This is a genomic window from Collinsella sp. TM04-29 (genome assembly GCF_003466565.1).
Lineage (GTDB): Bacteria > Actinomycetota > Coriobacteriia > Coriobacteriales > Coriobacteriaceae > Collinsella.
Window position 1 is genome coordinate 1 of record NZ_QSPW01000007.1, and the last position, 57671, is coordinate 57671.

General features: G+C 60.7%; 51 protein-coding genes (1 of these 51 running past the window's edge). 12 read left to right on the forward strand and 39 right to left on the reverse strand.

Going from position 1 to position 57671, the window contains the following annotated elements:
* Nucleotides 1-142: 142 nt before the first annotated feature.
* The 3 genes from tnpA to DXD39_RS09510 all read right to left on the reverse strand — a co-directional run bounded on the left by tnpA (nucleotide 143) and on the right by DXD39_RS09510 (nucleotide 2114).
* Nucleotides 143-601, reverse strand: a complete 459-nt coding sequence (tnpA, locus tag DXD39_RS09500) for an IS200/IS605 family transposase (RefSeq protein ID WP_055287554.1) — start codon at nucleotides 599-601, stop codon at nucleotides 143-145.
* A gap of 186 nt (nucleotides 602-787) precedes the next feature.
* Nucleotides 788-1681, reverse strand: a complete 894-nt coding sequence (locus DXD39_RS09505; RefSeq protein ID WP_055252635.1) for a homocysteine S-methyltransferase family protein — start codon at nucleotides 1679-1681, stop codon at nucleotides 788-790.
* A gap of 10 nt (nucleotides 1682-1691) precedes the next feature.
* Entirely contained in the window at nucleotides 1692-2114 is a 423-nt protein-coding gene (locus tag DXD39_RS09510; RefSeq protein ID WP_089573098.1) for a metal-dependent transcriptional regulator, read from the reverse strand.
* A 120-nt stretch (nucleotides 2115-2234) separates the two neighbouring features.
* On the opposite strand from DXD39_RS09510, the gene pepT reads away from it, so the two are divergent.
* The gene (gene pepT, locus DXD39_RS09515; RefSeq protein ID WP_117803916.1) at nucleotides 2235-3482 is read left to right on the forward strand and encodes a peptidase T; all 1248 of its coding nucleotides are present in this window, start codon (nucleotides 2235-2237) and stop codon (nucleotides 3480-3482) included.
* 251 nt (nucleotides 3483-3733) lie between these two features.
* Here the strand turns inward: pepT and DXD39_RS09520 are convergent, their stop codons facing one another.
* The 24 genes from DXD39_RS09520 to DXD39_RS09635 all read right to left on the reverse strand — a co-directional run bounded on the left by DXD39_RS09520 (nucleotide 3734) and on the right by DXD39_RS09635 (nucleotide 27122).
* On the reverse strand, nucleotides 3734-4969 hold the full coding sequence (locus DXD39_RS09520) for an LCP family protein (RefSeq protein ID WP_117803917.1): 1236 nt from the start codon (nucleotides 4967-4969) through the stop codon (nucleotides 3734-3736).
* Nucleotides 4970-4981: 12 nt separating this feature from the next.
* Complete coding sequence (murA, locus tag DXD39_RS09525; RefSeq protein ID WP_035138796.1) at nucleotides 4982-6265, reverse strand: UDP-N-acetylglucosamine 1-carboxyvinyltransferase; 1284 nt, start codon at nucleotides 6263-6265, stop codon at nucleotides 4982-4984.
* 88 nt (nucleotides 6266-6353) lie between these two features.
* Nucleotides 6354-6746 carry an ATP synthase F1 subunit epsilon gene (gene atpC / locus DXD39_RS09530; RefSeq protein WP_006235718.1) on the reverse strand — a complete coding sequence of 131 codons (393 nt, stop codon included), beginning with the start codon at nucleotides 6744-6746 and terminating at the stop codon, nucleotides 6354-6356.
* 3 nt (nucleotides 6747-6749) lie between these two features.
* Nucleotides 6750-8204 carry a F0F1 ATP synthase subunit beta gene (gene atpD / locus DXD39_RS09535; protein ID WP_006235717.1) on the reverse strand — a complete coding sequence of 485 codons (1455 nt, stop codon included), beginning with the start codon at nucleotides 8202-8204 and terminating at the stop codon, nucleotides 6750-6752.
* A complete protein-coding gene (gene atpG, locus DXD39_RS09540) occupies nucleotides 8204-9112 on the reverse strand; it encodes an ATP synthase F1 subunit gamma (protein ID WP_006235716.1) in 909 nt (302 codons plus the stop codon). The genes atpD and atpG overlap by 1 nt, the downstream gene beginning before the upstream one ends.
* A 5-nt stretch (nucleotides 9113-9117) precedes the next feature.
* Nucleotides 9118-10716: a F0F1 ATP synthase subunit alpha gene (atpA, locus tag DXD39_RS09545; protein WP_117797576.1), complete on the reverse strand. Its 1599-nt coding sequence runs from the start codon at nucleotides 10714-10716 to the stop codon at nucleotides 9118-9120.
* Nucleotides 10716-11192, reverse strand: a complete 477-nt coding sequence (locus tag DXD39_RS09550) for a FoF1 ATP synthase subunit delta (protein WP_006235713.1) — start codon at nucleotides 11190-11192, stop codon at nucleotides 10716-10718. The genes atpA and DXD39_RS09550 overlap by 1 nt, the downstream gene beginning before the upstream one ends.
* Nucleotides 11182-11784, reverse strand: a complete 603-nt coding sequence (gene atpF / locus DXD39_RS09555) for a F0F1 ATP synthase subunit B (protein ID WP_006235712.1) — start codon at nucleotides 11782-11784, stop codon at nucleotides 11182-11184. The genes DXD39_RS09550 and atpF overlap by 11 nt, the downstream gene beginning before the upstream one ends.
* A 15-nt stretch (nucleotides 11785-11799) precedes the next feature.
* Entirely contained in the window at nucleotides 11800-11994 is a 195-nt protein-coding gene (locus tag DXD39_RS09560; protein ID WP_022094262.1) for an ATP synthase subunit C, read from the reverse strand.
* A 124-nt stretch (nucleotides 11995-12118) separates the two neighbouring features.
* Nucleotides 12119-12922: a F0F1 ATP synthase subunit A gene (atpB, locus tag DXD39_RS09565; RefSeq protein ID WP_022094263.1), complete on the reverse strand. Its 804-nt coding sequence runs from the start codon at nucleotides 12920-12922 to the stop codon at nucleotides 12119-12121.
* Nucleotides 12923-12925: 3 nt separating this feature from the next.
* Nucleotides 12926-13237 carry a hypothetical protein gene (locus DXD39_RS09570; protein WP_117803918.1) on the reverse strand — a complete coding sequence of 104 codons (312 nt, stop codon included), beginning with the start codon at nucleotides 13235-13237 and terminating at the stop codon, nucleotides 12926-12928.
* A 281-nt stretch (nucleotides 13238-13518) separates the two neighbouring features.
* On the reverse strand, nucleotides 13519-14166 hold the full coding sequence (gene upp, locus DXD39_RS09575) for a uracil phosphoribosyltransferase (protein WP_040359658.1): 648 nt from the start codon (nucleotides 14164-14166) through the stop codon (nucleotides 13519-13521).
* A 123-nt stretch (nucleotides 14167-14289) separates the two neighbouring features.
* The gene (glpK, locus tag DXD39_RS09580) at nucleotides 14290-15831 is read right to left on the reverse strand and encodes a glycerol kinase GlpK (protein WP_117803919.1); all 1542 of its coding nucleotides are present in this window, start codon (nucleotides 15829-15831) and stop codon (nucleotides 14290-14292) included.
* A gap of 13 nt (nucleotides 15832-15844) precedes the next feature.
* Entirely contained in the window at nucleotides 15845-16588 is a 744-nt protein-coding gene (locus tag DXD39_RS09585; RefSeq protein ID WP_089573104.1) for an L-threonylcarbamoyladenylate synthase, read from the reverse strand.
* 134 nt (nucleotides 16589-16722) lie between these two features.
* Complete coding sequence (locus DXD39_RS09590) at nucleotides 16723-17214, reverse strand: type II toxin-antitoxin system HicB family antitoxin (protein WP_128620077.1); 492 nt, start codon at nucleotides 17212-17214, stop codon at nucleotides 16723-16725.
* Entirely contained in the window at nucleotides 17181-17366 is a 186-nt protein-coding gene (locus DXD39_RS10445; RefSeq protein ID WP_089573106.1) for a type II toxin-antitoxin system HicA family toxin, read from the reverse strand. The genes DXD39_RS09590 and DXD39_RS10445 overlap by 34 nt, the downstream gene beginning before the upstream one ends.
* 68 nt (nucleotides 17367-17434) lie before the next feature.
* On the reverse strand, nucleotides 17435-18685 hold the full coding sequence (locus tag DXD39_RS09600) for a HemK/PrmC family methyltransferase (RefSeq protein WP_117803920.1): 1251 nt from the start codon (nucleotides 18683-18685) through the stop codon (nucleotides 17435-17437).
* Nucleotides 18686-19274: 589 nt separating this feature from the next.
* Complete coding sequence (prfA, locus tag DXD39_RS09605; RefSeq protein ID WP_055252487.1) at nucleotides 19275-20342, reverse strand: peptide chain release factor 1; 1068 nt, start codon at nucleotides 20340-20342, stop codon at nucleotides 19275-19277.
* Nucleotides 20343-20633: 291 nt separating this feature from the next.
* Nucleotides 20634-22049 carry a M20/M25/M40 family metallo-hydrolase gene (locus tag DXD39_RS09610; RefSeq protein WP_117803921.1) on the reverse strand — a complete coding sequence of 472 codons (1416 nt, stop codon included), beginning with the start codon at nucleotides 22047-22049 and terminating at the stop codon, nucleotides 20634-20636.
* 57 nt (nucleotides 22050-22106) lie between these two features.
* Entirely contained in the window at nucleotides 22107-22892 is a 786-nt protein-coding gene (locus DXD39_RS09615) for an amino acid ABC transporter ATP-binding protein (protein ID WP_117803922.1), read from the reverse strand.
* 22 nt (nucleotides 22893-22914) lie between these two features.
* Nucleotides 22915-24063, reverse strand: a complete 1149-nt coding sequence (locus DXD39_RS09620) for an amino acid ABC transporter permease (RefSeq protein WP_117803923.1) — start codon at nucleotides 24061-24063, stop codon at nucleotides 22915-22917.
* 9 nt (nucleotides 24064-24072) lie between these two features.
* Nucleotides 24073-24999, reverse strand: a complete 927-nt coding sequence (locus tag DXD39_RS09625; protein WP_117803924.1) for a transporter substrate-binding domain-containing protein — start codon at nucleotides 24997-24999, stop codon at nucleotides 24073-24075.
* Nucleotides 25000-25279: 280 nt separating this feature from the next.
* Nucleotides 25280-26173, reverse strand: a complete 894-nt coding sequence (locus DXD39_RS09630; RefSeq protein WP_117803925.1) for an aldose 1-epimerase family protein — start codon at nucleotides 26171-26173, stop codon at nucleotides 25280-25282.
* A 79-nt stretch (nucleotides 26174-26252) separates the two neighbouring features.
* Nucleotides 26253-27122 (reverse strand): hypothetical protein, encoded by an 870-nt coding sequence (locus DXD39_RS09635; RefSeq protein ID WP_117803926.1) that lies wholly within the window; start codon nucleotides 27120-27122, stop codon nucleotides 26253-26255.
* Between the two features lie 251 nt (nucleotides 27123-27373).
* Between DXD39_RS09635 and DXD39_RS09640 the strand changes: the two genes are divergently transcribed.
* Entirely contained in the window at nucleotides 27374-28618 is a 1245-nt protein-coding gene (locus DXD39_RS09640; protein ID WP_233541167.1) for an MFS transporter, read from the forward strand.
* A 228-nt stretch (nucleotides 28619-28846) separates the two neighbouring features.
* On the opposite strand, the gene DXD39_RS09645 is transcribed toward DXD39_RS09640, so the two are convergent.
* Together DXD39_RS09645 and DXD39_RS09650 are read right to left on the reverse strand one after the other, a co-directional pair.
* Nucleotides 28847-30409 carry a PTS transporter subunit EIIC gene (locus DXD39_RS09645; RefSeq protein ID WP_117803927.1) on the reverse strand — a complete coding sequence of 521 codons (1563 nt, stop codon included), beginning with the start codon at nucleotides 30407-30409 and terminating at the stop codon, nucleotides 28847-28849.
* 82 nt (nucleotides 30410-30491) lie between these two features.
* Complete coding sequence (locus DXD39_RS09650; protein WP_117803928.1) at nucleotides 30492-31817, reverse strand: 6-phospho-alpha-glucosidase; 1326 nt, start codon at nucleotides 31815-31817, stop codon at nucleotides 30492-30494.
* Nucleotides 31818-32115: 298 nt separating this feature from the next.
* On the opposite strand from DXD39_RS09650, the gene DXD39_RS09655 reads away from it, so the two are divergent.
* Together DXD39_RS09655 and DXD39_RS09660 are read left to right on the forward strand one after the other, a co-directional pair.
* Nucleotides 32116-32865 (forward strand): MurR/RpiR family transcriptional regulator, encoded by a 750-nt coding sequence (locus DXD39_RS09655; RefSeq protein WP_158565526.1) that lies wholly within the window; start codon nucleotides 32116-32118, stop codon nucleotides 32863-32865.
* Nucleotides 32866-32925: 60 nt separating this feature from the next.
* Nucleotides 32926-33372: a low molecular weight protein-tyrosine-phosphatase gene (locus tag DXD39_RS09660; RefSeq protein ID WP_117803929.1), complete on the forward strand. Its 447-nt coding sequence runs from the start codon at nucleotides 32926-32928 to the stop codon at nucleotides 33370-33372.
* A gap of 172 nt (nucleotides 33373-33544) precedes the next feature.
* Here the strand turns inward: DXD39_RS09660 and DXD39_RS09665 are convergent, their stop codons facing one another.
* The 3 genes from DXD39_RS09665 to DXD39_RS09675 form a co-directional block, all read right to left on the reverse strand.
* The gene (locus DXD39_RS09665) at nucleotides 33545-34906 is read right to left on the reverse strand and encodes an ATP-binding protein (RefSeq protein WP_117803930.1); all 1362 of its coding nucleotides are present in this window, start codon (nucleotides 34904-34906) and stop codon (nucleotides 33545-33547) included.
* 178 nt (nucleotides 34907-35084) lie between these two features.
* On the reverse strand, nucleotides 35085-35414 hold the full coding sequence (locus DXD39_RS09670; RefSeq protein ID WP_192934641.1) for a TIGR04076 family protein: 330 nt from the start codon (nucleotides 35412-35414) through the stop codon (nucleotides 35085-35087).
* Nucleotides 35407-36231, reverse strand: coding sequence for a PfkB family carbohydrate kinase (locus tag DXD39_RS09675; protein ID WP_117803931.1), 825 nt, complete (start codon nucleotides 36229-36231; stop codon nucleotides 35407-35409). The genes DXD39_RS09670 and DXD39_RS09675 overlap by 8 nt, the downstream gene beginning before the upstream one ends.
* A gap of 449 nt (nucleotides 36232-36680) precedes the next feature.
* Between DXD39_RS09675 and DXD39_RS09680 the strand changes: the two genes are divergently transcribed.
* Genes DXD39_RS09680 through DXD39_RS09690 form a run of 3 tightly spaced genes read left to right on the forward strand, consistent with a single transcriptional unit; the run spans nucleotide 36681 to nucleotide 40906 of the window.
* On the forward strand, nucleotides 36681-37187 hold the full coding sequence (locus DXD39_RS09680; protein ID WP_117803932.1) for a MarR family winged helix-turn-helix transcriptional regulator: 507 nt from the start codon (nucleotides 36681-36683) through the stop codon (nucleotides 37185-37187).
* Complete coding sequence (locus tag DXD39_RS09685) at nucleotides 37180-38994, forward strand: ABC transporter ATP-binding protein (RefSeq protein ID WP_117803933.1); 1815 nt, start codon at nucleotides 37180-37182, stop codon at nucleotides 38992-38994. Before DXD39_RS09680 ends, DXD39_RS09685 begins: the two co-directional genes overlap by 8 nt.
* Entirely contained in the window at nucleotides 38987-40906 is a 1920-nt protein-coding gene (locus DXD39_RS09690; protein WP_117803934.1) for an ABC transporter ATP-binding protein, read from the forward strand. The genes DXD39_RS09685 and DXD39_RS09690 overlap by 8 nt, the downstream gene beginning before the upstream one ends.
* A 205-nt stretch (nucleotides 40907-41111) precedes the next feature.
* Here DXD39_RS09690 and DXD39_RS09695 read toward each other — a convergent pair whose 3' ends face one another.
* A complete protein-coding gene (locus tag DXD39_RS09695; protein ID WP_233541168.1) occupies nucleotides 41112-41990 on the reverse strand; it encodes a LysR family transcriptional regulator in 879 nt (292 codons plus the stop codon).
* 233 nt (nucleotides 41991-42223) lie between these two features.
* Between DXD39_RS09695 and DXD39_RS09700 the strand changes: the two genes are divergently transcribed.
* From DXD39_RS09700 to DXD39_RS09715, 4 genes are all read left to right on the forward strand, one after another.
* Entirely contained in the window at nucleotides 42224-43105 is an 882-nt protein-coding gene (locus tag DXD39_RS09700) for an SDR family NAD(P)-dependent oxidoreductase (protein WP_117803936.1), read from the forward strand.
* Nucleotides 43106-43169: 64 nt separating this feature from the next.
* Nucleotides 43170-44426, forward strand: coding sequence for an MFS transporter (locus tag DXD39_RS09705; protein ID WP_117803937.1), 1257 nt, complete (start codon nucleotides 43170-43172; stop codon nucleotides 44424-44426).
* Nucleotides 44427-44495: 69 nt separating this feature from the next.
* Complete coding sequence (locus tag DXD39_RS09710; protein WP_117803938.1) at nucleotides 44496-45536, forward strand: Gfo/Idh/MocA family protein; 1041 nt, start codon at nucleotides 44496-44498, stop codon at nucleotides 45534-45536.
* A gap of 420 nt (nucleotides 45537-45956) precedes the next feature.
* Nucleotides 45957-48104: a Tex family protein gene (locus tag DXD39_RS09715; protein WP_117803939.1), complete on the forward strand. Its 2148-nt coding sequence runs from the start codon at nucleotides 45957-45959 to the stop codon at nucleotides 48102-48104.
* A gap of 89 nt (nucleotides 48105-48193) precedes the next feature.
* Here DXD39_RS09715 and DXD39_RS09720 read toward each other — a convergent pair whose 3' ends face one another.
* The 3 genes from DXD39_RS09720 to DXD39_RS09730 form a co-directional block, all read right to left on the reverse strand.
* A complete protein-coding gene (locus DXD39_RS09720) occupies nucleotides 48194-49000 on the reverse strand; it encodes a DUF6273 domain-containing protein (protein ID WP_055252545.1) in 807 nt (268 codons plus the stop codon).
* 587 nt (nucleotides 49001-49587) lie between these two features.
* Complete coding sequence (locus DXD39_RS09725; RefSeq protein ID WP_233541169.1) at nucleotides 49588-50292, reverse strand: transaldolase; 705 nt, start codon at nucleotides 50290-50292, stop codon at nucleotides 49588-49590.
* 193 nt (nucleotides 50293-50485) lie between these two features.
* Nucleotides 50486-51313 (reverse strand): HAD-IIB family hydrolase, encoded by an 828-nt coding sequence (locus DXD39_RS09730; protein ID WP_158565528.1) that lies wholly within the window; start codon nucleotides 51311-51313, stop codon nucleotides 50486-50488.
* A 75-nt stretch (nucleotides 51314-51388) separates the two neighbouring features.
* On the opposite strand from DXD39_RS09730, the gene rlmKL reads away from it, so the two are divergent.
* Nucleotides 51389-53956 (forward strand): bifunctional 23S rRNA (guanine(2069)-N(7))-methyltransferase RlmK/23S rRNA (guanine(2445)-N(2))-methyltransferase RlmL, encoded by a 2568-nt coding sequence (gene rlmKL, locus DXD39_RS09735; protein ID WP_117803942.1) that lies wholly within the window; start codon nucleotides 51389-51391, stop codon nucleotides 53954-53956.
* 94 nt (nucleotides 53957-54050) lie between these two features.
* Here rlmKL and DXD39_RS09740 read toward each other — a convergent pair whose 3' ends face one another.
* The 3 genes from DXD39_RS09740 to DXD39_RS09750 form a co-directional block, all read right to left on the reverse strand.
* Nucleotides 54051-54764 carry a response regulator gene (locus DXD39_RS09740; RefSeq protein WP_233541170.1) on the reverse strand — a complete coding sequence of 238 codons (714 nt, stop codon included), beginning with the start codon at nucleotides 54762-54764 and terminating at the stop codon, nucleotides 54051-54053.
* Between the two features lie 4 nt (nucleotides 54765-54768).
* On the reverse strand, nucleotides 54769-56394 hold the full coding sequence (locus DXD39_RS09745; protein WP_117803944.1) for an ATP-binding protein: 1626 nt from the start codon (nucleotides 56392-56394) through the stop codon (nucleotides 54769-54771).
* A gap of 136 nt (nucleotides 56395-56530) precedes the next feature.
* On the reverse strand, nucleotides 56531-57671 hold the 3' portion of the coding sequence (locus DXD39_RS09750; RefSeq protein ID WP_089573158.1) for a KUP/HAK/KT family potassium transporter. The gene runs 887 nt beyond the window's last position; only the last 1141 of its 2028 coding nucleotides appear in the window; its start codon lies off the right edge, out of view; the stop codon is at nucleotides 56531-56533.

The window sequence follows — 57671 nt, forward strand, 5'->3', positions numbered from 1 at the left end:
CAATCAGAACCACCCTTAAAAAGGGTGGTTCGCTCTTAGGGTATAACCCACGGGCCCCGGGCTCGCGTCTAAAGGCGCGGGCCCGGACTTCGTCCAGGCCTAGTGCATCTTGACCCGTGGCGCGCCGGTCGAACCGGCAGCATCACCCCCTCTTGAAGGGGTCCTCGTACTCCTTCACGCTCAGCTTGTCCAGCGCGATGTCGTGGGACTCCTGCTCCCTGATGTACTTGGCGATCGTCGCCTCGTTCAGGCCGACGGTGGACACGTAGTAGCCCTCCGCCCAGAACTTCCTGTTGCCGAACTTGTACTTGAGGTTGGCGTGCCTGTCGAATATCATCAGCGAGCTCTTCCCCTTCAGGTAGCCCATGACGCTCGCGACGCTGTACTTCGGCGGGATCGCCAGCAGCACGTGCACGTGGTCGGGCATCAGGTGCCCCTCGATTATCTCGATCCCCTTGTACTCGCACAGCTTCCTGAGGATCTCCCCTATGTCGCTCCTGATTTGGTTGTAGATCACTTTGCGCCTATACTTCGGCGTGAACACGATGTGGTACTTGCACATCCACTTCGTGTGGGAAAGGCTGTAGGCCTTCTGGGCCATGGCGACCACCCCTTCGACTCGAATTCTTGACGGCCTGAACAATCGTCAATATCGGTCGGAGGGGTGGCTTTGTAAAGCCGTTTGTCTCCACCCGCGTAGCGGGTGGTTTAAAGCTGGCCGCTGCGCGGCCAGCAGACTAAAGTCTTGAAAATAAAAAAACCGCCCCGTATGGAGCGGTTTTGCCCTTTATATATCGAGCGCCTCGGCCATCGCTGCCGTAGTGATTGCCGTGGTTCCACAGCAACTGCCCACCATTGCGGCACCGGCATGTCTCCATTCGATGCATGCGCGCGCGAAAGCTTCGGGGTTCTCGTGCCATACGGGGCCATCCTGAGTCTGGACCGGATCGCCCACGTTGGGACGCACCGTGACGGGAGTAGTCGCCGATGCAACCATCCTGGGCACCGCCGCGTTCGCGGCCGCAAGCGAACAGCAATTAACACCAACCGAGTTTGCGCCGTGTTTTTCGGCGTACAAAACGGCTGCCTCGATGTTGAGGCCATCGCCCAACAGGTCGCCCTTATCGTCAACGACAAAACTCACCAGAACAGGCATGCCGTCGGCGGCATCTCGGGCGCCGGCAAGCATGGGCTGCAAATTACGGATAGACGTCACCGTCTCGATCAGCAGACCGTCAACACCAGCATTGAGCAAGGCGTGCGCCTGTTCGCGCGCAATGCCTCGGATCTCACGAAACTCGGCCGAGTCCTCGGCAAACCACTCAATACCGATCGGACCCATCGAGCCCAGCAGCAGCTGAGGGTGCGCCTGGCGGGCATCGTCGACGGCCCCGCGATTGACCTCCGCCACGGACGGCGCAATCTGGTCGTGCTTGAGGGCATAGCTTGATGCCTGAAAGGTATTGGTAATGAGTACCTGCGCGCCGGCGGCGACATACAAGCGATGGATACGAGAAACGGTCTGCGGCTCTGCCAGATTCCAAAACGCCGGTGGAATATCGGCGGCGTCGTACTCACTCAACAGAACACTGCCCATGGGGCCCTGCGCCAACAAGGTCTCGCTCGACAAGCGGCGCGTAAGTTCCTCGGCACCAAAGCGATTGTAATAACTCGTATCCATATATATCCCGCTATTCCTCGACGCTGATTCCCTGCTTTTCGAGATAGGCGAGCCAGCGGTTCATCGTGTCCTCGGATAGCGCATGCTCCATCATGCAGGCCTCGGAATCGGCTCGCTCAAATTCGACACCGAGCTCCTGAACCAAAAACGTGCGGACGAGACGATGACGGTACCAGATAGCCGTGCCAACCTCGCGGCCGCGATCGGTCAGGACTACCTTGCCGTAGTGCGATTGCTCGACAAGCTCGGATGCCTTGAGCGCCGAAACCGCTTTATTGACCGATGCCTTGGAGACGCCAAGGCGCTGCGCGATGTCGACCGATCGCACGCCGTTGGTTTCCCCCTCTTCGCTTTCAATGCGAACCATGCACTCCAAGTAGTCTTCGTTCGCCACCGTCAGATGTAGTTCGCGCGAGCTATTTGTCGTATCCATGATCTTCCGTCCCTTCTGCATTCAATGGCTGATTCTACCCCATCCAAGCGTCGCGGTATGCCGTGGCATACCGTGCTAGAGTTCTTGTTGCACACGACGACCAAGATTGGAGCGGTCTTTATGGAAAACACCACCACGAACCCCGATGTCCTCGAACGCTTTTTGCGCTACGTCCAGATCAACACGCAGTCCGAGGATGCAAACTGCGACCAGGTACCTTCGAGCACCGTTCAGTTTGACCTTGCCAACGTGCTGGCTGAAGAGCTGCGCGAGCTTGGTGCGGAAGATGCCCACGTGACCGAGCACGCCTATGTCTGCGCGCATATCCCCGCAAGTGCGGGCGCTGAGGACAAGCCCGCCCTGGGCCTGATCGCCCATCTCGACACCACCGAAGTTGCACCGGGCGCCGGCGTGAAGCCGCACATCGTACACTACGAAGGCGGCGACCTGGTCTGCGGCACGGTTGACGGTAAGCCCGTTGCCATGAGTACCGCCAAGCTTCCCGCCCTGAATGACCTCGCGGGTGAGGACCTGGTCTGCAGCGATGGCACCACGCTGCTGGGCGCGGACGACAAGGCAGGCGTCGCCGAGATCATGTCGCTTGTCGCGCGTATCGCTCAGGACCCCTCTCTGCCCCATCCCGCACTCGGCATTTGCTTCTGCCCTGACGAGGAGATCGGCCACGGAGCCGAGCTGTTGGATATCGATACCTTTGGCTGCAAGTACGCCTACACGGTCGACGGTGGCCCCATCGGCGAGCTGGAGTGGGAGTGCTTTAATGCCGCTGAGGCGACCGTCTGCTTTGAGGGCCAGTCCATCCACCCGGGCGACGCCAAAGGCCGTATGGTCAACGCAGGCAATCTGTTCTGCGACTTCAACGCGTTGCTCCCCTACGTGCAGCGCCCGGAGTATACGGAAGGCTACGAGGGCTTTTATCACCTTGAGGGTGTATCTGCAACCGTCGATCACGCCACAGCGCGCTATATCGTCCGCGACCATGACGCCGCCAAGTTCCAGCAGAAACTCGACCTTATTGATGCCGCTGCCTCGATGCTCAACCAGCGTCTGGGTGAGAGGCGCGTGACGGTCGAGATTAAGCAGCAGTATCGAAATATGGCCGAGATCGTTCGTGACTATCCCGAGCTTATTGATGTTGCCAAGGAAGCCTACCTTGCCTGCAGCGTTGAGCCCCAAGTGCTGCCGATTCGCGGCGGCACCGATGGCGCGCAGCTGTCGTTCCGCGGTCTGCCCTGCCCCAACCTTTCCACCGGCGGCTATTGCTACCACGGCGTCAACGAGTTCGTCCCGGTCAGTTCGCTCGTCAAGATGACCGACGTCCTGCAGGAGCTCGTCGCCCGTTTCGCATAAGCCTGGCTGCATAAGCCCAAAAGACGAACCGCCCCGTCCTCTACAGAGAACGGGGCGGTTTTTGATACAAGGGGAGTAGTCAACATCGCAGGTTGAGCCAACGTCAGCGAGCGACGTCCAAGGCGAACAAGTTGGCATGAAAAAGGCAGGGCATTGACCTTCTGGTCATGCCCTGCCTTTTGAATGACAAATTGTCGCCTTGGGCGGCGCGCAGCGTCGAGCCGTTACGGCGTTTGGTAAAACGCCGTAACTTAGTAGTTGGCTTCGTAGCCGTTGCCGTCACCGGTGGGCTCTTCGTAGTAGTCCGAATCGCTCGAATCGCTTGAGTCATCAGAATCGTCAGAGCTGACCGATGAGGTTGCGGTACCGTTTGCGTAGTCGTCAGACGTGTTGTTGCTGAGGTCACCGATCGTAGAGCTGGAACCGTCGGAAAGACCCATGGTGTTGGGACCCTTGGGATCCTTGCCGGCATCGACGCGCTCCATCATTTCCTTGAGCTCGTCCTCGTAGACAAAGACGTAGCTCACACCGTCGATCATGGTGCTGTCGTCGGCGTACGAGGGCAGGTTGGCCGAGTAGATACCGTCGACATCCATACCGCGCATGGCGTTGACCGTAGCCACGATATCCTGAACGCTCATATCGGTTACAAGCATATCGGACAGCGAATTAACCAGGCCAAAGATCTTCGTGGCATCGAAGTTATTGAGAATCTGGTTGGCAAGGGCGCCAAGCACCTGACGCTGGTGGCGCATGCGCGTGTAATCGCCGTCGGCATAGGTGTAGCGGCAGCGGGCATAGGTAAGGGCGGTGGCACCGTCCATATGCTGCTGGCCAGCGGTAATCTTAATATCCAGGTGCTCGGGGTCGTCAACATCATCGGTTGCGTTAATGTCGATACCGCCAACCGAATCAATCAGCGCCTGCATACCGTCGAAGCTGACCTCGGCATAGTGGGAGATCTGAACACCGCACAGCTCGTTGACCGCCTCGACCATGGCCTCGGCGCCGCCAACGGTATGGCAGGCGTTGATCTTCATGGTCTCGCCCTTGTACTCGACCTTGGTGTCGCGCGGAACGGAAATGAGCGTCGCCTGCTTTTGCGTGGGGTCGATGCGAGCCAGGATAATCGAGTCGGCACGATACGTATCCTCGCCCGGACGGCCGTCGGTGCCAAGAAGCAGCACGTAGAACGGATCCTTTGCCTCATCGGTGTCAACCAGAACCCGACGCAGATTGTCAGTAATGACATTAGAATCGCCGAGCTTGCCCATAATGGTGGCAAACCACAGGCCGGCAGCGGTAGTGGCACTCAGCAGCACGCCAAGCACGACAATGAGCGCGACGTGACGAATCGTGTGGCTACGGCGGCGTTGACGAGCGCACTCGGAATAGCGAGCCACGTTATCGCGACTGTAGATCTTGGCCTGCGCACCAGTTGAGGGTCTTCGGGTGGTGGTATCCGCGAGGGGCTTTTTATTAAACATAGGCAACCTGTATTAGTAGATGACGGGATCGGGGACGGTAGCATGCTCGACATGCGCGCCAAGCGCCTGCAGCTTTTCGACAAACTGCTCGTAGCCGCGCTTGATGTGATGGATAGCCGAAACCTCGGTCGTCCCGTCGGCGATCAAGCCCGCTACGACGAGGGCCGCTCCGCCGCGCAAATCGGGCGAGGTAACCTGTGCACCCGAGAAGCCCTTGACGCCATGAATCATGGCATGATGGCTCTCGATACGAATGTCGGCACCCATGCGCACCAGCTCAGAGGCAAACATAAAGCGATTCTCGAAGATGTTTTCGGTAATAACGGAACTGCCGTCGGCAAGGGCGGAGAGCACCATAATCTGCGCCTGCATGTCGGTCGGGAAACCGGGGAACGGAAGCGTCTGGATGTCGACCGGCTTGATACGCTCGGCACGGTTCACATGGACGCCATCCTCGACGCGCTCGCAGTCGATACCCATAAGCTCCATCTTCTTGAGCACCATGCCCAAGTGAATGGGGCAAAAGCCCGTGACATCGACACCGCGATCGTCGGCCATCAACGCACCGGCAACGATAAAGGTACCGGCCTCGATGCGGTCGCCCACCACGCGATGGGTAACGGGATGGAGCTCTTCCACGCCTTCGATCGTCACGACGGGCGTACCGGCGCCAACAATCTTGGCGCCCATCTCGTTGAGCATGTTAGCGAGATCGACGATCTCGGGCTCGCGGGCGGCATTGTCGATAACCGTGGTGCCCTGTGCGCGCACAGAGGCCATGATGAGGTTCTCGGTCGCACCGACGCTGGCGAACTCGAGCGTGACGGTGGTACCGCGCAGACCTTGGGGCGCATTAGCGTTGATGTAACCGTGGGCGGTATCGAACTCAACGCCCAGGGCCTCAAGACCAAGAATGTGCATATCGATCTTGCGAGCACCCAGGTTGCAGCCGCCCGGCATGGCAATTTTGGCGCGATGGAAGCGGCCCAGCAGGGGTCCCATGACGGCGGTGGAAGCGCGCATCTTGGCAACGAGCTCGTAGGGGGCCTCCCATGAATCGACCTGAGAGGTATCAATCTCGAGCGTGTGCTCGTCGAGAACATCGATCGTAGCGCCCATGCCCTTGAGCACCTTGCCCATCACGTGGACATCGGAAATATCGGGCACGTTCTGCAGCGTCGTCTTGCCCGGCGCCAGAAGCGTTGCCGCCATGAGTTTGAGCGCGGAGTTCTTGGCGCCCGAGACGGGCACGGAGCCTCCGATGGCGTGGCCACCCTCAACGCGGATAATATCCAAGGTCTACCCTTTCAAAAAGCATGCCCGGGGTGGCTGGGCCATCCCGGGCATGATGTGTTCGCAAATGGTCGAACGCTAAATCGTTTGACTATTGGGCAAGCTTGAGCTTACACCATGCGATTTCATTATAGAGGTAGGCGCGGCGTGCATCATCCTCCGACAAATTACCCAGCTTCTCTTCAAAACCTTGAATATCAGCTTTAAGCTTGTCGGCATCGACGGTCGCCAAATCGCAAGCGCGCTCGGCGAGAACGGTCACGACATCGTCCGCAACCTGGGCATAGCCGCCGGCCACGGCAAACGTGTGGTCGACAGTGCCCATGGCCTTATCGGAAACGCGAACGTAACCGCGGTCGATCGTGCAAATCTCGCTGGAGTGAGCAGGCAGGACGCCAAACTCGCCATCCGTGGACGGAATCGACACAAACGCAGCGTCGCCCTCATAGGCGCAGCTCACGGGGCACACGATGCGGATACGCATAACCTACTTCTCCCCCATCTTGCGGGCGCGCTCGCGCACGTCCTCAATCGTGGAAGCATAGCGGAAAGCCTGCTCGGGCAGGTCATCGGCCTTGCCGTCGACAATCTCGGCGAAAGAGCGGACGGTATCCTCGACGCGGACGTAGACACCGGGGTTGCCGGTGAACTTCTCGGCGACGTGGAAGGACTGCGAGAGGAACTGCTGAATCTTACGGGCACGGTTGACCGTAAGGCGCTGCTCCTCGGACAGCTCGTCCATACCCAGAATGGCGATGATGTCCTGAAGGTCGGAGTACTCCTGCAGGAGCTCCTGGACCTTGACGGCGACACGGTAGTGCTCCTCGCCGACGATCGAGGGATCGAGAGCGTCGGAGGAAGATGCGAGCGGGTCGATAGCCGGGAATAGGCCGAGCGACGAAATGCTACGCGAAAGAACCGTGGTGGCGTCGAGGTGCGTAAACGTCGTGGCAGGCGCAGGGTCGGTCAGGTCGTCTGCGGGGACGTAGACAGCCTGGACGGAGGTAATGGAGCCCGTCTTGGTCGAGGTAATGCGCTCCTGGAGGTCGCCCATCTCGGTTGCCAGCGTGGGCTGGTAACCAACGGCGGACGGCATACGGCCCAGCAGTGCGGAAACCTCGGAACCTGCCTGGGAAAAGCGGAAGATGTTGTCGATGAACAGCAGAACGTCCTGACCACGATCACGGAAATACTCAGCGGTGGTAAGGCCGGCCAGACCGATGCGCAGACGCGCTCCGGGCGGCTCGTTCATCTGACCATAGACCAAGCAGGTCTTGTCGATAACGCCAGACTCGCTCATCTCGAGGAACAGGTCGGTGCCCTCGCGGGTACGCTCGCCGACGCCGGTGAACACCGAGGTGCCGCCGTGCTCCTGGGCGAGGTTGTTGATGAGCTCCTGAATCAGAACGGTCTTGCCGACGCCGGCGCCGCCGAACAGGCCCGTCTTGCCGCCACGGATGTAGGGCTCGAGCAGGTCGACGGCCTTGATGCCGGTCTCGAAGATCTCGGTCTTGGTGGTGAGCTCGTCAAAGCGGGGCGCTGCATGGTGGATGGGGTAGAACTCCTCCACCTCGGGCATGGGCTTGCCGTCGACGGGCTTGCCCATGACGTTCCAAATTCGGCCGAGCGTCTTGGGGCCAACGGGCATCTTCATGGGCTCACCGGTATCGGTGGCGATGAGGCCGCGCTGCAGGCCGTCGGTCGAGGACATGGCGACCGTGCGGACGACGCCGCCCGGAAGCTGGCTCTCGACCTCGAGGATCGTGCTCAGATGACCGATCGGGGTCTCGGCCTCGACCGTGAGCGCGTTGTAGATCGGGGGCACCGCGCCGTCAAACTTGACGTCAACGACAGGGCCGATGATTCGCACGATGCGACCATCACCGGCAGTCGTCTTCTTGGTGGCTTCCTCGACCGCAAGCTTTACGGTGTTATTAGCCATTACTGTTCCTCCAATGCTGAGGCTCCGCCGACGATCTCGTTAATCTCGGTCGTGATCGAAGCCTGGCGCACGCGACTATACGTGCGGGTAAGGGTCGAGATGATCGCGGTGGCGTTTTCCGTCGCGGAGTGCATGGCCTTGCGGCGTGCACCCTGCTCGGCAGCCGCCGAATCGATCAGGGCCTGGTAGATGACCGTCAGGATATAAGACGGCACAAGCTTGCCGAGAACATGCTCGGGAGAGGGCACGAACTCGAACGTGGACGAGATGCGCTTAGGGGCGTCGGTCTCGTTCTTACGCGGACCGTGGGCCATAGCGATCATCTCGGGGTCGAGCGGCAACAGATGCTCGACGCGAAGCTCCTGATCCACGCGGTTCTTGGCGTGGTGGTAGACAAGCTCGACACGGTCAAGCTCACCGGCACGATACGCATCGCAGATATGAGAGGAGATCATGCGGGCCTGATTGAAATCGGGCTCAGAGGAGTTGCCCTCAAAGTGCATGACGACGTTTGCGCGGTCACGGAAATACGTGGCCGGCTTACGCCCGCACGCGATGATCTCGCACTCGATGCCGTCGTTCGCCCAAGAAGCGGCGAGCTTTTCGGCCGTGCGCTCCACCGTCGTATTGAAACCGCCGGCAAGGCCGCGGTCCGAGGCAATAACGACAATCAGGCCATGCTTGACGCTCTCATGCTTCTGCAGCATGGGATCGGTGCCCGAACAGGAGGCGTCGCCGGCGACCGTCAACATGACGTCGGTCAGCGCCTCCTTATAGGGCTCGGCCTGCTTGGAGCGATCGAGGGCACGACGGATCTTGGCCGTAGAGACCATCTCCATCGTGCGCGTGATCTGCTTGGTCGTGGTAACCGAGGAGATTCGCTTCTTAATGTCGCGAAGGTTGGCCATGGGGCTTAGTTCTCCTCTGATCCAGAAACATCCGAATGGTGCTTGGCCATGAACTGCTGCTTGAAGTCGCCGATGACGCGCAAGAGCTCAGCCTTGGTGTCATCATCGATCTTCTTGACGCGAACCTTGTCGAGCAGCGAACCAAAGCCATTGTCCATGTACTCGATGAGCTCGGCACGGAAGGGCAGCACGTCGGCGATCTCCAGGTCATCCAGGAAGCCCTCGTTGCCAGCGAACAGCGTAACGATCTGCTCGCCAACCTCAAACGGCTTGTAACGCGGCTGCTTCAGGAGCTCGGTCATGCGAGCACCATGGGTCAGCTGCTTCTGAGTAGCCTCGTCGAGGTCGGAGCCGAACTGCGTAAAGCCAGCGAGCTCCTGGTACGAAGCGAGGTCCAGGCGAAGGTTGCCGGCAACCTGCTTCATAGCCTTGGTCTGCGCATCGCCACCGACGCGGGACACGGAGATGCCCACGTCGACTGCCGGGCGCTGACCCTGGAAGAAGAGCTCGGACTGCAGGTAGATCTGACCATCGGTAATGGAAATGACGTTGGTCGGAATGTAGGCCGAGACGTCGCCGTCCTGGGTCTCGATGATCGGCAGTGCCGTCATGGAGCCGTAACCGTTCTTCTTGGACATCTTGACGGCACGCTCGAGCAGACGAGAGTGCAGGTAGAAGATGTCGCCAGGATAGGCCTCGCGTCCGGGCGGACGATGCAGCGTCAGCGACATCTGACGGTAGGCCACAGCCTGCTTGGACAGGTCGTCGTAGATGACGAGCACGTGGCCGCCGGGGTTGGTCTCGCTGGCGGGCTTGCCGTCCTCGCCGTTGTACATGAAGAACTCGCCGATAGCGGCACCGGCCATAGGCGCGATGTACTGCATAGGGGCGGAATCGGCAGCGGTGGCCGAAACGATGATGGTGTAGTCGAGCGCACCGTGCTGAGCGAGGGTCTCGCGGATGTTGGCAACCGTGGAGGCCTTCTGGCCGATGGCGACATAGATGCAGACCATGCCCTTGCCGCGCTGGTTGAGGATAGCGTCGATGGCGATGGCGGTCTTACCGGTCTTACGGTCGCCGATGATGAGCTCACGCTGACCGCGGCCAATAGGCACCATGGAGTCGATAGCGAGCAGACCGGTCTGAACCGGCTCGCACACCGGGGTACGATCGATGACGCCGGGAGCCTTGAACTCGATGGGGCGACGGTGCGTGGCGACGATGTCGCCCAGGCCGTCGATGGGCTGGCCGAGCGGATTGACGACGCGGCCGAGCATGGCACGGCTCACGGGGATATCCATAATGCGGCCAGTGGTGCGGCACTCGTCGCCTTCCTTGATGGAGTCGACGGCACCGAACAGAACGGCGCCGACCTCGTCACGGTCAAGGTTCTGGGCAAGGCCGAAGACGGTCTCACCGGTATCGGAGCTCTTGAACTCCAGAAGCTCGCCTGCCATGGCGCTCTTGAGGCCGGAGACGCGCGCGATGCCGTCGCCTACCTCGTCGACCGTTGAAACCTCATGCGTATCGACCGTCGCGGAGAGGCTCGTGAGCTGCTCCTGCAGTTTCTTGGCGATATCCTGGGCATTGAGGGTTTCGGACATTAGGCTTCACCTCCGTACGAATTAGCAGAGTTTGCGAGGGTCTCCTGCGCGATGCGCAGCTGCGTCTTGACGGAAATGTCACGACGCTCGCCGCGGGCCTCGAGCACCAGGCCGCCCACGATAGACGGGTCAACCTGCTCGATAAGGAATACCTTGCGGCCGAAGTCCTGCTCGCATTTCTTAGTGATGGTTTGACGCAGCTCGTCGTCGAGCGGGATCGCCGTGGTGACGGTCACGCCCACTACATCCTCGTCTTCCTCGGCAACATACTTAAAGGCAGCTGCCACCTTGGGAAGAAGGTCGAGCTGGTCGCGCTTGGACATGGTGTCGAGCACGGCGATGATCTCGGGGCTGGCAGAAGCCAAGCGCTCGATCATCTCGAGGTCCTCGAACACATGGTTCTCGGCCTTAGCGGCTTCCAGAAGGGAGCGCGCGTAGGTCTCGAGCACCTTGTCCTGATAGCGGCTAGTCGGCATTCAGGCTACCTGCTTCCTGGATGTAGCGCTCGATGAGCTTCTTCTGCTCGGCATCGTCCTCGAGTGCCTCGCCCACGATCTTGGTGGCGACGGCAACGGACAGGTCGGCGATGGAGCTCGCGGCACCGGCGTAAATGGACTTGCGCTCGTCCTCGACGGTCGTATGGGCCTTGGCGATGATCTCCTCGGCCTCCTTGTGAGCAGCCTCGATGATACGGGCGCGCTCGGACTCGGCGTCCTTACGGGCCTCGAGAACGATGTCGGCAGCCTGACGACGGGCGTCGGTGACAATCGAGTCGGACTCAGCGCGCTTGGCGATAGCCTCCTGCTTGGTCTTCTCGGCCTCGTCGAGGCTCTCCTCGATCTTCTTGCCGCGCTCCTCCATGGTTTTCATGATGCCCGGCAGGGCGACCTTGGCCAGCACGATCCAGATAATCAGGAAGGCGATAAGCGCCGGGATGAACTCCGCCATCTTAGGGATGAGGATGTCCGCACCGGCAGCGCCGTCCTCGGCGAACGCGGAAACCGGCATGAGCAGCGCGGCCGCGGACGCGGAGAGTGCGATCGCGCTCTTCTGGGATGAAAGATTCATACTTGACGCTCCGTGCTATTTAACGATCAGCGCGACAACGAAGCCGATCAGAGCCAGAGCCTCGCCGAAGGCGGAGCCCATAATGAAGACGGTGAACACGCGGCCCTGGACCTCAGGCTGACGGGCCATAGCGCCCGTAGCACCCAGAGCAGACAGGCCGATAGCAAGACCAGCGCCGATAACACCGAGACCGTAACCGATAACTCCCACGATTCCTCCTTTGTCGTGCGTGTCTTATTTCACGCAGGATAACCTTTTTATAACTGCCGGGCTCCATGGGTACGGGCACCGGCGGTTTAACGAATTACCTTACCTTTAAGGCGCGAACGGAAGACTACTCCTCCTCCGCGACCTCCTCTGCCTCGGAGACATACACGGCGGTAAGGACCGTGAAGACGTAAGCCTGGATGGCGCCGACCACAAGCTCGATCGCATAGATCAGGATGAGGATGGCAAGCCAGGCTAGCGAAGGCAGGGCGCCGACGGCGTGGGCCGCGGAAACCTGCTGAAGCAGCGGCTGCATGAACATGCTCGCCATGATGGCGAACGAGCCCATGACCACGTGTCCTGCGAACATGTTGCAGAACAGACGGACGGCAAGCGTGATGAGGCGCAGGAAGGTCGAGAAAAGCTCGACGACCCACACGAGCACGTTCATCGGGAAGCTCACGCCCTGCGGGGCGAGGCTCTTGATGTAGCCGATCACGCCGTGAGCCTTGCATCCGTAGTAGATGAAGTACACGAAGGCGAAAATGGCGAGTGCGGCGGTGGAGCCGATTGCACCGGTGCCGGGCTTCATTCCCGGGATCAGGCCGATCATGTTATTGATCAGGATGAACAGGAAAAGCGAGCACAGGAACGGGAAGTGCTTCTTCCAGTTCTCACCCACGACGCCCTTGCCGATATCGTTCTCGACGTACTCGATGATGTACTCGAAACCGTTGACGAAGAAGCCCTTGGGAACCAGGGTCTGCTTCTTCTTGAACACGGCCAGGACGATCAGGAGCACGATCGTGGAGACGATCAGCCAAAACGAGTACTGCGTGATGCCGCAGCTCAGATCGCCCACGACAGGGGTGGAGCTGAACTCGCTGACCAGATGATTAATCTCATCAGGCAGCTTTTCAAAAATTTCCACGACTTACCTTTCGACCTCATGAGGATCTCGCAGCGCCTTGACGACACGAACCGTGCAGGCAGCCATAAAGGCCACGAAGCCGATCGCCTCGCCCAGGAGGAACATGCGAAATGCCTCTCCGAACAACACGAACACAACCAAGGTAAAGACGAGTAGGGCGATTGCCGAGACCGCCAGACTCACCATGCCCTTGAGCATGTCCGCATTCTGCTTATCGTCAAGAACCGGCTTGAGCGTAAAAACAAAGGGAAGAAAGGCGACCGCGCCCGCGATGACGCCTGCAACGATAGCGAGCAGATCGGCTATCTGAAACACTGGCGTCCTCACTTTCCCTCTTTAACGCTTCCCAGAACAGTTCCCGCCAAACATTGGTGACTATTGTACGAGCCAATCGCTAAAGTACAACCGAAAAAGCATCGGTTAATACGCACCTGTTCGTTTTCTTAAGACCTTCTTTATGCCGCAGGTAGGTAATACGTTTTTCTCGAACCCTGCAGGGCAAAACGTCCGTTAACGGGAGTGCGCGCGGTCGCCTTTTGTTCGTCCGCGCGCACCGTTTCTTCGTATTTGCAGCCGCGGCCGTCTTAGCCCGACGACTAGAGCGTGCCGTAGATGCGGTCGCCGGCGTCGCCCAGGCCGGGAACGATGTAGGCAGCCTCGTTGAGATGGTCGTCGATGGCGCAGGTATAGATATGCACATCGGGATCCTTCTCGGTCAGCGACTTGAGGCCCTCGGGGGCCGCGACGATGCACAGCATGCGGATGTCCTTGACACCGCGCTCGCGCAGGTAGCTGATGGCCATCTCGGCCGAACCGCCCGTGGCAAGCATGGGGTCGACGACCAGGCAGATGCGCTGGTCGATATCCTTGGGCATCTTGCAGTAATACTCGTGCGGCTCGTGGGTGACCTCGTCGCGTTCCATGCCGATGTGGCCCACGCGAGCGGAGGGCACCAGGTCGAGGATGCCGTCGACCATGCCAAGGCCCGCACGCAGGATGGGCACGATGGCGAGTTTCTTGCCGGCAAGCTGTTTGAACGTGGCGGTAGTGATGGGGGTCTCGACCTCGACGTCTTCCATAGGCAGGTCGCGCATGGCCTCGTAGCCGTCAAAAAGCGCGAGTTCGCGCACGAGCTGACGGAACTGGTTGGTGCCGGTGTTTTTGTCGCGCAGGATCGACAGCTTGTGCTGGACGAGCGGGTGATCGACAAGCGTCACACGGGACGCATCGTAGGTGACGGTCATGGATTGATTGCCCCTTTCGTTGCGGCCGCAAAACGGCCTTGCTGACAAGGTGTGCAGCAATGTTGCCGCCGCACGCCATGCATTAGTTTAGCGGTTTGTTGTATCGAGCAGCCCATCGCAGCCCTACTGTGAGGTGTTGAGCGAGCGCCTGACTGCATCACGCCAGCCCGCAAGGTTTTGCTCGCGGCGCTCGGCGGACATGTGGGGAAGGAAGGTCCTAACGATCTGGGCATTTTGCTCCAGCTCTTCCAGGTCTTCCCAATAGCCGACGGCAAGACCCGCCAAGTACGCGGCACCGATTGCCGTGGTCTCCACCGTCTCGCATTGCAGCACGGGGATATCCAGCAGGTCGGCCTGGAATTGCATGATGAACTCGTTGCGCGAGGCACCGCCATCGACAGACAGGCGCTCAATCGAAAGCCCCACGTCCTGCTCCATGGCGCGCAGCACGTCGTAGCTCTGATATGCCATGGATTCGCAGGCGGCACGTACGATGGTCGCACGGCTCGAGGCGCCGGCCAGACCGCACACGATACCGCGAGCATGCGGGTCCCACCAGGGAGCACCCAAACCCGCAAAGGCGGGAACGAAGTAGCAGCCCTCGTTGTCGCTAATCGAAGCGGCGAGTTGTGCCGACTCGCTCACGCTCGAGATGATGCCCATGTTGTTGCGAAGCCAGTTCATCGTTGAGCCGGCGGCAAAAATAGAGCCCTCGAGCGCATAGCTGACTTTGCCGTCCGCAGCGATACCGATGGTGGAGACCAGGCCATTCTTGGATTCGACGATCTCGTCGCCGGTGTTCATGAGCATAAAGCAACCCGTGCCATAGGTGTTTTTGGTCTGGCCGGGACGGAAACAGCAGTGGCCGAACAGCGACGCCTGTTGGTCACCCGCCACGCCCATGATGGGCGGCATGTTGGTCATGATGTCGCTCGCGACGCGGCCGTAGTCGCCCGAGCTCCAGCGAACCTCGGGCATCATGGAACGTGGAACGTCAAAGAGTGCCAGCAGGTCGTCGTCCCAATCGAGCGTATGGATATTAAAGAGTGCCGTGCGGCTGGCATTGGTGTAGTCGGTGGCAAAGACCTGGCCGCCGGTGAGGTTGTAGATGAGCCAGGTGTCGATGGTGCCAAACATGAGGTCGCCCGCCGCCGCGCTTTCGCGTGCGCCGTCGACGTTGTCGAGAATCCACTGCACCTTGGAGGCCGAGAAATACGGGTCGAGCGTGAGTCCCGTGCGGGAGCGCACCAGCCCTTCTGCGCCCTGCTCGACAAGCTCGTCGATCAGAGGTGCGGTACGGCGGCACTGCCATACGATAGCGTTATAGATCGGCTGACCGCTCACGCGATCCCAGACCACCGTGGTCTCGCGCTGGTTGGAGATGCCGATGGCAGCAATGCGGTCGGAGTGGATACCGCTCTTAAACTGGACTTCCATCATGACGGCGATCTGGCTAGCAAGGACCGCCATGGGGTCTTGCTCCACCCAGCCGGGACGCGGGAAGCTGGTTTTGACGCTGCGACGTGCCTGCGCGACGATGCATCCGTACTCGTCGACGATGGTCGCAAGTACCGAGGTGGTGCCGCAGTCGAGCGCCATGATGTAGGAACCGCCAAAGTCAAACGAGGCATCTTCCATGCCCAGGCTGCCCAGATTCAACGACATCGCTTAAACCTTTCTATTGCATCGGGTCGGACAGGACCCGTTCGATCTCTGATGCGGGAAGTGCGCCTTGGCGCAGGATCTGGAGCTCGCCGTGCTGAAACGACACGATGGTCGAGGCGTCGCGACACGGGGTCTCACCGGCGTCGACGGCAACATCGACCCCCTCCAGGATGCGACCCTCCACCGTGATAAAACTTGCCGGCGCGGGCGCGCCATGCGTGTTGGCGCTGGTGCAGGCAAGGGGGCTGCCACAGGCGCGAATGAGCGCCTGCACCACGGGCGAGGCCGAAGCGCGAAGTGCCACCGTGTCGTCGGCAGCGCGCATAAAGGTCGGCACGCAGGGGGCTGCCTTGACCACGATAGTCAGGGCTCCCGGCCAGCATCGTCGCGCGAGTATGCGGGCATCTTCCGGGATATCCACGCCATAGCGGTCGAGTGCTTCGACGCCATCGACCAGCCAAGCGACGGTTTGCGTGAGTTCACGTTGCTTGAGAGTGAAGATACGGCGATAGCCGGTGCCGAGCGCAGGAACTGCGGCGCCATTGACGGCAGCCTGCGGATCGCGCGGCCACGATGGGAATTCGCTTGTATCTTGGGGCACGGCGTCCGAGAAGGCGTTGACTGCCACGGCGACACCGTAGACGGTCTCGGTCGGGATCAAAGCCAGGCCGCCGCGGCCGAGCACCTCGGCCGTGCGCTCGACGGCAAGCCGATGCGGCTCGCGCGTTCCCTCGTATACCCGATAGACCGTCTGCATGTGTATGCCAGCCCCTTACGTTCTGGTGCAAGTTTGTTTACTGTGGGGCATTCTCGCACGAAACGTTCAACCTATTTGCCCAGAGCGCATGTTGGTTTGGTGAGCGGCTCTAGTAGTCGGTGAAAGTGAGGGGGTTATTGGACTGCGACGAACTTCTTTGGCCTGCCGGCGTGACGTTCTTGGGCGGCGTAGCGCTCGATACTGTCTATCGTTATCATCCGACGGCCGTCGACGAGTTCAACATCGAGCTTTCCGGCTTTGACCAGCGCGGTAATCCGCGGAGCGGAGACTTTGAGGTCCAGCGCTGCGTCTTTAAATGTTCGGCACGCCGCTTCCCGAGCGTCCTCGTGGTCGATTTCGACTGAAAGGGCCACGACCTCGGCCGAGCGTTCGTACCCTGCCGGAGTCAAACCGTTGTTGAGGTCGTCGGCCAAAAACGCCATCAGTGCCTCGGTGGCATGGGCAATCGCTTCTTCGCGCGTATCGCCATCGGCAAAGGCGCCGGGAATCTGCGGGAAGCTAGCGCAGTAACCATCGTCTTCTTTTATGAGAACGCAGTCATAGGTAAATCGCTGCCTCATTTTGCCTCCAACTACCATCCAGCTTGGCGACGAATACTTGCCCACGTGCCCTTCTTTGGTCGATCACCACCAGAGCCGTTCACGGTGACAACGCGGTCACCAGAAACATACTTAGCATGACTACCGACTTGCGCGACCTTCACGAATCCATCGTGCTTGAGTAGGGCAATGATTTCCCGAAAGGTAGGAGGTTGCATGGGCCGACCTCTTTCAGCCGTCCTAATTATAAACTACTTTATAATTTTTGCTAACCAGTTAATAAATATTACTGGCGTTGCTTGGGCTCGGTGACGATGGCTCGGACGATGCGGGGGCGATCGGTGAGGTCGTGGACGATGCGCACGTCCGACAGACCCGCTTGACGACAGAGCTCGGCCGCGGCGTCGAGCGCGCCCTCGTAGAGCTCGCAGGCAAACAGGCCGCCGGCGCGCAGCATATAGGGTGCCGCATTGAGCAGGCGGCGGAAGATGTCCAGGCCGTCGGCACCGCCCTCGAGCGCCAGGTCGGGCTCAAAGTCCTTGACCTCGTGCGGCAGCGAGCGCATGACATCGGTGGGGATGTAGGGCGGGTTGGAGACGAGTACGTCAAAGGTGCCCCACTCTTCACGGGGAATGGAGCTCACCAGGTTCGTGAGGCTGAAGGCGACCTCGTCGGACGTGAGGCCAAGCGCATCGCGGTTTTTGGTAGCAAGGTCGATGGCGCGCGGCTCGATATCGGTAGCAGTGCAGGTGACGTGGCCGCGACGCTCCCAGGCGATCGAGAGCGAGATACAGCCCGTGCCGCAGCCGACCTCGAGAACGCGGGCAGTGCGGGGCTCGGCTGGGGCAGGCGCAGCGGCATCCTGAGCTGAAACCGTCTCCTGGTCGGCGCCCTCGATGGCGATGTCGTATTCGTCGAGCTCGGGCTCGGCGGCTTTTGCGGCTTCGGCTTCTGCTGCTTGCGCGGCGGCTTCCTCGGCCTCGCGATCGGCAAGCTCCTCGGCATAGGCGCGGCTACCGAGCACGTCGCTACCCAGCGCAGCCTCATCGGCGGCCGTCAGGTTGGCAGCACGGCGCTCGGCGGTCGCGCGTTCGTCGGCCAATGCGGCCTCGGCCTTGCGTGCCTGCTCGACCTCATCGTTCCAAGGCAGCTCAACACGCTGACGGGCAGCGGCCTCGGGGCTCAGTACCTCGGCATCCAGATAATTGAGGACTTCCTCGACGAGCATCTCGGTCTCGGGGCGCGGAATGAGCACACCGGGGGCGCACGCGACGTCGATCATGCGAAACTGCGTGCTGCCCGTGATGTATTGCAGCGGCTCGCCTTTGGCGCGACGAACGACGGCCGCATGCATGGTCTCGAGCTGGGCCGCGTTAAGCGTCTCGTCCATACGCATATATAGGTCAATGCGCGCCAGGCCCGTGGCGGCGCACAGCAGCCACTCGGCAGAAAGACGGGGGTGCTCCTCGCCGCGCTCGGCCAGGTACTCCTTGGTCCACTCGAGACAACGCTTGATGGTCCAGATCTCGTTTGCCATGGGGTCCTCCCCTCTTAAGCGCCGGGCGGCGCGCGAATGTCGGAGCAGATTGTAAGCGAGGCCAGCGCTTGGCAAGGGACGATTGAAGGCGATTATCGAGAATCAGCCCAGATTTTTGCTTGGAGCCTGCCTAGAGTGTTCATTCGTCGACGTCTAAATCTGCATCCGTCAAGCTTTTGGCAAGGTTGCCCCAAAACTGACCAATATCTAACCAAGAACTTGCCACATCGCTTGACGCACGACCCATCAAAAATCGCTCCGCGACTTCTTGAACGATATTTTGAGCAATATTTTCGATAGCGGACTTATGCCGTCAATTACCTTAAGCAGGTAAGCAGCTCAAATGACATCACAGCCGACTGAATAAAATATCAAGGCAATGTCACCAATGACTCCCTACGGATCATTTGACAACCAAGGAAACGCCAATGATTTGGCAATGTCAGCGAGCGACGTCCAGAGCGAACAAGTTGGCATGAAAAAGGCAAGGCATAGACCTTCTGGTCATGCCTTGCCTTTTGAATGACAAATTGTCGCTCTGGACGGCGCGCAGCGTCGGCTGGTCCGCCGTTCGGTAGAACGGCGGAACTTAGACTGCCTGTGCCAGCTTCTCGGCTCGCTCGGCGGCGGCGAGCGCCTCGATGACGGTGCCGAGCTGGTCGCCCAGGAGGACGCCATTGTAGGTGGAGTTGAAACCGATGCGGTGATCGGTCACGCGGTCCTGGGGCTGGTTGTAGGTACGGATCTTCTCGGAACGGTTGCCGTGGCCGATCTGGCTCTGGCGCTCGGCACCGAGCTCTGCCTGCTGCTTCTCGAGCTCCATCTCGTACAGACGGGCGCGCAGCATCTGCATGCAGACCTCGCGATTCTGGATCTGGGAGCGCTGCTCCTGCGACTGCACCACGGTGTTGGTGGGCAGGTGGGTGATGCGCACGGCGGAGTAGGTGGTGTTAACGCACTGACCGCCAGGGCCCGAAGCGCAGTAAGTGTCGATGCGCAGGTCAGACTGGTTGATCTGGACGTCGATCTCCTCGGCCTCGGGAAGCACGGCGACGGTTGCCGTGGAGGTCTGGATACGGCCCTGGGACTCGGTCTTGGGAACGCGCTGGACACGGTGTACGCCGGACTCAAACTTCATGACGGAGTAGACGCGGTCGCCCTCGACCTTGAACTCGATGGACTTAAAGCCGCCGGCCTCGCTGGGGCTGGAGTCGAGCACGGTGGTCTTCCAGCCGCGCGACTCGCAGAAGCGCTGATACATCTTGTACAGATCGCCGGCAAAGATAGCCGCCTCGTCGCCACCGGCGGCGGAGCGAATCTCGACGATGGTGTTCTTGTCGTCGTTGGGGTCGCTCGGGATGAGCATGTACTTAATGTCTTCCTCGAGCTGGGGAAGCTTGGCCTCGTTTTCGGAGATGTCCATCTGGAGCATCTCCTTCTCATCGGCATCGGTCGTATCGTGGAGCATTTCCTTGGCAGCCTCGATGTCATCGAGCGCGCCGATGTACTCGCGCGAGGCGGCGATGAGGTCGGACTGGTGCGCGTACTCCTTGTTGAGACGCGTGAACTCCTTGATGTCGGAGGCAACGGCCGGGTCGGAAAGCTTCTTCTCGAGCTCCTCATAGGCCTTGATGATCTTTTCGAGCTTGTCGCGCATGGCGGGACTCCTTTATATGCGTGAAGGTGAAAATCGGCAGAGTTGATGGGGCGCGCGGCGCCGCTGCGGGGGTAAGCCCGGCTAGAACATGTCGATCTTCAGATACATGCGCATCCCTTCGCGTATGGGGTACATAGTTGCGGTCTAACCCATACATGATAGCGTGCGCAGGCAAACCTGCATATAACCCGCACGGAATGAGTGGACGTAGCCGTTGGGGACGTTCCTTAACGGCTAGTCGTTTAAGAGCGTCCCCAACGGCTAACAAAGAGACTGTCGCTTTGTCACATTCTAGAGCGTTTGAAGCAGGGCGATGAGGAAGCGAACACCCTGGAGGTAGGCGCGGCGGGTGATGCGCTCGTTGGTGCCGTGGACGCCGCGGTCGCACTCGTCATCGTCGAGCACAAACGCCGAAAAACGAATGCATTCGGAGCAAATGTGCTGGTAGTTGGCAGCGTCGGTCGCGCCGATCACGGTCGAGGGGACAATCGCCAACGGCTCGGATGATCCGTTTTCCTCCGTCCCCTTTGGATCGCGGAAATAGCGGGCGGCGATGGAGCGAACCGCCTCGAGGCCGGGACCACCGATGCGCGGGGACGGCGAGGGCTCGGAGCTGCCGGGGCCCAGCTCCACTTCGACACGACCGGCAAGGTCCGCCCCGGCAACCGCCTCACGGCAGCGCGCCACAACGTCGGCCACGCTCGTGCCCTCGAGCATGCGAAAGTTAATGTTGGCCCACATATCCTGTGGCATCACGTTAGCACCGGTGCTACCGCCCTCAATTTGGGTCGGTGCACAAGTGGTGGTCACGAGCGGATAGAGCTTCTTGCTGGCGAGGCAGTCGCGGACAATGACGTCCTTGTTGGAGGCGATCTCGTCGGCCGTGTAGAGCCCCAACTCGACAAGCTGGGCGGCAAGCAAGTCGGTCACACGCGTCGGCCACTCGATATCGCAGATTGCGGTGATGGCACGGCTGAGCACCTCGAGCGACGTGCCACCGTAGGGGTTGGAGGAATGCCCGCCCGCACTCTTTGTCTTGAGCACAATGTCGGCATAACCTTTCTCAGCCAGGTCGGCGTGCATGAGCCAACCCTCGCCCGCGCTGTACTCGGCAGCCGGAGCGATGCGGTAATCGCCCTCGTCGATCAGGTACTCAAGCTCAATGCCGCGCTCCTCGAGCACGCGGCCAATGGCACCCGCGCCGCACTGCGTGGTCTCCTCATCCTGGCCAAAGGCCAGCAGCAGGGTTCGTTCGTGTTGCCAGCCGTGCGCCAGCGCATACTCAACGGCCTCCAGGATGCCTGCGACCTGGTCTTTCATATCGATGGCGCCGCGACCCCAAATATAGGTGTCGTCCACGTGCCCGCTAAAGGGATTGTGCGTCCAGTCTGTCTCGGTGCCCGGCACCACGGGAACCACGTCCATGTGGCCCATGAGCATGACCGGCTTGAGGGCGGGGTCGATGCCGGCAAGCGTCACGAGCAGCGAATGGTCGATGAGCTCGACCTCGCCCGCCGCAAACACGCGCGGCCAGGCCTGCTGCATATAGGCGCGCAGGTCGGCAAACGCCTGCCAGTCCACCGTCTGGGCATCCATGCTCGAAATCGTCGGAAACGACAGCACGCGGCCCAGGCGCTCGCACGCGCCGACCTCGTCGATATCGGCAAAATCATCCTCGTGCGCAAAGAAGCGCCAAACCTCGGCCATGCCTTCCTCCAAAAACAACGTGGCAAAGAGGCGGTCCCTTTGCCACGTTCGCTTGCATTATTTGTCGTTGAGATAACGCGAGAGGAACTCGCGGGTGCGCTGGTGCTTAGGATTGCCAAAGAGCTCAGCCGGCGCGGCGTCCTCGAGCACCACGCCCTGGTCCATAAAGACCACGCGGTCGGACACGGTACGCGCGAAGGCCATCTCGTGGGTAACGACGACCATGGTCATGCCGTCGGCGGCGAGCTTGCGCATAACGTCGAGCACCTCGCCCACGATCTCGGGATCGAGCGCAGAGGTCGGCTCGTCAAACAGCATGATCTGCGGGTTCATGCACAGGGCGCGGGCGATGGCAACGCGCTGCTTTTGGCCACCGGACAGGCGACCAACCGCGGCATGGGCGAATTTTTCGAGTCCCACGCTCGCCAGATGCTCCATCGCGACCTGTTCGGCCTGATCTTTGCCCATCTTTTTGAGCGTGACGGGCGCGAGCGTGCAGTTGTCGAGCACATCCATGTTGTTGAACAGGTTAAAGCCCTGGAACACCATGCCGATGTCCTCGCGCAGTTTATTGATATTGCAGCGCTCGGCCGTGAGGTCCTGGCCGTGGAACCAGATGTGGCCCGCGTCCGGGGTCTCGAGCAGGTTGAGGCAGCGCAGGAAGGTCGATTTGCCCGAGCCCGAGGCGCCGATGATGGTGACGACCTCACCGGGATTGACAGCGAGGTCGATGCCCTTAAGCACCTCAAGCGAGCCAAAGCTCTTGCGCAGGCCCTCAACGCGGATGAGCGGCTCATTGGTCTGTGCGGCGGCCGCAACGCCGGTAATGGCGGTATCTGCCATGATGATTCTCCTCGTCTTAAGCCTAGTTAGAGCTGGGCAGCGTGGCAGGAGCCTCGGCGCCGAGCTTTTTGCCAAAGGCCTCGAGCAGGCGGCTCGCCACGAGCGTCAGGATCAGATAGACCACGAGCGCCACGCAGTAGACCTCCATCTGGCGGTAGTACACGCCGGCGACGGTGGTGGTGGCATACATGAGGTCGAACACGCCGATGACCGAGAGCACCGACGAATCCTTGATGTTGATGATGAGCTCGTTGGTGAGCGCCGGGATCGCGTTTTTAATGCCCTGGGGGAACACGACCTTGCGCATGGCCTGCCACTGCGACAAGCCCAGCGAGCGCGCCGCCTCGGCCTGGCCGGGGTCGATCGACTCGATGCCGCCGCGCAGGACCTCCATCATGTAGGCGGTAGAGTTGAGCGAGATGGTGACAAGGCCGGCGGTGAAGGTGCTCCAAATCTGGTTGGCCTGGGCAGTCTCGAAGCCCATGCCGCGCAAAACGGTGAAGCCCGCGTAATAGATGAGCAGGCCCTGGACCATCATGGGCGTGCCGCGCACGATGGTGGAGTAGACGGTCGCAAAGCCGCGGCCGATGCTCTTAAAGAAGCGCACCAGGTCGTTGTCTACGCGGTCGAAGGTCTGAATACGCAGGAACACAAAGAGCAGCGCCAGGAAGAATGCGATGACGGTGCCGAAGGTGGCAAGCGCGATGGTGATCTCGATGCCACGGATGAAGAAGTCGCCGCTCTTGTAGGTCATGTAGACCAGGCTCGACAAAAAGTCGCTGGGGTTGGAGTCCGAGACAATGCTCACCTGCACCAGGTCGATAAACGACATGACGCAGCGGTCCACGAAAAAGATCACCGCGATGGCGACCACGACGTAGCTGCCCAGGCGTGCGCCACGGCGGCAACGCTCGGAGGCGAACGGCGACTTTTCGCGATAGTCGCTCCAGTGCATGAGCTTGGTGACCAGCGCCGCCGCCGACACGACGAGCCAGGCCCAAAGAATCGCCCAAAGGCAATCTTGGAACACGCCCGTGGGAGCCAGGAAGCTCAGCGGCGTGGGGTTGCGCTGGCTAAACGCCAGGCCGAGCGCCGCGATAACGCTCGTGCCCAGGTATACATAACGGTGGTCGGCCTTGATAAAGGAGACCAGGCGATTGATAGTTTTCATGCTGCCTCCCTATGCCGGCTGACGGTCGAGGCACGCGTCCCACATTTGGTCGCGCTCCTCTTGGCTAATGCCCTTGAGTGTCTTGTCGATGAGCTTAAGCAGCTTGTCCGAGCCCTTGCGGCAGCCGACGTTTGCCGTAACCTCCTGCTTAAAGCCCTCGCCCTCGGCAAATTGAATCGGCACAATACCCGGGTTTTGGGCCATATAGCCCTTCTCATTCTCGGTGTTGTAGGTCACGGCGTCGCACGTGCCCTGCAGCAGGTTCGAAAACACCGTGGGAACCGAATCGACCGGGTTTTTGTGCACAACGCCCGGGATTTCGTCGATGACGGTATCGAGCATGGTGTCCTTTTGGCCGAGCACCGTGGCACCGCTAAAGTCGCTGAGCTTGGTGGCGTTTTGGTAGGGCGAGCCCTCTTTTACGAACAGGCCAAAGTAGCCAATGAAGTACGGGTCGGAAAAGCCGACGGACTCCTCGCGCTCGGGCGTGGCGCTCATACCGGCAATGATGAGGTCGATCTGGCCGTTGTTGAGCGAATCGATAAGGCCCGAAAAGCTCTGCTTGACGGCGACGGGCTCGCCGCCGAGAGCCTTGCAGACGATCTTGGCGATCTGCACGTCGTAGCCATCGGCATAGGCGCCCTGCACGTTGTCGATGGGGATCGTGAACTCGCTGGCCTCGGAGACCTGCCAGTTGTATGGAGCGTAGGCCGCTTCCATGCCAATGCGGATCTTGTCCTTGCCGATAACGGAATCGGACAGGTCGTCGCGACCGCCGCCCGTCGTGGGCTGGACCACCTTGAGCGTGGACGGGCGCTGGCAGCCGGCGAGCGCGCCGGCGACAACGGTTGCGCTCGCAGCGAGGGCGCTACCCAAAAAGATGCGACGGCTGCACACCGGCTGTGGATGCGCGTCGCGTTGATGGGGAGAATGCATAATCTGCCTTCCCTGTTGAATCGTATGCTGACGACTTAACAGGATATACGCCAGCGACCAGCAGCGCAGCACAAGCTCGAAAAATTAATAGACACACGGTAGTCATTGGGAGCGTCGATGTTTTGGCAATGCCAGCGGGCGCCACCCAGAGCGAACAAGTTAGCATGAAAAAGGCAAGGCATAGACCTTCTGGTCATGCCTTGCCTTTTGAATGACAAATTGTCGCTCTGGGTGGCGCGCAGCGTCGACCGGTCCGTCGTTCGTTAGAACGGCGGAACCTCTAGAGCAGGGTAACGCTAAAGCTGCGAACGTCCGTCTCACCCGGTGCCAAGGTAATGGTGTTGACCTTGTGCTCAAAGACGTCGTCCTCGGTGTCCATGGTGGTGTGGCCGGTCCAGGGCTCGAGCGCCACAAACGGGGCGTCGTTGGCGGCAGACCACACGCCGATGTACTTAAAGCCCTCAAAGTCGATCTTGACGCCGTGGGCCGACTTGCGGCCGCGCAGCGTGAGCGTGGAACCCGGGACATCGGTGAACATGATGGCGTCGTTATCGAAGCTGCGGTGCGTGATGGGCAGCACGTCCGAGTTATCGGGAGCCTTGTAGCTGCCCTCGAACGTCATAAGACCGTCGGGCGTGATGATGGGGGCCTCGTTAGTCCAAGCCTCGGTAAACGCCAGCTCGTAATCCTCGAACGCCTCGTCTTCGGCACCGGGGGCGGGCACGTTGAATGCAGGATGACCGCCCACCGAGAACGGCAGGGCCACGTCGCCGGTGTTGGTGACGGCAAAGGTCTGCGTGAGCGTGGCGTCGCCGGTCAGGGCATAGGTCATGTTGAGCTTAAAGTGGAACGGGAACGCCTTGAGCGACTCGGGCGTGTCAGTGATCTCGTACGTTACCGAGGAGCCGTCCTCCGAAACCTCGACCAACTTGTGCTCGACGATGCGAGCGAGTCCGTGGCGCGGCATCTCGCAGGTGCCGGCCGCAGATGTCGCCATGTTGTTGCGCAGCGATCCCACGATGGGGAACAGGATAGGCGCATGCTTGCCCCAAAAGGCCGGGTCGCCCTGCCACAGATACTCGTTGCCGTTGAGGGCAAGGCTCGTGAGCTGGGCGCCCATGGAATCGATGGCCGCGGTGAGGCCGCCGCGCTTGATGGTAGTGACGGTGGACATGCTACTTCCTCCAATAGTAAACAACGGTGTCGAGGGCTATTGTCCCACTCTTGGCGGCAAGGAGAAGCGACAGGCACAGTTATTGAACGATTGCGTAAAGGTCGAACCCGCCCTGCGGCGTGCTGTCGACCGTATCGGGCGCCTGTGAATTAAAACTCACCGGAACCATGCGCTTTGAGGCACGGTAACGCGTGCCGTCGGTGGCGACGGGCGGCTCATCGACCGTGAGCTCGTAGTCGCCGGGCTTGAGCTCGATGCCGTCACCTTCGGAATTAACGTATTGATACTCGTCGATTGCTTGTCCCTTGAGCGTGCGGCCCACGATATGGATGAGCATTTGGCTATCGCCGCGCGCGGTATCCCACGTCGCGCCGTCCTTAACCTCGACCGACACATGCACTGAGCGCGTGCGGCTGAGCGATTGCTCGACAGACATCTCGACCTTGGCGGCGTCTTTGCGCTGTTGCTCCACGTGGCTCCAGACATTTCCGATCGCCGCGCAAGCGATGACGCCGGCCATGAAGGCGATGAGGATGGGGCCGAGCGGCGAGCGGCGGCCCGCGTCTTCCTCGCGAGCCAAGTCGGGACGATGCGTGGGCGCGGGCGCTTGAGCGCCCTGCGAGGGCACGTCGAGAATGCTGAAGGATGCCGTGCTATCGGGGTCGATAGTGTGACGCGGCTGCGGGGTCTTTGCCGGCGAGATGGACATATCGGCCGGCTCACCCAGCGTGGCCGTGGCATCGGCCTTTGCCTCGTCAGCCTCAGCCTGGGCCCAGGCCTGCTCAAAGGTCAGGGGCTCGGCGGCATCGGAGGCGGCTTCAGGCTCGACACCGGTATCATTGCCGGACTCGTCCTCGTCGCTCGACACGTCACACGGCGCGGGCTCGTCCCACTCTTCGTCCGGAGCCTCGCCCTCGCTATACCACCATTCAAAGTTATCGATATCCATACGGGGCGCCCCTTAAGCCTCGCAAATAAACACTTGCTAGCCTTATACCCCCAGACGGTGCTGGAGCTCGCCGGCACAGACAGGAAAACCGTCACAACATTCGACGCTTTTCCTCGTTTTCGAGATTTTCATCGAATGTTGTGACGGTTTGGGCGACTGGCTGGCAGCGCAATGCGACAAAGGGACTGCCCCTTTGTCGCATTCTGTTAGAGTTGCAGGGATTGAATCCCGCTTATTCATGCGACATTGGAGTGACAACCTTGACCGCCGCAACCACGTCTAAAAGTAAGTCAACCGCCGCCGCGCTCTCCCCCGCGCGCACCAAGCTCTGCCTGGCGCTGCTCGTGCTGTTGGGATTCTCGCTCGGCTGCTCAGAGTTCGTGGTCATCGGCATCGAAAGCGACTTGGCAACGGAACTCGGCGTATCACTTGCCACTGCGGGCCAGCTCATCAGCGTGTTCGCGCTCGTCTACGCCATCGCCACGCCGGTGCTTGCGCTCAGCACGGGGCGATTCCGCCGCTACCAGTTGCTCGTGTACTACAGCATCGTCTTTGTGCTCGGCAACCTGGTCATGGCGTTGGCGCCCAACTTCCAGGTGCTCTTTATCTCGCGCATTGTCCTGGGATCCGTCTCGGGCGCGCTGCTCGCCGTGGGCGTGACGTACATCCCAGAGCTGCTGTCCCCGCAGCAAACTTCGCTTGCCATCTCGGTCGTGTACGGCGCGTTTTCCGTGGCGATGGTCTTTGTCACTTCGATCGGCAAGTTTGTGGCCGACACGCTCGATTGGCACGTGGCCATGTACGGTACGCTGACCTTTGCCGTTTTGATCTGCGGAGCGCTCGTGGCGTTTATGCCGCGCGCCGGACAGACCGACGAACCCGCTACCTTCCGCGAGCAGGCGGGTCTGCTACGCGAACCGAGCATCATCACCGGCATGCTTATCTTTTTGTTTGGCGTGGGCTCGGTCTATGTATTCTACGGCTACGTTACGCCTTATCTTGAGCAGGTGCTGGGTATGGGCACGGTCGAAGCCAGTACCACGCTTATGGCCTACGGCGTGTTCTGCCTGATCTCGAACATCCTGGGCGGATGGATCGACGCGCGTTTTGGCATGAAGGCACTGCTTGTGACGTTTGTGCTGCAGGCCGCGGCGTTACTCGGGCTGTTTGCCGTGGGCGGCACCATGCCGCTCGCGCTGGTCTTTGTCTTTAGCTTGGCGCTGCTCATGTACCTGTTCTCGGTGTCATGCATCACGCACTTTATGGACGTGGCTCGCAGCCGCCATCCCAAGTCGATGGTACTCGCAAGTTCGGTTGAGCCCATGGCGTTTAACGTCGGCATCTCGTTTGGCACCGCAGTGGGCGGCGCCGTGGTAAACGGAATTGGCATTGCGTACGTGGGTGCCGTGGGCGCCGCGTTCTCACTTGTGGCCTGGGCGCTCACGCTGGCGACGATTAAGTTGGCTCGCTGGGAGCGCAGGCGGGCGAGGGCGTAGAGCGAGGTTCCCTCTAAAACGCCTATCGTTCCGGTCGCGACGCTTACCTGACGACAGGCTAGGCCAGCTCCTTTAGCTGTGGTTCGATCTCATGTACTTCGAATGCACGATTTTCCAGTTTTCGTGTATATGAAGTACACGAAATGCGCGCGGGGCAACTCAAAGGCGGCGGAAGACGCATTGTCTGTCGCCGCCTTTTATACCGGATTTTATAGATATGTGGGGCGTTTACTCCATACCCAGCAGCTCGCGCATCTGAGTTGCGTAGTTAGATGCCATGTTACCGTAGACAATCTGCACGCCGCCGTTAACATGCACGATGCCACGCGCTTCGAGCTTTTCGGTAAACTCGGCGTCATCAACCACCTTGTCACAGTCATTGAGCTGGATGCGCAGACGGGTGAAGCAGGCCTCGACAGACTTAATATTGTTGTCGCCGCCCACTGCCTCAACGATGGCGGGAATGAGGTCGCTGATCACGGTCTTGGGAGCCTTTTCGGCCTCATCGTCGGACTCTTCCTCGCGGCCGGGGGTCTTAAGGTCCTTCTTAAGGATGATGAACTTGAAGACGAAGTAGTACACCACGAAGTAGATGGGGCCGAGGAACAGGATAACCTGCCAGTTGGAGCCCTTGGCTGCACCCATAATGCCGTTAAAGATCAACGACAAGAGCGGGCCGCCAAAGGATGCGGAACCGGCCACGTTGAACTGCAGGATATAGGTCAGCGCATAAGCAAGACCAGCCATGAGAGCGTGGAATACGTAGAGGATGGGCGCGATGAACAGGAAGGAGTACTCGAGCGGCTCGGTAATGCCGGAGAGGATGCAAGGCACCACGATGGCAATCATGAGCGCTGCGGTCTTCTTCTTGTTCTTGGGAAGCGCCGTCTTGTAGAAGGCGAGTGCAGCGCCGGGCAGGCCGAACATGGCGAAGATAACCTTGCCGTTCATGACAAAACGGCTGACCTCGATGTTAAACGGCGTGCTGGGAGAGCCCAGGATCGCGTTGTAGATATTGATAGCGCCCTGAACAGTCTGGCCGTCGATGGTCTCGACGCCACCAAGCGACGTGAAGAAGAACGGCAAATAGACAAAGTGATGCAGGCCAAAAGGCAGGAGCATGCGCTCGCCGGCGCCGTAGACAAATGCACCAAAGGCACCCGTAGTCTTGATGAACTCGGACAGCGCGCCGAGAGCGTTCTGAATAAACGGGAAAACAAAGGACATGACCAATGCGAGGATGCTGCATGAGAGCAGCGTCACCGCCGGGATAAAGCGCGTGCCGTTGAAGATGGAGAACACGGCAGGCAGCTCAATCTTGTAGTAACGGTTATGCAACCATGCGACGATTGCGCCCACCAGAAGACCGCCGATAACGCCCGTGTCGAGCGTGGTGATGCCGAGGATCGTGCTCTGGCCCGTCGTAAGATTCGCGGGATCGATAACGCCAGTCGCCGTAAGGAACGTGCCCATCACGGAATTCATGCACATGTAGCCCAAAAAGCCACAAAGCGCCGCGGTAGCCTTCTCGGACTTGGCGAAGCCATAGGCGAGACAAATCGAGAAGATAACCGGGATGTTGTTCATAACGATGCTGGCAGCGGCCTTGAGAATCGAAAAGAAGATCGCAAAGCCCGGAGCAGCAAGCCAGGGAACAGCTGCCGTAAGGGTGGGGCTGGTAAAGGCATTGCCAAAGCCCTGAAGGATGCCGGCGATTGGCAGGATCAAGACAGGCGTCATGAGGACTTTGCCCAGGCGCTGGAACTTTGCCAGCAGCTCATCTTTGTTCATGGGATACCCCTCTTAAAGAAACGGGGCGTGCAGCTCTACAGCCCACACGCCCCATAACAGTTATCAAGCGCTATGGAACTAACTACTTAAGCTCCGGCCAGTAATCCTTATTGGCCTCGATGAGCTTGTCGAGCACTTTGCGAGCCTTCTTGGCGTCACCGACCAGACGATTAAGCGTGAGTGCCTGCAGAGCCTTCTCGTAGGAGCCCTCCATCCAAGCCTCAACAGTCAGGCGCTCATAGGCGTACTGGTTCTCCATAAGGCCGCGATAGAAGGTACCGATCTTGCCAACAGCATAGGGCTGCGGGCCATTGGCGCCCACGCTTGCCGCAACCTCGACCATGGCGTCATCGGGCATACCCTCGATAATGCCGTTGTTGGGCACAATGACAATGAAAGTCTTGTTGGTGTTGCGATAAATGGCCGACGTGATTTCCACGATCATATCGCCATGAGCGTCGTTTTGCACAACCGAGGAGTTCTTTGCGGTGCCGACTTTGGCAACACGCTCGCACTCGGCGAACACGCGCTTCTCACGACCGTTGATAACCTCGTCGGAGCGAGTGTAGTCGGGGTCGAGGTGAACGACCTTGTACTCGGGATACAGATAGTACTGCAGATAAGTGTTGGGCAGATAGTCGGGGAAGTCCTCGAGCATGTCCTTGACCATGGCGTAGGTATCAAGCCAGGACTGGTCACGCTGCTCGGCATCGGCAGGAAGGAAGCCGTTCTTCTCCGTGTACTCCTTAATCTGCGGGACGAGGTCATGGCCCTCTTCATCGTAGATGTGCTTGAACCAACCGAAGTGATTGAGGCCGAAGTACACGGGCTCCGTCTTGCTCATATCGCGACCGAGCAGGCGACCGTAAGAGCGCATGAGGTTGACGGGCTGATCGCAGATGTTGAGGACGCGATGCTCATCGGGCAGGACGCGCTCGAGACCATATGCCACAATAGCAGCCGGGTTGGTGTAGTTGATAATCCACGCCTCCGGGCTATGAGCGCGAACGTCGTTGACGATCTCAACCATGTCATGCATGGAGCGCATACCGTAAGCCATGCCGCCAGGGCCCACCGTTTCCTGGCCGATGATTCCCATATGCAGCGGAATCTTCTCGTCCTTGCTACGCATCTCGTAGCCGCCGGTACGAATCTGGCAGAGCACAAAGTCGACGTCGGTGTAAGCCTCGTCCTTATCGGTGGTGTAACCAAACTCCACACCGGGCTCCTCCTCGGCGAAGAGGATCTTGCCAAACTCGCCGATCGGACGCTGACGCTCGGCATCGATGTCATAGAGCATCACGCGGTTCAGCGGCAGAATGTCCATGTGCTTGGTCAGGGCTTTAAGAATGCCAGGGCACCACGTGGAGCCGCCGCCAACGATCACAATATTGAGCTTATCCTTCATGTTCCGTCCCTCCAGGGTTGGCTGATCGGTGTTCTCGAAGACCTTGGGCTCCGCGGTTGTCCTCGGCTTGCTTCGTTTCGATTGATATTTTGCGACATAAGGTCATTTGCGAGTCCCCGTGTGAGCCAATGCGAAACGGGGACACATGATTTCGCTCACGACACAGATATGTGTAGGCAGACACGCACGTTTACCCAGTTCATGGGCAATTGGCGATCTTGACCGATTACCGATTTCTCACCTGGCTACACAAAGCGGTACCATATGTACGACGAGGTGCGAGGGGCTGGAACATCTTATGAAAGATCAAGCATCTTTTTATGATCATGTGCGGGCTGGCGAGAGCAAGCTCAACGATCTCGAAAGCGAGATCATGCGCTACATCATCGAGCTGCGTGATGATATTGACGATGTCACGCTTAAGAGCGTTGCTGAACGGTTCTTCGTCGCTCCCAATACAATCGTCAGGCTTGCTCATAAGCTTGGCTTCTCGGGGTTTACGGAGCTCAAACAATCGTATTCCGCCTCGCTCGACCGCAATCGATTCACAATCGAGACACTTCCGCTCGACACCCAGCTCGTACAAACAAAAGACCTGATTAACGACCGGGTCATCGACTCGGTTGTAAGCCTTATCCAGGACGCCTCGCATATCGTGTTCTTCTGCTCGGGCTTTTCGAAATACCCGTGCCTCGAGATGGCTGAAAAGCTCAAAATAATGGGCAAGAATACCGACACGCTTAGTGAACGCCACGTCATGAGGCATTACGCAGAACTCCTCGGCAAAAACGACCTGGTCTTCAGCGTTTCCGTAAGCGGCGAGACGCAGGTGTCTATTGACGCTACATCGATAGCCAAAACGCGCGGATGCAAGGTCGTCACACTCACCGGCTTTTCTCGAAATTCTCTCTCGAAACTAGCCGACTACCCTATCTACACCGTGCAAAAAGAAATCCGCTTGGGCAGCATGGACCTCGACAGTCGATTGATGTTCTATTACGTTTTCGAATTGATATTTGAGCGTTACTTCAAACTGGCCAAGAAATAAAACTCTGCATGCGCCCGGCTTCGACTCTTTAGCAGCCTTCTATATGAAAGGTATCGTTCTATGCAACGCATTCTTTTTATCTGCTATGGAAATATCTGCCGCTCGACGATGGCTGAGTCGGTGTTTACCGAGCTGGTGCACCGCGCCGGACGCGCGGACGAGTTTGTCATCGATTCCGCCGCGACCTCGACCGAGGAGATCGGCAACCCGCCACATCACGGTACCGTTGCCAAGCTACGCGAGGTTGGGATTCCCGTCGTCGCACATCGCGCACGTCAGGTGCGGCGCGCAGAGTATGGCAACTGGGATCGCATTGTTTATATGGATGCTGAGAACGCGCGCGGTCTGCGTCGCATCTTTGGCGACGACCCCGACGGCAAGATTACGCGCTTGCTCGATTGGACCGAGCGCCCCGGCGACGTGGCCGATCCCTGGTACACCGGCAACTTCGATGCCACCTACCGCGATGTGCTCGCCGGCTGCACTGCCATGCTCGAGCAGATGTAGGTTCGCGGGCGCACGAACCTCGCGAGCCGCGTCATCGGCATACAGATCGAGCGTGGATTTTCTCCCACTTTGAGCATTCAAGTGCGCTCTAGACGGGAGAAAATCCACGCTCATTATCTCGGATAGCGGATGCGACAAAGGCACTATCCCTTTGTCGCATCGGGGACTGTCCCTAGACCGGCTTGACCTCCAGCTTTATCCCCTCGGCACAGGAGTCACCCAAAACATCCGAAAGGGCCCAGGTCGCATATAGCGGCAAATAAAGAACAGCTCCGCTGCGTTCAACGTTGCCTCTCGAGAAAACAATCCCAAGCCTTACGCCATATTCGGCCGTATCAAGCACATGACCGAGCGCGGCGTGCGCGTGGTAATAGGAACCCGATTTAACCTCGATCGGAACAGCCGTTCCATCCGGTCCGTCGACCACAAAGTCCACTTCGCCGCGCTTCTTTGTCTGATAGTAGTAAAGCTGGCGATTTTGGGCAGTCAGCTGCTGGGCCACCACGTTTTCGTAAATACCGCCCAGATTGGGTTCCTTGCTATCAAGATACGCCGCCTGGGCGACGCCAACGGGGTAGCGCGCCATCAACATGCCCGTATCCGATTGGTATAGCTTGAACTGCGATGGCCGTGCCGTCTTGAGCAGGGGCGACTTTGGCTCGGTTACGATATCCGCCTTGAGAGCAACGCCGGCATCGACAAGCCAGACAAAATCTCGCTGGTACTTGTCGTAATGCGCCTTGAGGTCAATGGAATTGAGCACGAAGCGTTTGTTTTCGCCCTCGAGCATAATAGGGAGCTGATCGTAAATGCTCTGCACCTGAAGGGCTCGCCCGCTTGCATACATGGAGATATCCCGCCGGTACTGTTCGTTGAGCTCTGACTGTAGCTGACGAACAGAGGCAAGGTCGCCCCGCGTGTCAAGGAAACGCTGCACGACCTCTGGCATTCCACCGACAACGGTATAGGTCCTGAAGTTTGCCATCATCGCGTCGTGAATGTAATCAGGAATGGGCTTCTCGCTGATACACGCGTCGCGTATCGTTTGGCGAGCTCCCTCGCTCACCCCGATCGCCCAGCAAAACTCCTCGAAATCGAGCGGGAACATCCTAAGCTCGTGAACATATCCCACGGGATAGGACCTAACGACCTTGAACTGGGTCCCGAGCATTGACCCCGAAAACGCCCAGCGGCACCTCCCGTCCTCAACAAGGAACTTTGCCATCGTCATGATGTCGGGGGCCTCTTGGACCTCATCGATAAACACGAGCGTTTTGCCCGGTGCTATCGGCTTTCCCGAGAGAAGCGTCACCCTGCTGATGAAATCGTCGGCATCCCGTGCCTCGAGAAGAGCATCTTTTGCCTGGCGATTTTCCATGAGGTTGAGTTCGATGTAGATTGCATGGCTGGCTTTGCCAAATGCGCGAATCGAATAACTTTTGCCGATCTGGCGAGAACCCGTAATGAATAAGGCCTTTTGCTCGGCAGACTTCAGCCAACGCTCCAGCTCTGCCGCTATTTTCCTACGCAGCATAGGCTCTCCCCTCAGTGTCATCAAATGAAATGCAAGGTTTATATGCTTGATTATCGATGAAATGCAGAGTTTTTAGAACCTAATATCGGATGAAATGCAGAGATTTAGGATTATAGGCAAAAAAGAAGGGGCACCATCGGCGGATGCGACAAAGGGCCCGCCCCTTTGTCACATCCGGCTATTCGTCGACGATCTCGGCAAGCCAGACGTTGAGGGTGTCGACCTCGGGGCAGCAGAACTTTGCCGTACCAGGCTCGTTGCCAGGCACGGTTCCGCCATAGCGCAGGATATCGATATAGGGAAAGCCCACATGGCAGGCCATGGCGCACATCTTGCCGCGGTCTCGGTCGAAGTCAAAAACGTCGCCCGGCTTGTGACCATGGTGGCAGCGGCACGCACCTAGCTGGTCCACGCAGCTCACGCGGATACGCGGACGCTTGCCACGCGGCGCGCCGAGCGGCTTGTTCTCGCCCGCAGGCTTGACGCCGCCCTCGCCAGCATTACTCATGGTCGATCACGTCCAAGCAGGCCTCGATGGGCAGGCCGGCCGACTTGTCCTCTTGATCGGCATTGCGCTCGATAAGCTCAGCCACCACGCGCATGGCATCGGACGTCGCGCGCTGCAGACTCCAACCTGCCATAACGCGGCCGACGAGCACTGCCGAGAACGTGTCGCCCGTACCCGGGAAATAGACCGGAATGAGCTCAAAGGGAATCGTGAAGTACTCCCCCGCTACATGGTCGTAACCGATAACCGCGTTCGTGCCATTGACCACGGCGCTCGTAATGACCACCGACTTGGCACCCAACTCGCGCACGGCGTCCACAAGGGCGCGGGCCTCATCGGGCGTGATCTGCTCTGCAATAGGCGCATCGGCGAGCAGACAGGCCTCGGTGTAGTTGGGCACCGCGTAGTCTGCGCACTCCAGCAGGTGCCGCATGAGGCCAATCGTGGACTCGGGCACGCCGGCATAGAGCTTGCCGTTGTCACCCATGATGGGATCGACGAACACCTTGGTGCCCTTTTGCGCACGGCGGTGGCAAAAGTCCGAGATGATGCGCGTCTCTTCCTCGGTCACGATAAAGCCGGTCGAGATGGCGTCGAACTCAAAGCCGAGCTCCTCCCAGATAGCGAGGCTTTGACGCACGTACTCGGTGGTGTCGTGGATGTAGAACTTGGGGTAGTTGAGCGTGTCGGACACAAGTGCCGTCGGCAGATTGTGGATACGGTAACCCATGTGCGACAGCACCGGCAGCATGGCGGAAAGCGCGACCTTGCCGTAGCCGCACATATCGTTAATCAGCAGCAGCTGAGTATTCTTCATGAGGGTCTCCCTTGTTTCGGGCGCGGCGCGGCAGCGCCACAGTGCGACTAAGTGTAGCGCAGGGGACGTTGTGAGCGGAGTCGAGCGGTACGAAGGGCAAATTGTTGCGGAAAGGTTTCGGAAAATGATCCCTTTTTTCCTCCATCCCCAAGGGATCACATGCACCGAAGCAGACCGTGGCGGAATCACAGGTTGAGGACGGACAGCGAAAGCGTTCCTAAGCGAGCAAGGTGACGTGAAAGAGGAGGGCATAGGCCTTGTGGCCATGCCCGATGATTGAACGTCAGATTGCCGCTTAGGAACGCTTGCAGCGTCGAGCGGTTACGGCGTTTGGTAAAACGCCGTAACTTAATAAGTTTGGTACCTTGACATTGATTTCTCACGCTCCTAAATTGGTTAGGCACAAAACAATTCCTCTACCTAACTAAAGAAAGGAGCGGCACTAATTCATGTGCGATGAACCTCTTAACCTTTGTTCGCATGAGCCCGGCGGCGACCCGTCACAGCCGGCGGATGTACCCGAAGCGGTCAGCGCCGAAGACAAACTTGCCAAGCGCATCCTCAATAATCTGGGCTTTTGCGGCCATTACATGCATTTTCATGGCGGAGGCGTGTCCGGCAAGGCGCCCATCATCTGCCTGCTGGCCAAGCAACCCGGCGGCGAGATGTCGCAGCAGGAGCTCGGCATGCACTTTGACCTCAAGCCGGGATCGCTTTCCGAGATCCTGTCCAAGCTCGAGCTCAACGGCCTCATCGAGCGCAGCCGTAACCCCAAGGATCGACGGCAACTCACCATTCGCCTGACCGAAACCGGCCGGGAAAACGCCCGCATCGACCAGGCGGCCCGCATCCGCTTTAGAGAACGGGCCTTTAGCGCGCTCACCCACGACGAGCGCGAGGACCTCGCCGAAATGCTCGATAAAATCCGCGTAACCTGGGAGGAACTGGATGATTAAAACCCTCATGGGAAGCATCCGCGACTATATGAAAGTCACCGTTGCCACGCCGTTGCTCGTGCTTGGCGAGGTGCTCTGCGAGATGCTGATTCCATTTATCACCGCCAACCTGATCGACACCATCAAAGACGGCGCCACCGTAGCCGAGATGCTTCCCACCGCGGGCTTTTTGGTGCTCATCGCGCTGACGTCGCTTGCTTTTGGCGCCGCGGCCGGCGTCACCTGCAGCCATGCGAGCTGCGGGTTCGCCAAGAACCTGCGTCACGACCTGTTCTACAAGATCCAGACGTTCAGCTTTGCCAACATCGATGAGTTCTCGAGCTCCTCGCTCGTCACGCGCCTGACCACCGATATCAACAACGTGCAGCAGGCCTTTATGATGATCATCCGTATCGCCGTGCGCGCGCCGCTGGTCTTGATCTTCGCCTTTACCATGGCATTTATCATGGGCGGCAGCGTCGCCATGGTCTACCTGGTCATCATTCCGCTGCTGGGCTTTGGACTGTTCTTTATCATCTTTAAGGTGCGCCCCATCTTCTCGCGTGTGTTCCACAAGTACGACGCCCTTAACGAGTCCGTTGAGGAAAACGTCACCGGCATGCGCGTGGTCAAGAGCTATGTGCGCGAAGACTTTGAGAAGGAGAAGTTCGCGACCGCCGCACGCGACGTCCAGATGGACTTCACCCGCGCCGAGAAACTGCTCGCCTCTAACAACCCCATGATGAACATCTGCGTCAACGGCGCGTTTGTCGTCATCATCTACCTGGGCTCCAAGCTCATCATCACGAGCCAGGGCACGCTGTTCGACGTGGGCCAGCTCTCCTCGACCTTTACCTATGGTTTCCAGATTCTCATGAGCCTGATGCAGCTGTCGATGATCTTTGTCATGGTGACCATGGCCGACGAATCGGCACACCGCATTGCCGAGGTGCTGGCCGCCGAGCCCACGATCGCCGATCCCGCCGAGCCCGTGCTCGAGGTTGCCGACGGTTCCATCGACTTTGACCACGTGAGCTTTAAGTATTCCAAGCATGCGAAGCGCCAGGCGCTCGACGATATCGACCTGCACATTACGAGCGGCGAGACCATCGGCATCATCGGCGGCACCGGCTCGGCCAAGTCCACGCTCGTTAACCTCATCGCCCGCCTGTACGACACCACCGAAGGCGCTGTGCGCGTGGGCGGCGTGGACGTGCGCGACTACGACCTGGACGCGCTGCGTCACCAGGTCGCCATGGTGCTGCAGAAAAACGTGCTGTTTAGCGGCACCATCGCCGAGAACCTGCGTTGGGGCGACCCGAACGCCACCGACGAGGAAGTCCGCGAGGCAGCGCATCTGGCCTGCGCCGACGAGTTTGTCGACGGTTTCCCCAAGGGCTACGACACCTGGATCGAACAGGGCGGCTCTAATGTTTCGGGCGGTCAGAAGCAGCGCCTGTGCATTGCACGCGCCCTGCTGCGTCGCCCCAAGATCTTGATCCTGGACGACTCCACCAGCGCCGTCGACACCAAGACCGACGCAAAGATTCGCGCAGGTCTGGCAAGCTATCTGCCCAACACGACCAAGATCATCATCGCCCAGCGCATCAGCTCCGTGCAGGACGCAGACCGCATCATCGTCATGGAGGGCGGCCGTATCGCGCAGATCGGCAACCATGATGAGCTGCTCAAGACGAGCGAGATCTACCGCGAGACCTTTACCTCGCAGAACAAGATGAGCGCCGAGGGCGAAGGGGCCGTCGAGGCCGACACCGAGGCATCCGCAACGCAAGCTCAGACCCAGGAAGGAGGCGAGGCACATGAGTAAGGCAACGACCGCCGAGCGCGCGCTCAACCGCAAGGGCGGCACCATGTCGCGCCTCATCAAGACGCTCTTTGGCTTCTATCCCGTGCTTTTGCCCCTCGTCGTCGCCGGCGTGGTGCTCTGCGCCATCATCAACTCCATCGGCGCGACCTTCCTGCAGAGCGCCCTGCAGATTATTAGCGAATCGTGGCAGTCGGGCGATTGGGAAGCCGCACAGCCCAAGATCGCACAGCTCGTGACCACCCTCGCCTGCATCTACGGCGTCGGCGTCCTGTCCTCGCTCTTCTGGAACCGCGCCATGGCTATCGTCACGCAGGGCTCGCTCGAGAAGCTGCGCGAGATGATGTTCAACCGCATGCAGGACCTGCCGATCCGCTACTTCGACACGCACCAGCGCGGCGATATCATGAGCCACTACACCAACGACATCGACACGCTGCGTCAGATGATCAGCCAGTCGCTGCCCAACCTGCTCATGACGATCATCATCATCGTCACGGTGTTCTTTATCATGCTGTACTACAGCGTGTGGATGTGCTTGGTCATCATCGCCGGCGTCGCCTTTATGACCTTTATGACCAAGCTGCTCGGATCCAACTCCGCGCGCTTCTTCATTGCGCAGCAGACCGAGCTTGGCGTGGTCGAGGGCCATATCGAGGAGGTCATGAACGGCCAGAAGGTCGTCAAGGCGTTCTGCCACGAGTCTGCCGCCGAGGCCGATTTTGACGAGCGCAACGAAAAGCTCTTCGAGGTCTCCCAGAAGGCCAACATGTACGCCAACATCCTCATGCCCATCCTTATGAACCTGGGCAACCTGCTCTACGTGCTGGTGGCCCTTGCCGGCGGCATTTTCCTGGCGCTGGGCGTGCCCAACCTGAGCATCTCGGGCATGGCGCTGTCCATCGCCGTCGTGGTGCCGTTCCTCAACATGACCAAGCAGTTCTGCGGACAGATCGGCCAGATCTCGCAGCAGATCAACGCCGTGGTCATGGGCCTCGCCGGCGCCGACCGCATCTTTGAGCTCATCGACGAGAAGCCCGAGGCCGACGAAGGCTACGTGACGCTCGTCAACGCGCAGGTGAACCCCGAGACTTGGGAGTTCGAGGAGGCCGACCACCACACCGGCATGTGGGCATGGAAACACCCGCACCGCGCAACCGGCGAGATCGAGTACGTACCGCTGCGCGGCGACCTGGTCATGGACAACGTCGACTTTGGCTACACGCCCGACCACGAGGTACTGCACGGCGTGTCCGTGTTTGCCAAGCCGGGCCAGAAAGTCGCGTTTGTCGGCGCCACCGGTGCCGGTAAGACGACCATCACCAACCTCATCAACCGTTTCTATGACATCGCCGACGGCAAGATCCGCTACGACGGCATCAACGTCAACAAGATCCGCAAGGCCGATCTGCGCCGCTCGCTGGGCGTGGTGCTGCAGGACGTGAACCTGTTCACCGGCAGCGTGATGGATAACATCCGCTACGGCAACCTGGATGCCACCGACGAGGAGTGCATCGCGGCGGCCAAGCTTGCCGGCGCGGACGACTTTATCACACGCCTGCCCGACGGCTATGACACCATGCTCACCGGCAACGGCGCACAGCTGTCGCAGGGCCAGCGTCAGCTAATTTCGATCGCCCGCGCCGCCGTCGCCGATCCGCCGGCGATGATTCTAGACGAGGCCACGAGCTCCATCGACACCCGCACCGAGGCCATCGTGCAGGCGGGCATGGATAAGCTCATGGAGGGCCGCACGACGTTTGTCATCGCACACCGCCTGTCCACCGTGCGTAACTCCGACGCGATCATCTGTCTGGACCACGGCCGTATCATCGAGCGCGGCAACCACGACGAACTGATCGCCAAGCGCGGGTATTACTACCAGCTCTACACCGGAGCGTTTGAGCTGGAGTAGGACCGATTACTGACGGAGGGTGCCCCGGGGACGGGCGGGGTATTTCCTCCGTGCTCAAACATTCTCGCTGCGCTGCGAAACTGCGCGCGGAGGAAATACCCCGCCGCCCCGGGGCACCCTCCTGCGCGCAATCAGCCCGTTGTTTAAAACGGAATAAAGGTTAGTGAGGCCCTGGCCGTTTGGCCAGGGCCTCGTTTTGTGTAAGCTAGTTGAGGAGTTGGGCCATGGCGTTGACGAATTTTTGGACTTGGAGGGTGGGCTCGAGCGGGTAGTGCAAGAAGACCGGCACCTCGCGGCCGCATAGGAACGGCACGCCCACAAAGGCCGGGTGCACACCCGACCATGCGCCGCAGGTGAGCACCGCGTCGCCCTTTTCCTCGGCTTCGTTAAAGAGCGCAAAGTCGAAGCTATCCACGTCGATCACGTCCACGCCGCCGTCGGCCAAAAGGTCGATGCGCAGGCTGTCCATGGCGTCGTTGCCGTGGCGCAGTACGCGCAGACGCATACCCTCCAAGTCGGCGATCGAAATACGGTTCTTGCGTGCCAGCGGGCTCGTGCGCGGCAGGTCGATATAAAACGGCACGTTGACAATGCGGAGCTTTTGGCAGGCATCACCCCAGCGTGGGGTAGAAAAACTCGACTGCACCACATCCACCTCGCGCCCCAGACTGCGCATGACGGTCTCGCGCTCATCGTAAAGGTCCCCCACCGGCACAATCTCAAAACGCAAGCGCGGCTCCATGTCGTGCACCTGCGGCCACAGCGCGAGCGTTTGGCGCCCCGGGCACATCATCGACACGCCCAGGCGCACGGCACCGCCATCGCCCGCCGCGCGTCGGGCACGGCGCAACGCGTCCTCGGACTGCCGCATGATCGAACGCGCGTCGTCCACCAGCAGTGCGCCGGCCGGCGTCACTTTGACGCCCGAGTGCGAGCGTTCGAACAGCGTGATGCCGAACTCGGCCTCGAAGCCCGAAACCTGCTTGACGAGCGCCGGGGTCGACACGCGCAATTTTGCCGCCGCACGCGAGAAACTTCCCAGCTCCGCGGCGGCCGAAATAGCGTCAAGTCGTCGATCGTACACGTCAATCTCCCGTTTTCGCACGCGCGGGCCCACAGCGCCGCAGGGGGTCGTTTTCGCAGGTCATGCGCTCAATTAAGCATAAACTGCATCGCACAGTGTAAACCTATGATTAACGCCATTCTAACAAATATGCAATTCACCTGCGCAAATGCAAAGCATACGATAACCAGCGAAAACCACGTGGGTCGGTTAATGGGAGCGACCCACCGGGAGGCACAAGAAGGGAAGTTCCTATGAGCAATTGGCTTAAGCTCGAGGGCGATGTTTGCGCCGTGACCGGCGCGCTCGGCGGTATGGGCGTCGAGATTTGCCGCGAGTTCGCCCGCAACGGCGCCAACGTCGTCATGCTCGACCTGGACGAGGAGAAGGTCAAGGCCGCTGCCGCCGACCTTGCTGCCGAGTTTGGCATCCACGCCGAGGGTTACAAGATGAACGCCACCGACGAGGCCGAGGTTCAGGCTGCCGTCGACGCCACCATCGCCGACTTCGGCCGTGTCGACGTCCTCGTCAACACCGCCGGCATCCTGCGCTTCGCCGCCATGGAGGACCTGCCGCTGAGCGACTGGGAGCAGGTGCTCAACGTCAACCTCACCGGCTACTTCATCACCTCGCAGCGCTTTGGTCGCGAGATGATCAAGGCCGGCCAGGGCCGCCTGGTTCACATCTCCACCGTCGCCAGTCACTCCCCCGAAACGTTCTCGGGCGTGTACAGCTCCACCAAGGCGGGCGTCAACATGATGTCCAAGATGCTGGCTGCCGAGTGGGGTCCCTACGGCGTGCGCTCCAACTGCGTCGAGCCCTGCTTCGTCAAGACCCCCATGTCGGCGAGCTTTTACGCCGACCCCGAGGTCGAGAAGAGCCGCAGCCGCCTCATCGCCACGCGCCGCATCGGCGAGGTCAGCGATATCGCCAACGCAGTCATGTTCCTGGCGTCCAAGCGCTCGGACTTTACCACCGGCGACGCCATCAAGGTCGATGGCGGCTTCTCCAATATGATGGGCGACCTCACCGCCAAGCCCGGCGGTCGCCGAGCCTTTGCCGACAACTACCTCAAGAACAAGGGTGTCGAGCTTTGGTCCGATGAGTCCGGCGTCGCAAAGCCGACTGACCAGTAAACCAGCCCAACAGGGAGGCTCGCGGTGACGCCCGCTCCTCCCCGCATCGATTAGAAAGAGTCCAATGGCTTCCACCAACTCCAACAAGGGTCGCGCCGTCGTGCTTTCCGCCGCGTGCGTCACCATGTTCTTCATCAGCTCCATCGCGCTGTACTCCGTCGTGTCCAAGAACCTGCTCGCCGTCTATCCCGAGTGGTCCAGCGCTCTTACCTGGGCCTTCCCGGTCTTTCAGACCATCATGGCCGTGACGGGCATCTTCGCCGGCCGCATCTCCGATAAGATCGGCCCGCGCAACGTCGTGATCGCCGCCGCCGTGTGCTACGGCCTGGGCTGGTTCATGTCCGGCACCGTTACCGAGCCGTGGCAGTTCTACCTGTGGTTCTCGCTCGTCGCCGCCATCGGCAATGGCCTGGGCTACAACCCGGCGCTCACCACCGGCCAAAAGTGGTTCATCGACAAGAAGGGCCTCGCCTCCGGCATCACCCTGGCCGCTTCGACCGCCGGCCCCGCCGTGCTGTCCCCGGTGCTCGCCTCGCTGCTCATCCCGAGTCTGGGCATCTTTGGCGCCCTCAAGGCACTCGGCGTCATCTTCTTTGTGATGATCGCTGCCTCCGCCCTGTTCCTGAAGGCCCCCGAGGCCGGCTGGCTGCCCGAGGGCTTCGAGGCCCCCAAGGGCGGCGCGCACGCCGGCACCTTCGGTGACCTCACCCCGGGCGAGATGGTCAAGACCCCGCGCTTCTGGGTCCTCATCGTCACCTTCGCCTTTGCTGCCACTGCAGGCACCCTGCTTGTGGGCAAGGTTGCCTCCATCGCCGCCGTCCAGCTCTTCGCCGACCCCACGAGCGCCGCGGCCGTCGCCCTCGGTGGCGTGGTGGTCTCCGTCAACACCTGCGCCAACCTGGTCGGCCGTCTGTCCTTTGGCCAGATCATCGACAAGCTCGGCGCCTACAAGTCGCTGCTCATCAGCCTTGTCGTCACCATCGTCGCGCTCGTCATCATGTCGATGAGCTTTACGCAGAGCATGTTCTTTGTGGCGCTCGCCCTGCTCGGCTTTAGCTTTGGCGCCCTGCTCGTCATCTACCCGCCGCTCACCGGTGGCGCCTTTGGTACCAGCAACATCGGCGTCAACTACGGCATCATGTTCTTGGGCTACGCCGCTTCTACCTGGATCAGCCAGCCCATCACCGCCGTGCTGTATCACGCCGAAGCCGGCAGCGCCGCCTACCAGCAGTCCTTCTATGGCGCCATCGTGATCGCCGCCATCGCCGTCGTGCTCACCGTCTACATGATGGTCTCCGACAGCAAGAAAAAGTCCGCCTAGTTTTATCGATGTGACAAAGGGACAGCCCCTTTGTCACATTCCACCAGCCACCAGTATTAAGGAGTCGAAATGTCTGAGCTCAACCCCGTCCGCATTGCCGTCATCGGCGCCGGCGCCATGGGCCGCAACCACATCCGCTTTGTCACCGAGGAGCCCGAGGCCGAGCTCGTCGCCATCGCCGACGCCTTTGAGGGCGCCCGTGCCACGGCCGAGGCCGCCGGCGTGCCGTTCTTTACCGATCCCGCCCAGATGATGGACGAGGTCAAGCCCGAGGCCGTCATCATCGCCACCCCCAACGACTTGCACCTGGGCGTTGCCCGCGAGGCCATCAAGCGCAACATCGTACCGCTGGTCGAAAAGCCGATCTCCAACGACCTGGAGGATGCCCAGGCCTTCGCCGCCGAGGCCGAGACCGCCGGCGTGCCCGTGCTCGTGGGTCAGCACCGTCGTCACAACCCCTTCGTCAACAAGGCCAAGGAAATCATCGAGTCCGGCGAGCTGGGCAAGCTCACCGTGTCGAGCTTCCACTACATGATCTATAAGAATGACGAGTACTTTGACGTCGAGTGGCGCCGCAAGAAGGGTGCCGGCCCGATCCTGGTCAACCTGGTGCACGACGTCGACCTGCTCCGCTACCTGCTGGGCGAGCCCGTTGCCGTCCAGGGCATGCAGTCCAGCGCCGCCCGCGGTTTTGAGACCGAGGACTCCGCCGTGGTCAACGTCCGTTTTGCCGATGGCGCGCTCGCAAGCATGACCATCTCCGACGCCACCGCCAGCCCCTGGAACTGGGAGGCAACCGCTCGCGAGGATCCGCAGTATCGCCCCTTCGACGCCGATGCCTACTTTATTGGCGGTACCAAGGGCGCCCTTTCGCTACCCCGCCTGCACCAGTTCTCCTACGACGGTGCCTCCAACTGGCACAAGCCGCTGCAGATGGAGGTCCCGGCTGTGGACCCGGCGCTGCCGCACAAGATGCAGCTCAAGCACTTTGTGAAGGTCGTCCGCCGCGAGGTCAAGCCCGTCGTGACCCCCGCCGACAACGTCAAGACGCTCACGCTTCTCAACGCCATCAAGGAGGCCGCCGAGACCGGCCAGCTCGTCGAGCTGTAATGCCTTGAGAGCGGCCGCGGCAGAAACCCCATGCCGAGTCCCTCGGTCCGCCACAAATAAGCCCCTCTTCTTTGCCCCGCGAGCAGCCTCCTGCCCGCGGGGCATTTTGCTACGTTGCCAATGATTTTTCTGGGACGGGGGACTTTTTGCACCTCAGCTTGATTCGTTCGCCACGAAATGTGCCCATCTACTACGTTTAACCAATCACCCTCATCCATACCGAATTTCGCGAAATAAAAACCGCAGGTAGACGGGTTGCGCATTTTCGGAAAACCAGGGGATGGTCGACCCACACGGTTCAAACGTAGTAGATAGGCCGCTTTCGTGGTTCCGCGCCAAAACGGTCTTTTTTGAGCGAAGTGGCAGGTGGTATCCTTGGTAGCTCCGCGCTGCAAACGCACCTCAAACGCAAGGAGTCCCATGGATCTTATCGCCCAGCTCGCGCGCGAGCTCAACCTTAAGGCCGCCAACGTCGAGGCAGCCGTCAAGCTCATCGACGAGGGCAACACCATCCCCTTTATCTCGCGCTACCGCAAGGAAGCAACGGGCGGCATGGACGACGTTGCCCTGCGCGCGCTCGACGAGCGCCTGTCCTACCTGCGCAATCTTGAACAGCGTAAAGAGGACGTCATCCTGCTCATCGACGCCCAGGGCAAACTCACGCCCGAGCTCGAGCAGCAGATTCGCGAGGCCACACAGCTCCAGCGCGTCGAAGACCTCTACAAGCCCTACCGTAAAAAGCGCATGACCCGCGCGCAGAAGGCCCGCGAGGCAGGTCTGGAGCCGCTTGCCAACATGGTCATCATGCAGGCCTCGGCCAAGGGCAGCGCGCTCGACGCCGCCGCGGCATACGTCAACGAGGAGGCCGGCTTCGACACGCCCGAGAAGGCGCTCGCTGGCGCCGCTGACATCGTGGCCGAGACGGTAGCCGAGGACCCCGAGAACGTCGCCGACGTGCGCGCCTTTACGCAAAACACCGCCGACATCGTCGTCGAGGCAACCGACCCCGCCGAGAAGACCCCCTACGAGCCCTACTACAGCTATGACGAGCCGTTGCGCCGTATACCCAACCACCGCGTGCTGGCTATCGACCGCGGTGAGCGCGAGGGCAAGCTCCGCGTGCGCGTGAACGTCGACGGCGTTGCCGCCACGGCGCGCCTCAGCAGCCGTTGGCCCCGACGCCAGGGCGTGTTTGCTCCCATCTTCGATGCCGCCATCGCCGACGGCTACAAACGCCTCATGGCTCCCTCGCTGGAGCGCGAGGCCCGCGCCAAACTCACCGTTCGCGCCCAGACCGAGGCCATCAACGTCTTTGCCAAGAATCTCGAGGGCCTGCTCTCGGCGCGCCCCGTGCGCGGCGCCCGCGTACTCGCGCTCGACCCGGGCTACCGCACCGGCTGCAAGGTCGCCGTCATGGACGAGACCGGCAAGCTGCTCGACCACGGCGTGGTCTACCCCACCAAGCCGCGCCACGACGTCGCCGGCACCAAGCGCGAGCTCGCCCGCCTCGTCAAAAAGGACGGCGTCAACACCATCGTCATCGGCAACGGCACCGCCAGCCGCGAGACCGAGGAAGTCGTCTCGGAGTTCATTGCCGAGCAGGCGTCCAGCCTTCGCTACACCATCGTTAACGAGGCCGGCGCGTCGGTGTACTCCGCCTCCGAGCTCGCCAGCCAGGAATATCCTGACCTGGACGTCACCGTACGTGGCGCCATGAGCTTGGGCCGTCGCCTGCAGGACCCGCTGGCAGAGCTCGTCAAGATTCCGCCCCAGTCCATCGGCGTGGGCCAGTACCAACACGACCTTGACCAGGCCGAGCTCTCGCGCACCCTGGGCCACGTGGTGGAGGACGTCGTCAACCGCGTGGGCGTCGACGTCAACACCGCGAGCGCAAGCCTGCTGGGATACGTATCGGGCATCACGCCGAGCGTGGCAAAGAACATCGTGGCGTACCGCGAGGAAAACGGCGCCTTTACCGATCGCCGCCAGCTTAAGAAGGTCCCCAAACTTGGACCCAAGGCATATCTCAACGCCGCGGGCTTTTTGCGCATCAGCGGCGGTAAGAACCCGCTCGACGCGACAAGCGTCCACCCCGAGAGCTACGAGGTGGCCACGGCCGTCCTGGAGCGGGCCGGCGTTGCGGCAAGCGAGCTCAGCCGCGGCGGCGTGCCCGACATCGAGCGCCGTCTGGGCAGCATTTCGGCACTGGCAAGCGACCTGGACTGTGGCACCCTGACGCTCATCGACATTGTCAACGAGCTCAAGAAGCCCGGTCGCGACCCGCGCGACGACGCGCCCGAGGTGGTCTTTAGCCGCTCGGCACTTTCTATTGACGACCTGGAGCCCGGCATGGAGCTCAAGGGCACGGTGCGCAACGTCGTCGACTTTGGCGCCTTCGTCGACGTGGGCGTGCACCAGGACGGCCTCGTGCACATCTCCAAGCTGGCCAGCCGCTTCGTCAAGCACCCCAGCGACGTGGTGCGCGTCGGCGACACGGTGAAGGTATGGGTAGAAAAGGTCGATCGCGACCGCAAAAAGATCTCCCTCACCATGGTGCAGGGGAAGTAGAGCGCACAAAACATGCCACGAGCAGAGGGCCCGAACGTCTCAACGGACGTCCGGGCCCTCTTTTAGATATAGGTTAGAAGATTATTAGATTACAGATTAACCCATAAAGCGGGGCGAACGGCGAGGTCGAGGAAGGACAGGTGGTAGCCGCTGGAGACCACGTGGCCGTCCGCATTGACGCCGGCCGCGAGGTACGAGCCGTCACCCGGCGAGCGAAGCCACCAGATACACGGGCCGTTATCATCCAATGTCCAAGCACCGTTGCTCACGGCCTGCTGGGTCGGCATGCAGATGCGATCGTTGTCGGACTTGAAATATTTATTTGCCTCGTCGACAGAAAGCAGCGTAGGAGCGCCGTTAATCTCTTTCATCTCATCGCCCGTAAAGGCCTGGGAAGCGAAAACGTTCTCGAGCCATTTCTTGAGGTCTGAGGAGTTCCAGTCGTTGACGTCATCCTCATCCGCATTGAACGCATGGACATCAAGGGCCTTCTGGCTTACGACAAAGGCACGGTTGCCCTCGACCGCCAGGACGCGCCACTCAATGGGTTCCTTGCCGTTCGAGGTGTTGCCGTCTTGCTCGTAGGAGCCGAACTCAACCACGTCGCCCACCTGGCAGCCCTTGAAGGGGTTCTTGTTGAACGCGGGGACGACGACGAAGACGGCGATCAGCACAACGACGATGAAGGTGGCGGCGGCGCCGGCAATGAGGAGGGGCAGGGCATTCTTGCCGCCGGTCGCGGCAGGTTGCTGTACCCGGGCGACCCGTGGCGCGGGCGTATAGGCGTTCGCCGCCCGCGGCGCGGGCATGCCGGCGTTCGCGGCGAGCGGCGTGCCGCATGCGCCGCAGAACCTGGCCTCGTCAATGTTCTTGGTACCGCACTTGGGGCAGAACATGGAATCTCCTTCCTTTCGCTTTTCACACGTTAAGGCTAGGCCCAAGGCAACCAAACTTGTTGCGCAACATGTCCCGAAGGCGAAAAGTCCTGCGCGAGCGGAGGCACGGCCCCGCTGTCGTCGTCCACTCGCCCACGTCGGCAGCAAAAAGGCACCGCCCCATCAAAGAGACAGCACCGATCTGGGCTCGTGCGGTGCGAGTAAACCGCCCAAAGCAAGGGCCCCCCCCTCTCGCGACGTGCAAAATCGCGAGTATTCTGCAATTTCCGCCGCTCTGAACGCCCCACAGAGACAATAACGTCAAAAACAGCCCCCGTTTTAGCGTCGTCAGAGCCAAAACGGGGGCTGTTCCGTGCTTCAGCTAGCTGGTAAAAGCCTTTACCTTGCTGAATACTCTCAATTTTGCACGGCGCAGGCGGGGGTACCTTTGTCCACGGCAGAATATGGAAGCCAATCACCAACCTACCGGCAAGATCGTGTCGGCAGCCCCGGCCTTTCCTTTGCCTAGCGCGACCCTCGCAAAGCGCGTGAGCGATAGGGAAAGGAAAGGCCGGGGCGAACAACCCGCGGCGCAGCCAGTGTTCGCGTTACGGCAGGATATGGAAACCGAGCGCGGCGATATCCTTGGCAAAGCCGCGAACGGTGTCGAGCGAAACCTCGTACGGATCGCGGCCGATGTTCTTGCGCTTGGCCAGGATGCTGTTGGGCACCGTGATGATCTGGCAACCGCATCCTTCCGCCTGGTAAATATTGATAAGCTCACGCGTGGACGCCCACAGGACCTCGCAGTTGGGCTTGACGGCGGCCTTCTTGACCGACTCCGTCATAAATGGAATAGGATCGACGCCGGTGTCGGCGATACGGCCGGCAAAGAGCGAGATGATGGACGGCGTCTCGGCGTCAACGGCCTCGACCATCTCATCGACCTGCTCGGGCGTAAAAATGGTGGTGACGTTGGCCTTGATGCCGTCGGCCGAAAGCTTGCGGACCAGCTCGGCGGTGGACTCGCCCTTGGTGGTCACGCATGGAATCTTGACGTAGACGTTCTCGGCCCAGGTGGCGATCTCGCGCGCCTCGACCTCCATGGTCTCGACGTCGTCGGCAAAGACCTCAAACGACACGGATACATCGGTGATGTGGGCCAGGACCTCCTTGGCAAACGCGCGGTAATCCGTCACGCCGCCCTTCTTCATAAGGGACGGGTTGGTCGTGAAACCCTGAACGTTGCCGTTCTCGTACATGTCGAGCATGCCCTCGAGGTTTGCACCGTCAGCGAACACCTTGATTGCCATCTGCCTGATTCCTTTCGTTAGCATACGGCCGATAAACTGCTAAACACTTTACCTATGTTTATCAAGGCGTGAGCTGCGGGTTTTTATCTTCTCGGCGAACGGTATAAACACCTCAGTGTTTGGATTGATAAATCGATTGAGCATGCAAAAGCAAAGAGTCACAGTTTGAGCAAACGTCAGAAGGCGAGATTTATTAGATGAGGCCGAAATGCTGCATCGCTGTGACGGTGCCATCGTGTGCGACATCGTCGGTCACGTAGTCGGCGAGCGCCTTGACCTCGGGCATGGCGTTGCCCATGGCCACGGCCGTCTCGACGGCAGTGAGCATGCCCAGGTCGTTGCCCGAATCGCCAAAGCCAAAGGTGCGCGCATTTCCCTCGCGGCCCAGATACTCCAGCGCTCGCGCCACACCCACGCCCTTGTCGATACCCTTGGGGCTCAGCTCGCGGTTCTGGCCGCCGGTATTGCACAGCTCAAAGTTGCGATCGATAAAGCCATCGTCGTTGGCTACGCGAGCCAGGTCGCTCGCGTTAATGCACACCTTGCCTACGCGCAAGCGGCCATCGATCCGCATTTCCTCGGCGCTATGCACCACAGAGGTGCCGATCAAAGACGACTGTTCAACGCCCGCGGGCTCCAGCGCAAAGGTCGCAGCATTGGCCTCGAAAAAGGCCTCGAATCCTGCCGCAACAATGCGACGCGCAAGCTCCTCGACAATACCCTCGTCAATGCAATCCTCGTGCACCACACGCCCCTCGACCTCGAGCGTGGCGCCCGCCATGGCAACGACGCCCGCGGGGTCGAGCGCACGCAAGCTGTCCGCGATGAGCCACAGGGGACGACCCGTGCAGATAAACGCCTTGTGCCCTGCGTCGCGCAGACGATGAAACGCCTCGATCGCCGTCTGCGAAGGGCGAACCGCCGAAAAGTCCTTATCGGTCATATCGTCGGGATCGAACGACGTCAGCGTGCCGTCCACGTCAAAAAAGAGCACGGCGGATTCGGGGCACGCATCAATCATATGGGTTCCTTTCGGGGGCGAGAGCAAACGAAGCATCCATCATATAATGGAGCGACGCAACCAGAGAGGTCACCCATGGAATTTTACGCAAGCTGCCCCGAGGGCTTTGAATCCGCACTCGCCGACGAGCTCAAGTGGCTCGGGCTTTCGCATGTCCGCCGCCTGAAGGGCCGCGCTACGTTTGAGGGCGAGCTCGAAGAAGGCTACCGTGCCTGCCTGTGGTCGCGCCTGGCCAGCCGCGTGTTTGTGGTGCTTGGGCGCTTTGAGGCGCAGGATGCCGATGAGTTGTACGACGGCGTTTACGACATTGCCTGGGAAAACATCGTCCGCGCCGGCGCCACCATTGCCATCACTGCCCGTGGTGTGACCGAGCAGCTGCGCAACACGCGCTTCTCGGCCCTGCGCGCCAAGGACGCATTGTGCGACCGCCTCGCCGAGACCACGGGCCGTCGCGCCGATGTCGATGCCGCCGACCCCGATGTCCACCTGCTGCTTTCGTTGCGTCAGCGCCGCGCGAGTATAAGCCTGGACCTTTCGGGCGACCCGCTATTCAAGCGCCTGCCGCCCGCCGCGACTCGAGCCGGCGAGGGCGCGCACGTGCTGCGCCCCGACTACGCCGCCCTGGTGCTTTCGCAGGTCGGCTGGACCGCGCTATGCGAGCGCGAGCTGACGGCCGACGATTACGAGAACGAGGCTCTGCCCACGCTGGTCGACGCCTCGTGCGCCGGCGGCGGTCTGCTGCTGGAGGCCGTGAACATTCTGACCGACCGCGCCCCGGGCGCCGCACGCGGGCGCTGGGGCTTTGAGGGCTGGCAGCTGCACGACGCCGCTCTGTGGGAGCAGCTGCTCGCCGAGGCACGCGAACGCGAGGCGGCGGCGCGCGAGCGCCAGGCGCGCATCGTGGCCGTGGACATCGACCCCGCCGCCCGCAAGACCGCCGAGCGCATGGTCAAGTGCGCCGGCTACAAGCGCTTTGTCGATTTTTGCGCCGCTAAGCCCGCCACCGTGCTGGACCATGCGGGTGCTGTCGCCGGCGTTGCCGTGGTCGCAGACACCACCGAGACGCCGCTTTCGCTCATGCACGACGCCATGACGCTGGTCGGCGAGCTGCGCCGCGCGCCCGAGCTCGCTACCGCACCGGTCGCCGCGCTCACTCGCGACGGCTTGCTGGCCCGCGCGCTCCACGCCGAGCCCGCGCGCTCCATCGCCGTCATGCCCAACAACGAAGAGGCGACCGTCGAAGTCTGGCCTTCGCTCGACCACGCCGCCGCAGCGTTTGAGGCTGCGACCAGTGCGGATACCGAGGCCGAGGTTGCGGATGCCAACGAAGTCAACGACAAAGCTGCCGCTTCCGCCATGCCCGAACCTGCCGCCACGCTCGACCTGGGCGACGGCAAGCCGCTGCCCGTGCTCATCCCCGAGTCCGGGCAGTTCGCCAACCGCCTGCGCAAGAATGCCCGTCTGCGCCGCAAGTGGGCCAAGCGCGAGGGCGTGAGCTGCTACCGCGTCTACGATGCCGACCTGCCCGATTACTCCGCCGCCATCGACCTGTACGAGGGCTGCCCGCAGACACCGGGCCGTTGGCTCGTCATCGCCGAATACGCCGCACCCAAGACCATCGACCCGGCGCTGGCCCAGGCCCGCATGCTCGATATCTTGGCCATCGCGCCGCGCATCCTGGATGTTCCGGCCGAGCACGTGCACGCCAAGGCACGCATGCGTTCGCGCGGCGGCTCGCAGTACGGCAAGCAGGGCGCCGGCAAGGGCGGCTCGGGCGAGCGCGCCAACATCGCGCGCCGTCGCCTGCCGCTCATCGAGGAAGGCGGTCTTACCTTTGCCGTCAACTTTGACGACTACCTGGACGTGGGCATCTTCTTGGACCACCGCGTCACGCGCGATCTGGTGCGCGAGCACGCCAAGCAGGCACGCCGCTTCCTCAACCTGTTCGCCTACACCGGCACCGCTACCTGCTATGCGGCCGACGGCGGCGTCGAGGAAACCGTGACGGTCGACCTCTCCAACACCTACCTGGACTGGGCCGAGCGCAACATGCGCCAGAACGGCTTTGTGGGATCGCAACACCACTTTGTGCGCGACGACGTGCTCGCCTGGATTCGCGACCAGCGCCAGACGCGCAACCGCTGGGACCTGATCTTTGTCGATCCGCCCACGTTTTCGAACTCGTCCAAGATGGGCCGCCGCACCTGGGATGTTCAGCGCGACCATGTTGAGCTTTTGGCCGGCGTATCGCGCCTGCTCGCACAGGGCGGCCATGCCATCTTTAGCTGCAACCTGCGAGGCTTCCGCCCCGAGACACGCAAGCTCGCACGCGCGGGCGTGGTGCTACAGGACATAACGGCGCAGACCATCCCCGAGGACTTCGCACGCAACCAGAAGGTGCACCATTGCTATATCGTGCGCCGCCTGCCCATCGAGGACGCCATGGCCGAGGTCGGCTTTAGCGCCGAGGAAATTGCCGAGCGAACCGAGGAGCTGCGCAACCCCGAGGCCCGCAAGCCCCGTGCGGCAGTACCCGCGCACGCGCAGGCCGGCAACGGCAAGTCCAACTTTGCCGGCAAACCCTCCCCCGCCGGCAAGCCCAAAAAGAAGAAGTTCTACGCCAGCAAGCCTAAGGGCAGATAACAAAGTTGCGGTGGAATACGGACTGTTTTGCCTGGAATTAGGCAAATTTAGACCGTATTTCACCGCAACTCATATTGGGATGGTGGTTGGCGATCTAGCCTTGGGTGACTAGGCGGTAGCCAATGCCTACATGGGTTTGGATGTAACGCGGATGCGCGGGGTCGGACTCGATCTTCTTGCGCAGCGTGCCCATAAAGACGCGTAGGCTCGCCAGGTCGCTCTTAGTCGCCGTGCCCCAAATCTCGTGCAGGATAAACTGGTGCGTCAGCACCTTGTCGGCGTTGTGTGCCAGCAGGCATAGGAGTTTGTACTCGATCGGCGTCAGATGCAGCTCCTCGCCATCCATCGTGGCGATGCCGGCATCAAAATCGATATGCAGCTCGCCGGTATCGAACGATCCCGCAGAGGCAACGCCGCCCGTTTGCGCATACGAAAGGCGCCTGAGCGTCGTGCGAATGCGCGCGAGCAGCTCCTCGACCGAAAACGGCTTGGTCAGGTAGTCGTCGGCGCCGGCATCGAGCGCGCGGATCTTGTCCGCGTCCTCGCTGCGTGCCGAGACCACGATGATCGGCATGCCCGACCACGCGCGCACCGACTCCACCACCTTGACGCCGTCCATATCGGGCAGGCCCAGATCGAGCAGCACAATGCTCGGCGCCTGCGACGAGGCGGCGGCAATGGCGGCATGGGCGGTCTCCACGGCCATATGGCGCAAGCCGTGTGCCTCGAGCGCGGCAACGATAAGGTTGCGGACGGCGGGATCGTCCTCAACGACCAAGATGAGCGGTTTTGCGGCAGAGTTCGGCACGGCGCTACTCCTTATCAAACGAAACATCGGCGGCGGGAAGCTCAATCGTAAAGACCGAACCGTGTGGATCCGCCGCGGCAACCTCTATGCTACCGCCATGTGCCAACATAATGGAGCGGCACAGGGATAGTCCCAAGCCCACACTGCGGCAGCTGTCGGCCAGGCCATGGTTGGCGGTGTAGAACGACTCAAAGATGCGCTCGCGGTCCTCGGGCGCAATGCCCGGGCCGTCGTCGGCGACCGAACACCTCACGCACCCGCCGTCGACGCTAATCGAAATCACGATATGCGAGCCCGCGGGCGTGTAGGTAATGGCGTTGTTCACCAGGTTTACCACCAGCTGCACCATCAGGCGCGCATCGACGTTGACGAGCGCCGGCTCATCGCACGCCACCACCTTAAGGTCGTGCTCGCGCACGGCCGGGTTTACGTGGCGCAGCGCCTCCTCGACGATATCGTCCATAAGCTCGAGCGTAGTCGACAGATGCATGCCGCCGCCCTCGAGCTTGGTGATGGCGAGCAGATTCTCGACGGTAGCGTTGAGCCATTGCGCGTCCGAGCGAATGGATAGGAGCATGCCGCGGCGCGTCTGGTCGTCAAGCACGGCCGTGCCGGTCGAGCCCTGGTCGAGCAGCACGTCGGCATTACCCGAAATGCTGGTAAGCGGCGTGCGCAGATCGTGCGAGATGGAGCGCAGCAAGTTGGCACGCAGCTGCTCGTTTTTAGCGAGCACCGCCGCTTCCTCGCGGGCCTCCATGGCGCGGGCGCGATCGAGCGCCAGCTCGCCTTCGCTCACGATGGCATCGGCAAGCGTCCGCTCCTCGGGCGTCAGCGCATCGGGCTCGGCGACAATGGCGAGCACCCCCACCACCGAGTCGGGATCACCCGCGCGCACCATGGTGTCGCCCGAGTGCACGGTCAGGTATATGCCAAAGAACGCCGAGCCGCCATAGGTGGCATCGAGCGGCGTTCCCACATAGGCGGATGCCGAGAGCCGTGGCGGCATCTGGGGCGCTAGCTGGTGCACCGGCGCGGCATCGCCCACGGCCGTGTACATCGTGCGCGGCAGCAGGTCATCGTCTTCCGGATCGGCGCTATACCACACGACCGGACAGTCCGAAAGACGCGCCAGTTGCGTTGCCATAGCATGCACAATCTGTTGCTGATCGCCGCACCGCTGCAGCATGCGGTTGGTCTCGAGCACCATCTGCGTGCGACGGTCGCTGGCGGCAGCCTGCGCCAAGGCGCGGCGCAGGGCCAGCGCAATCGAGCTCGACACGAGCGAGACCACAAACATGATAAAGAACATGCCGGGATAGACGCGGTCGATGAGCGACAACGAGTAGCGCGGGTCGACAAACAAATAGTTGTAGAGCGCCACGGCAGCAGCCGAGCTCAGCAGGCAATACAGGCGGCTCCAGGTAAAGAATGCGCACAGCTGCACGGCGAACACATAGACGATCATGATGCTCGGCGCGAGTCCCGGATGGTCGAGCAGCGCGCCCACAATCGTCGCCGCGGCCAGCAGCCCCGCCGATACGCAGGCGTCATACAGAGGGCTGCGACGCGTCAGCGTTGTGCGCCGCCACCAAAAGTTCTCGGCAATATCGCCGTCCGCATGGACGTCCATCAGCGCCCCGCCCCTCTCTCAAAAACAAAAACCACCACAAAGGGGACAGGCACCTTTGTGGTGGTGGCCTCCTTGTGGTGGTTTCAAGTGTATAGCCTTTGCAGCCCGCAGTCGCTAGACAAACAGCAGACGTCGACTACGGGCGCTCGTCGGGAGCCAGGCGCTGCATCTTGCTCACGGCCTTAAACTTGGTGAACAGCGGCACGTACTCAAAGCTCACGTTGGAGTTCTCCAGGCCGTACCAGCGCGCGGGGGTGCCGGCAGCGCGGCGGATGATGTACTTGAGCGTGATGGCCGTACGCTCGCTGGGCTCCACGTCGCTTTCGGGCGCCAGCAGCTTGCGGATCATGACGAACTTAAACGTACCGATGTTGCCCGGATCCTTGTAGACCGAGTAGTCGTGCGTCTGCGCCGGCAGCTCGCCGCTGGCAGCCAGGTCCTGAACAACCTGGCGCAGGTAAGCATTGACGCGCTGGTTGATCTTATAGCCCAGGTACAGATGCACGCGGAATACGTAGTCGGTGCCGAACGTCTCGACCGAGTAGGCAAAGGTATGCGGCTCGTCCATGGTCTCGACGTTCACGAACCACCAGGCACGAGCGCGCTTGGGGTGCTTGTCCAAAATCGAGTAGACGATATCGCGGTCGATATAGTCGGTGTTGGTGTCCTTGGTCAGGTACACGATGTTGTCGCTCACGAGCTCGTAGCGATCGTCGTCGCGCAGGCGCTTGAGCTGCGGCAGATAGCTGCGCAGCGGCAGCAGCGTAAACTGGCGCTGCTCAACCGCCGTGCCGTTGTACCAGCACACCATGATGCCCATGATGAGCGCGGCCATAAGGATGGTGAAATAGCCGCCGTGGAAGAACTTGGTGAGCGAGCTCACAAAGAAGAAGCCCTCGAGCATAAGGAAGAAGGCGGCAAAGATCCACGGCGCGACCTTGAGATTGCGCTCCACGTGCAGATAGAAGAAGAGCAGCATTGTCGTGCACATCATGGTCAGGGTAATGGCCAGGCCGTACGCGGCCTCCATGTGCGCCGAGTTCTGGAACAGCAGCACCACGACGACGCAGCCCACGAGCATGACGTTGTTGACCATGGGGATGTAGAGCTGGCCCTTGGTCTCGGCAGGATAGAAGACCTGCATATGCGGCATGAGGTCCAGGCGGCTGGCCTCGGACACCAGCGAGAATGCGCCGGTGATGAGCGCCTGCGAGGCGATGATGGCCGCGACGGTGGAAAGGCCGACGGCAAAGGGGCGCAGACCCGGGGCGAGCATC

Excerpts from the sequence above, each read along its gene's own strand:
- DXD39_RS09705 (WP_117803937.1), top strand. The coding sequence starts at position 43,170 with ATGGCTTCCACCAACTCCAACAAGGGTCGCGCCGTCGTGCTTTCCGCC.
- DXD39_RS09710 (WP_117803938.1), top strand. The coding sequence starts at position 44,496 with ATGTCTGAGCTCAACCCCGTCCGCATTGCCGTCATCGGCGCCGGCGCC.
- tnpA (WP_055287554.1), bottom strand. The coding sequence starts at position 601 with ATGGCCCAGAAGGCCTACAGCCTTTCCCACACGAAGTGGATGTGCAAG.
- DXD39_RS09725 (WP_233541169.1), bottom strand. The coding sequence starts at position 50,292 with ATGGCAATCAAGGTGTTCGCTGACGGTGCAAACCTCGAGGGCATGCTC.
- DXD39_RS09665 (WP_117803930.1), bottom strand. The coding sequence starts at position 34,906 with ATGCTGCGTAGGAAAATAGCGGCAGAGCTGGAGCGTTGGCTGAAGTCT.
- DXD39_RS09685 (WP_117803933.1), top strand. The coding sequence starts at position 37,180 with ATGATTAAAACCCTCATGGGAAGCATCCGCGACTATATGAAAGTCACC.
- DXD39_RS09520 (WP_117803917.1), bottom strand. The coding sequence starts at position 4,969 with ATGTTTAATAAAAAGCCCCTCGCGGATACCACCACCCGAAGACCCTCA.
- DXD39_RS09615 (WP_117803922.1), bottom strand. The coding sequence starts at position 22,892 with ATGGCAGATACCGCCATTACCGGCGTTGCGGCCGCCGCACAGACCAAT.
- DXD39_RS09660 (WP_117803929.1), top strand. The coding sequence starts at position 32,926 with ATGCAACGCATTCTTTTTATCTGCTATGGAAATATCTGCCGCTCGACG.
- upp (WP_040359658.1), bottom strand. The coding sequence starts at position 14,166 with ATGACCGTCACCTACGATGCGTCCCGTGTGACGCTTGTCGATCACCCG.
- atpA (WP_117797576.1), bottom strand. The coding sequence starts at position 10,716 with ATGTCCGAAACCCTCAATGCCCAGGATATCGCCAAGAAACTGCAGGAG.
- DXD39_RS09655 (WP_158565526.1), top strand. The coding sequence starts at position 32,116 with ATGAAAGATCAAGCATCTTTTTATGATCATGTGCGGGCTGGCGAGAGC.
- atpC (WP_006235718.1), bottom strand. The coding sequence starts at position 6,746 with ATGCGTATCCGCATCGTGTGCCCCGTGAGCTGCGCCTATGAGGGCGAC.
- DXD39_RS09505 (WP_055252635.1), bottom strand. The coding sequence starts at position 1,681 with ATGGATACGAGTTATTACAATCGCTTTGGTGCCGAGGAACTTACGCGC.
- DXD39_RS09610 (WP_117803921.1), bottom strand. The coding sequence starts at position 22,049 with ATGGCCGAGGTTTGGCGCTTCTTTGCGCACGAGGATGATTTTGCCGAT.
- atpG (WP_006235716.1), bottom strand. The coding sequence starts at position 9,112 with ATGGCCAACCTTCGCGACATTAAGAAGCGAATCTCCTCGGTTACCACG.
- atpF (WP_006235712.1), bottom strand. The coding sequence starts at position 11,784 with ATGAATCTTTCATCCCAGAAGAGCGCGATCGCACTCTCCGCGTCCGCG.
- prfA (WP_055252487.1), bottom strand. The coding sequence starts at position 20,342 with ATGCGCGACAAGCTCGAAAAGATCATCAAGGCCTATGAGGAGCTCGAG.
- atpD (WP_006235717.1), bottom strand. The coding sequence starts at position 8,204 with ATGGCTAATAACACCGTAAAGCTTGCGGTCGAGGAAGCCACCAAGAAG.
- DXD39_RS09630 (WP_117803925.1), bottom strand. The coding sequence starts at position 26,173 with ATGTCCACCGTCACTACCATCAAGCGCGGCGGCCTCACCGCGGCCATC.
- DXD39_RS09715 (WP_117803939.1), top strand. The coding sequence starts at position 45,957 with ATGGATCTTATCGCCCAGCTCGCGCGCGAGCTCAACCTTAAGGCCGCC.
- DXD39_RS09700 (WP_117803936.1), top strand. The coding sequence starts at position 42,224 with ATGAGCAATTGGCTTAAGCTCGAGGGCGATGTTTGCGCCGTGACCGGC.
- rlmKL (WP_117803942.1), top strand. The coding sequence starts at position 51,389 with ATGGAATTTTACGCAAGCTGCCCCGAGGGCTTTGAATCCGCACTCGCC.
- glpK (WP_117803919.1), bottom strand. The coding sequence starts at position 15,831 with ATGTCGTTGAATCTGGGCAGCCTGGGCATGGAAGATGCCTCGTTTGAC.
- DXD39_RS09645 (WP_117803927.1), bottom strand. The coding sequence starts at position 30,409 with ATGAACAAAGATGAGCTGCTGGCAAAGTTCCAGCGCCTGGGCAAAGTC.
- DXD39_RS09625 (WP_117803924.1), bottom strand. The coding sequence starts at position 24,999 with ATGCATTCTCCCCATCAACGCGACGCGCATCCACAGCCGGTGTGCAGC.
- DXD39_RS09690 (WP_117803934.1), top strand. The coding sequence starts at position 38,987 with ATGAGTAAGGCAACGACCGCCGAGCGCGCGCTCAACCGCAAGGGCGGC.
- DXD39_RS10445 (WP_089573106.1), bottom strand. The coding sequence starts at position 17,366 with ATGCAACCTCCTACCTTTCGGGAAATCATTGCCCTACTCAAGCACGAT.
- DXD39_RS09745 (WP_117803944.1), bottom strand. The coding sequence starts at position 56,394 with ATGGACGTCCATGCGGACGGCGATATTGCCGAGAACTTTTGGTGGCGG.
- DXD39_RS09550 (WP_006235713.1), bottom strand. The coding sequence starts at position 11,192 with ATGCCGACTAGCCGCTATCAGGACAAGGTGCTCGAGACCTACGCGCGC.
- DXD39_RS09650 (WP_117803928.1), bottom strand. The coding sequence starts at position 31,817 with ATGAAGGATAAGCTCAATATTGTGATCGTTGGCGGCGGCTCCACGTGG.
- DXD39_RS09670 (WP_192934641.1), bottom strand. The coding sequence starts at position 35,414 with ATGAGTAATGCTGGCGAGGGCGGCGTCAAGCCTGCGGGCGAGAACAAG.
- DXD39_RS09600 (WP_117803920.1), bottom strand. The coding sequence starts at position 18,685 with ATGGCAAACGAGATCTGGACCATCAAGCGTTGTCTCGAGTGGACCAAG.
- DXD39_RS09635 (WP_117803926.1), bottom strand. The coding sequence starts at position 27,122 with ATGGATATCGATAACTTTGAATGGTGGTATAGCGAGGGCGAGGCTCCG.
- pepT (WP_117803916.1), top strand. The coding sequence starts at position 2,235 with ATGGAAAACACCACCACGAACCCCGATGTCCTCGAACGCTTTTTGCGC.
- DXD39_RS09585 (WP_089573104.1), bottom strand. The coding sequence starts at position 16,588 with ATGCAGACGGTCTATCGGGTATACGAGGGAACGCGCGAGCCGCATCGG.
- DXD39_RS09620 (WP_117803923.1), bottom strand. The coding sequence starts at position 24,063 with ATGAAAACTATCAATCGCCTGGTCTCCTTTATCAAGGCCGACCACCGT.
- DXD39_RS09680 (WP_117803932.1), top strand. The coding sequence starts at position 36,681 with ATGTGCGATGAACCTCTTAACCTTTGTTCGCATGAGCCCGGCGGCGAC.
- DXD39_RS09730 (WP_158565528.1), bottom strand. The coding sequence starts at position 51,313 with ATGATTGATGCGTGCCCCGAATCCGCCGTGCTCTTTTTTGACGTGGAC.
- DXD39_RS09510 (WP_089573098.1), bottom strand. The coding sequence starts at position 2,114 with ATGGATACGACAAATAGCTCGCGCGAACTACATCTGACGGTGGCGAAC.
- DXD39_RS09720 (WP_055252545.1), bottom strand. The coding sequence starts at position 49,000 with ATGTTCTGCCCCAAGTGCGGTACCAAGAACATTGACGAGGCCAGGTTC.
- DXD39_RS09675 (WP_117803931.1), bottom strand. The coding sequence starts at position 36,231 with ATGAAGAATACTCAGCTGCTGCTGATTAACGATATGTGCGGCTACGGC.